The organism is Mycobacterium sp. Marseille-P9652, assembly GCF_902652685.1.
Taxonomy (GTDB): domain Bacteria; phylum Actinomycetota; class Actinomycetes; order Mycobacteriales; family Mycobacteriaceae; genus Mycobacterium.
Genome location: NZ_CACRUY010000016.1, coordinates 1 through 57,671, shown reverse-complemented (window position 1 = coordinate 57,671; position 57,671 = coordinate 1). Strand labels below are relative to the sequence as shown.

Below are 57,671 nucleotides of genomic sequence, written 5' to 3'. Positions count from 1 at the left end.
CCCGTCGTCGCCCGTGTCGGCGTCGCCGGTGGCCACCCCGGCGACCCGGGCCAGCCGGGCGACGGTTTGCTCGACGAAGATGTCCCGCGGGCGGCACACGACACCGGCGGCCCGCGCCCGCGCGACCACCTGCATCGACAGGATGCTGTCCCCGCCCAGCTCGAAGAACGACTCGTCGACGCCGACGCGCTCGAGGCCGAGCACCTGGGCGTAGATGTCGGCGAGGATCTGCTCGACCGCGTCCCCCGGCGCCCGATACCGGTCGACATCGGAGTACTCCGGCGCCGGGAGCGCCCGCTTGTCGAGTTTCCCGTTGACCGTCAGCGGCAGGGCGTCGATCGCGACGATCGCCGCCGGCACCATGTACGCCGGCAGCCGCTCGGCCAGCGCGTCCCGCAGCTTGCCCGGCTCGGCGGTGCCGGTCACGTACCCGACCAGGCGCTTGTCGCCGGGGCGGTTCTCGCGGGCGATGACCACCGCCTGCACCACCCCGTCCAGCCCGGCCAGCGCCGCCTGGACCTCGCCCAGCTCGATGCGGAACCCGCGGATCTTGACCTGGTCGTCGGCGCGCCCCACATACCGCAACTGCCCGTCGGCGCCCCAGTACACCAGGTCGCCGGTGCGATACATGCGCGCGCCGGGCCCGCCGAACGGGCACGCCACGAACCGCGCCGCGCTCAGGCCCGGCCGCCGCCAGTACCCGTAGCCGGCGCCGGCGCCGGCCACGTGCAGCTCCCCCACTACGCCCGCCGGCACCTGGCGCAGCCAGCCGTCGAGCACGAAGAAGCCCAGGTGGGCCAGCGGCACGCCGACGGGGCTGACGATGCTGTCCACGTCGGCGGGCAGGATCTCCCGGAACGACGCGTGGACCGTCGTCTCGGTCGTGCCGTAGAGGTTGAGCAGGCGCGGTGCCGCGGGGTGGTTGTCGAGCCACGTCCGCAGTCGATGGGGTTCGAGCGCCTCGCCGGCGAATATCACCGCCTGCAGTTCCAGCCGGCTCGCGAGCTCGGGCGCGAGCGCGTCCGCGGCCTGCAGCGCGTAGAACGCCGACGGGGTCTGGCTCAGCACGGTGACCCGTTCGGCGGCCAGCAGCGCGTGGAAGTCCTCGGGCGAGCGCGCCACCGACTCGGGCACCACCACGAGGCGCCCGCCGTACAGCAGCGCCCCCCAGATCTCGCACACCGAGACGTCGAACGCCAGCGAATGCCACTGCGACCACACCTGCCCCGGCGCCAGCTCGGCGTCCAGCGACTCCAGCAGCCGGATCACGTTGTGGTGGGTGATGGCCACGCCCTTGGGCACGCCGGTGGTTCCCGACGTGTAGATGAGGTAGGCGACGTTCTCCGGGTCGGGCGCCGGCAGGGGGGCGCCGACGGGAACGTTGCCGACGTGGTCGATGTCGATGACCGGCAGATCGCGGCCGGCCAGCCGTTCGGCCAGCGCGGTGGTGGTGATCGCCACCGTCGGCGCCGAGTCTTCGAGCATGAACTCGATGCGCGTGGCCGGCACCGAGGGATCGATCGGGACGTACGCGGCGCCGGTCTTGAGCACCGCCAGCATCGCCACGACCGCCTGGGCCGAACGCTCGAACATCAGCGCCACCCGCTGCCCCGGGCCCACACCGCGGCCGGCGAGAAGATGCGCGAGCCGGTCGGCGGCCTCCTCTACCTCGCGGTAGGTCCACGAACGCCCGCGGCACGTGATCGCGACGGCCTCCGGGGCGCGCGTCGCCTGGGCCGCGAACGCCGCGGGGATCGACGCGGGAATCGGCGGCGCCGGGCGGGTGAGCACCGCCCGGTTACCCCAGCCATCCAGCGTGTCGAGTTCGGCGGCGTCGAGCAGGTCCATCGACGAGAGCGACCGCCCGGGGTCGGAGGTCATCGCCACGAGCACTCGGCCCAACCGGCGCGCCAGTTCCGCGACGTCGGAACTCGACAGCGCCCCGCCGGCGGCCGCCGTGCTGAGGTAGAGCTGGTCGCCGGCGCCCGAGAAGATCAAGCCGAGACTGCCCACCTGAACGGGATTGGTGAACGACGCCGACGCCGCCACGCCGGCGAAGTCCATGGTCATCTTGGACGGCATGAAATTGACGCTCACCCGGTCGGGCGTCTGGCCCGTGCGCAAGTCGGCTTTGCGTTCGAGGGCGTGCACCGGGAAGCGCTGATGTTCCAGCGCTTCGCGGATCCGGGCGTCGACGTACCGACAGAAATCGGCGACGGTGGCGTTCGGGGAGACGCTCAGCACCAGGGGCACGACCCCGGAAATCATCCCGGGGATCGTCTTCGATTCCCGGCGCACGCGCCGGCTGACCGGGAAGTCGAGCACCACCTCCGCGCCTTCGGCGGACCAGCTTCGCACCAGCAGTGCGCACGCCGCGGTGATGACCGACGACCGGGGCACGTTCCACTCGGCGGACAGCTCTTGCACTCGCCGGAGCGCCGTCGGGTCGAGCCGCACCGGCGCGGACGGCTGCGCCGGGTTTCCGTCGCCGACGGCCCAGGGCAAGCTGTGGCTGGAACCGGTCTCCGGCGGCAGGTTCTCGGTCCAATAAGCCTGATCGTCCAGATAGTCCGCGGACGCTTCGTATTCCTGCTCGCACCGAACCAAGTCCTGCAGCGAGCCGAAGAAGGCCGGAGGAATGGGCGCGTCGGAAACAATTGCGGCGTAGACGGTGGCAATCCGATTGGCGATCAGCGTGATTCCCGCGCCGTCGATGATCATGTGGTGGAAGCAGCCGAACAGGTAGAACTCGTCGGCCCAGGTTTGAAACAACGCGAATCGGAATAGCGGGCCGTCGGACGGCATCGGCGTCCGTTGAATCGAGAGGGCCGCCTCGCGCGCTTCCTGCACGGGATGGCGCGACTCGCTGAAATCGAAGAACTCCACCTCGAGGTCCGGGTGGTCGACCGCCCGCTGGAAGACTCGGCCATCCACCTCGACGATGGCGGCTCGGGCCGGCTCGGCCTCCTGCATCGCGTGCCGGATCGCCCGCGCGAGCAACTCCCGGTCCACCGGCCCGTCGAATCGCACCAGGACACCGAGCTGCCATTCCGTGGCGGAGCCACCGGTTTCCTGCGCAAGCCAAATATCGAGCTGCCCCCGCGTCAGCGGAAGCATCCGGTCGTCACGTTCCATTCGGCCTACCTGCTCAATGTCCTCTTGGCAGTCCTCGTCGGGGCGCCTCAATTCGCCAGTCCCGCAGCCAACCTCTCGCGCAAACTCTTCGGCCGTATGTCGGTCCAGTTCTGTTCGATGTAGTCCAGGCATGCGGCGCGGTCGGCTTCCCCGTAGACCACCCGCCAGCCCGCCGGGACGTCGGCGAAGGTCGGCCACAGGCTGTGCTGCTCCTCGTCGTTGACCAAGACGAAAAACGTTCCACCTTCGTCATCGAACGGATTGATGCTCACAGAGCCTCCCGGCCGTCTACTGAACATGGGTATAACAAGTTCTAAACCATAGTGGAGGCCGTCAGATGTTGCACCGTCTTCACAGGAAATTGACGGCGTTCACCGCGGCCCCCGAACTGCCCGCCCGCGGGCGTCGATCATGCGGGTCCCGGTGGGAGGAATCGGCTCCGAAACGCCTAACGTCATTCGCGCCGTCGGCTCGGGCGACCGGCCTTTACCGACGGCCGCGACGCCCTTTCCCGCCGCAAACGCCGCGTCTACTGTGAACACCGCACAAATCAATACAGTGGCGCGGCGAACGCGCGTAATCTCGCCCCGACACGATCCGAGCCCGGCAGTTTCTCCGATGACCAATCTCCGAGTGAGGCGACATTCATGAACTCCAGCAGCGAATCATCGACGCAGTCGGGGGAACAATCGCCGGTTGCCATGTCCGCGCACCTGGCCGACGACTTGCTGTCCACCACCGCGGATGGCTGGCGCAACTTCTACAACATGCTCAGTCAGCGCCTCGAGGAGGTCGGGGTCGCCAACGTCTCGTTCTTCCTCAATTACGGATACCTGCCGATCGATTCGAACAACGAAGCGGCGTTCGAGATTCGCGAAGGAACCTTCAACGTCAACTCGGTGCGGCTCGTGCTCGAACTCGTCGGTGCGCTCGACCTGAACGGCCGCACGATCGTCGACATCGGATGTGGTCGCGGCGGCAACACCGCGACCGTGGCCGAGAAGTTCCGCTCCGAAGTGATCGGCATCGACATGTCCTCGGAGGCGATCGCCTTCTGCCGCAAAGCGCACACCAAGAACCCCATCGACTTCCGCGTCGGCAACGCCCTCGACGTCCCCCTGGCCGACGACTCCTGCGATGCCATCATCAACGTGGAGTCGTCACACTCCTACGGCAATCTGCCGAAATTCCTCAAGGAGGTCGGCCGGATTCTCCGTCCCGGAGGCTGGTTCCTGCACACCGACTTCCTGAGTCCCGAGGACTGGGACCAGGTGCGAATGCGCCTGAAGCGCCTGGGCTTCGTCACCGAAAGCGACCGCGACATCACCGCCAACGTGTTGGCGTCGCGCGATCAGGCCAGTGACACCTGGGCCCAGGTCTACGGCGACGACAACGCCCGCGTGGCGAACTTCCTCGCGCTGCCCGGGTCCGCGATCTACGAGCAGATGCGGGCCGGCTTGTTGGAGTACCGGATCCTCCGATCCCAACTCCGGACCGCGGCCGCCTAGCGCCTCACGCTCATTGCGCGGGCTCGGTCGCCCCGACCGAATTCGCGCCGTTCAACTCGGGCTCCGATTCCGGCACCTGCGCGGCCAGGTATTCGGCGAGCGACCCGATGGTCGGGTAGTCGAACACCGCGGTGGCGCTGATCGTCAACGCGCCACCGAACTGCGGGAGCAGCCGGTTGCTGAACTCGACCGCCATCAGCGAATCGGTGCCCAGTTCCAGGAACCGGCTGGTGGCGGCCGGCGGTTGCGCGAGCCGCAGGAAGTTCTGCACTTCCCGCCGCAGGTACTCGGTGAGGAAACTGCCGCGCTGGCCCTCGGGCACCTCGTGCAGCTGGCGAAGCAACTCGCTGTCGCCGCGCGCCGCCGTGACGGCGCTTGGCAGGACGTGGTCGAGGATCGACGGGCGGGAGCCGCCCATCACCTTCGCGGCGCGCTGCCAGTTGGCCTTGATGACGGTCGCCTGCCCGGCGCCCTGGAAGACGATCTCGTCGAGCGCGTGCAACGCCGCCGCGGGCTCGAGCGGGATCAGGCCCTGCGCGCTGAGGTTGGCGCGCGCCGCGTGCGACGTGGCCATGCCGCCCTGCGCCCACGGGCCCCAGTTGATTCCGGTGGCGGGCAGGCCGTGCGCCCTGCGCTCCGCGACCAGGCCGTCGAGCAACGCGTTGGCCGCCGCGTAGTTGGCCTGGCCGGGCGACCCGAGCACGCTGGACGCCGACGAGTAGACGATGAAGAAGTCCAGGTCGTCGTCCTTCGTCATGCGGTGCAGGTGGTAGGCGCCCAACGCCTTGGGCGCCATGGTCGTCCGGAAACGTTCCACGGTCTGCTGGGTGAGGAGGGCGTCGTCCAGCACGCCGGCCAGGTGTGCCACCCCGGCGAGCGGCGGCAACTCCGCGCGGATCCGCTCCAGCAACCCGGCCACCTGCGCCTCGTCGCCGACGTCCACCGAGAAGGTGTGGATGCGGCACCGGTGGCGCTCGACGATGTCGTCGATCGCGCGCTGCGCCTCGGCGTCGGGCGCGCGCCGACTGGTCAGGACGATGTCGCCGGCCCCGAGCTGGGCCAGATGTGCCGCCGTGAACAGGCCGAGCGCCCCGAGGCCGCCGGTGATCAGGTAGCTTCGGTCGCCGCGCGGCTGCAGCGGTGCCGGCAGCTGCAGCACGATCTTGCCGATGTGCCGGGCCTGCTGCATCCGGCGGAACGCCGTCTTCGCCTCGGTCAGCGGGTAGACCTCCGCCACCAGCGGGGCCAGGTCTTCAGCGGCCATCGCCGCCGACACCTCGGCCAGCAACGCGCCCACCCGCGCCGGCTCGCGTTCCATGGTCTCGTCCAGCGCGATGATCTCGTAGGAGATGTCCGGCCGGGCCGCGGCCATCTGCTCGCGCGTCCAGATGTCGCGCTTGGCGATCTCGGCGAACCGGCCGCCCTTGGCGGTCGCTCGCACCGTCGCTTCGATGAACCACTCGTTGGTGAGGCTGTTGAGCACGACGTCGACGCCGGCGCCGCCGGTGTCGGCCAGGATCTGGTCGGCGAAGTCGGTGCTGCGCGAGTCGTAGACGTACTGCACCCCCATGGCGCGCAGCGTCGCCCGTTTGTAGGCGCTGGCCGTGGCGAACACGGTCGCGCCCGCGTGCTGGGCGATCTGGATCGCGGCCAGGCCGACGCCACCGCTGGCGGCGTGGATCAGCACCTTGTCGCCCGGTCCGACCTTGGCCCAGTCGAACGCCAGCCGGGTCGTCAGCGCCGCCGCCGGGATGGTGGCCGCGGCGACCGCGCCGACCCCGTCCGGCACCACCGCCAGCAGTTGCGCCGGCACGTTGATCCGGGTGGTGAACGCCCCCTGCATCGTGCCGAAGACCCGCTGCCCGACCTCGAAGCCGGTGACACCGGCGCCCACTTCGGTGACGGTGCCGCAGAAGTCACCGCCGATCCGCCCTGGGTCGCCCGGATAGAGGCCCAGCACGTTGAGCACGTCGCGGAAGTTCAGGCCGGCGGCCTCCACCCGCACCTGCACGTACCCGTCGTCGGGCGCGGCGACGTCCGCCGCGACGACGCGCAGGTTGTCGATCGCACCCCGTTCGGTCGGCTCCAGGGTGTAATCGGTCGTCCGCGGTATCGGAAGGTGACCGCTGCGCGCCCACGGCAGCAGGCGGGGTACCAGGTACTTCCCCTGCCGCAGGGCGAGTTCGGGTTCGTCGACCGGCGTGCCGAGGAGACCGGCGAGCGAGTGCACGGCGTCGTCGAACCCGTCGTGGTCCACCAGCCGGCAACGCAGGGACGGCTGCTCGTTGATCATCGTGCGGCCGAGTCCCCACAGGGCCGACTGCACGGGGTCGACCGGCTCGCCGGACTCGGTGGCCACGGCCCGCTCGGTGACGACCCACAGTCCGCGGGTCAGCTTCAGGTCCGGCTGGGCCAGCAGCGTCCGCACCACCGCGAGCAGCTGCCCGATCTCGGCCTCCAGCCGGGCGTCGAACGCGGCGCTCGACTCCTCCTCGGCCGGTCGCCGCGGGCCGCGCCAGACGAGTCCGGTGACCGGGGTCCCGCCCTCCTGTGCCTGGGCGATGAGCCGCGTCAGGGCATCCGGCTGCACGGCGGCGTCCGTCGTCACGCATCCCGGCAGGTTGGCCGCGAGCTCGTCGAACCCGGCGATCAGCCAGGCGCCGTCGCCCGCCTGAGCGGGGCCGCTCTCCGCCGGTGGCGGCACCTCTTCCCAGCCGAGGGTGTACATGTTGCGGGTCGCGTCGCCGCCGAGCCCGCGCAGCAACGCCTCGCGGGGCGCGCGCTTGACCGCGAACTCGCGGATGCCGCCGAGCCGGCGACCTTCCCGGTCGACGAAATCGAGGTCGAACACCTGGGTTTCGCTTTCGGGGCTGCCGGACTGCCACCGCGCGCGGCAGTAGAACCGCTTCGGCATCTTCTCCAGCAGTTCGACCCGCCCGTAGCGCAGGGGCAGGAACAGGTCGGGCACCCCTTCTTCGGCCGCGGCGAGCACCGCGGGGAAGGCCGGGAAGGCGACTCCCGTGCACAGGTCCAGGAGCACCGGATGAATCGGCTCGCTGCCGAGCTGCTCGGCGAGTTCGTCGCCGATGGCGACGTCGCCCACCGCCTCGCCGTCCCCGGCCCACAGCGACTTGAGCGACGTGGACCAGGTGGGGCCCCACGTGAGCTCCATGTCGGAGAAGGTGTCGAACAACTGCTGCGGGCGCATGCGACCCAACCGCTCGCAGGCGGCCTCGATCGATTCCGCGGGTTCCAGCGCCGGCTCGTCGTCGGCGCCGGTCACGATCCGGCCGTCGGCGTTCAGCGACCACTCGGCGTCGCGGTCACCGAACGGGCGGCTGTGGACTCCGAAGGTCCAGCCGGCACCGTCCTCCAGCGGGTGCAACGTCAGCTGCACCTCGCGGGAAGCCTTCTCCGGCAGGATGATCGGCTCGTAGAAGAAGACGTCGCGCGCCTGCGCCGGCACACCGGCCGCGGCGAGCGCCATCGCCGCGTACGTCGCACCGGGAACGACGACGGTCCCATAGATGACGTGATGCGACAGCCAGGGCTGCGACTTGACCGACCACCGGCTGGTGTAGACGGCGTCACCGGACGCGAGATCCTTGACGCTGCCCAGGATTCCGGCGACGGCGGTGCCCCCTCCGGTGACGCCGGTGGCGCCCGAGGTCTTGGGCCAGATGCGACGGCGCTGGAACGGGTAGGTGGGCAGTTCGAGCCGGTGCCGGGGTTGGTGGTGCAACGCCGCGAAGACGGGACGGTGCCCGGCGACGTAGGCGGCGCCCAGCGCCTCGGCCATCTGACGGCGGGCGTCGGCGTCCTTGCGCAGGGAGACGATGGCCCGCGGGGCGGCCGAGGACTCCGGCCAGGCCTGCATCGCGGCGTTGGTCAGGATCGGTTGGGGACCGACCTCCATCAACACCGTGCAACCGAGCGCCGCGACGGTGCGCACGCTCTCGGCGAACTGCACCGGCTGGCGGGAGTGCCGCCGCCAGTACTGCGCGTCCAGCGGGGTGTCCGCGGTGAGCACCGCGCCGGTGCGGTTGCACACCAGGGGCAGGGCCGGGACCGCGAACTCGAATCCCCTCGCGTACGACTCGAATTCGTCGAGCACGGGGTCCAGCAGCTCGGAGTGGAAGGCGTGGCTGGTGTCCAGCCAGGTGCAGCGCAGGCCGTCACCGCTCAGCTTCGCCACGACCTGTTCCAGGTCCGCTCCCGGACCCGACAGCACGGTGTTGGGGCCGTTGTAGGCGGCGACCGAGATGCGCGGGAACTCCTCGGCGACGCGCTCCACCTCCTGGGCGTCGGCGAACACCGCCACCATCCGCCCGCCGTCGGGCAGGCTGCCGAACAGCCGCCCGCGCTCGGCGATCAGGCGCGCGCCGTCCTCGAGGCTGAACACCCCGGCCACGCACGCCGCGGCGTACTGGCCGACGCTGTGGCCCAGCACCACGTCGGGCTCGGTGCCCCACGACTGCCACAGCCGCGCCAGGCCCATCTCGATCGCGAACAGCGCGGGCTGCGCGAACGACGTGTGGCGCAACGTCTCCCCGGCGCCGCTGTCGGTCGCGAACATCACCTCCAGCAGGGGGCGCGGCAGCATCCCGTCGACCGCCTCCGCGCAGCGTTTGACGGTGTCGGCGAACACCGGTTCGGCGTCGAACAACTCACGCGCCATCCCCGGGTACTGGCTGCCCTGCCCGGTGAACAGCCACGCCGTCTTCGGCGGGTCGCCGCACTCGCCGCGCATCGCCCCCGGCCCCAGCCGGTTCTCGGCCAGCCCGGCGAGCAGCTCGCGGGCGCCCGCAACCGAATCCGCGACGAGCGCGGCCCGGTGTTCGAAGTGGGAACGCCCGACGCCGGCCGTGAAGCACACGTCGGCGAGGTCGACGTCCGGATGCTCGCCCAGCCATTCGGCGTACCGCTGCGCCAGCGCCACCAGCGCCTGCGACGAGCGCGCGGACAGCGGCAGCAGGCCGACCGGTTCCTGGGTAGCGGCCGGCGCCGGCGCCGCGTCGGGTGAATCGGGTTCCGCCACCGCGGGTTTCGACGGCGCCTCCTCGATCAGGACGTGCGCGTTGGTGCCGGAGAACCCGAAGGAGCTCGTCCCGGCCCGGCGCGGCCGGCCGTTGGTCTGCCACGGGATCGGCTCGTCCACCACCCGCACCGGCAGGGAGTCCCACGGGATGTGCGGCGACGGGTGCTCGAAGTGCAGGTTGCGCGGCAGCACGCCGTGCTGCAGCGACAACACGACCTTGATCAGGCCGGCGATCCCGGCGGCGGACTCGAGGTGGCCGATGTTGGTCTTCACCGACCCGATCAGCAGCGGGTGGTCCGGGTCACGATCGGCGCCGTAGACGGCCGCGGCAGCCTGCACCTCGATCGGGTCACCCAGCGACGTGCCCGTGCCGTGGGCCTCGAGGTAGTCGACGTCGCGACCGGCGACGCCGGCCCGGGCCAGCGTCGACGCGATGAGCCGCTGCTGCGCGCCGCCGTTGGGCACCGTCAGGCCGCTGGAGGCGCCGTCCTGGTTGACCGCCGAGCCCTTGATGACGGCGAGGATCGGGTCACCGTCGCGCTCGGCGTCGCTCAGCCGCTTGAGCACCAAAATCCCGCAGCCCTCGCTGCGCGCGTAGCCGTTGGCGGCGGCGTCGAAGGTCTTGCACCGGCCGTCCGCGGACAGCATCCGGGCGCGCGACGTGGCGATGATGGACGCCGGGCTCAGCAGGACGTTCACCCCGCCGGCCAGCGCCAGGTCGCAGTCGCCGGCGTGCAGCGCCTGGCAGGCCTGGTGCACCGCGACCAGCGACGCGCTGCAGGCGGTGTCGACCGCCATCGCCGGCCCTTCCAGGCCGAGCGCGAACGCCACCCGTCCCGCAATGACGTTCAGCGCGTTGCCCGTGATGAAGTGCGCCTCGATGGTGTCCACCGAGTTCGCCGCCAGCAGCTGCGAGTACTCGTTGGCGGCCACCCCCACGAACACGCCGCTGCGGCTGCCGCGCAGGGAGGCCGGCGCGTACCCCGCCCTTTCCAAGCCCTCCCACACGATCTCGAGCATCAGCCGCTGCTGGGGGTCCATCCACACGGCCTCGCGTGGCGAGATGCCGAAGAACTCCGGGTCGAATCCGTCGATGGTGTCGAGGAATCCGCCGTAGCGCGTATAGATCTTGCCCGGCGTCTCGGGGTCAGGGTCGTAGAACTCGTCCACGTCGAAGCGGTCGTCCGGGATCTCCCGGATGGCGTCGACGCCGCCGGACAGCAATTCCCAGTACGCCTCCGGGTCTTTCGCGCCCGGGAAGCGGCAGGCCACCGCGACGATCGCGATCGGCTCGTCCGTCCGTGCCGTCACGACGGGCGCCGCGGGGACCGGCGGCGCGGCCGCCGACGCGGGTGCGCTGAGGCTCAGGACGTCGTCGACCAGAAACCGCGCGACGTCGGTGATGCGGGGGTAGTCCATCGCCAGGGTGGCCGGCAGTTCCTTGCCGACGGCCCGCTCGAGCCGGCGCCGCAGTTCGACGGCCATGAGCGAGTCCATGCCGAGGTCGAAAAGCCCGGCCTCCTCGCGGATTTCCGCCGGGTCGATCCGCGTCACCTCCGCGACGGAATCACGCAGGTAGTCGACGACCAGTTTCTTGCGCTGCTGCACCGGGGCGGCGGTGAGCCGCTCGACCAGCTGGGTGGCTCCCGACGACGACACCGCCGCCGGCGCCGTCGTCTCGGTGGGCACCTCCCGCTCCAACTCGGCCAGGAATCCCCGCTTACCCGCCATCTGATAGAGCGGCAGGAAGCTGGCCCAGTCGATGCGGGCCACGACCCCCTGCGGGGACGGGCCGGCCATGACGTCGGCCATGCCCGCCAGCGCGTCCGCCGGTGACAGCGGTCGCACGCCCCGCTTGTCCAGTTGCGCGCGGGCGGCCTCGTCGGCCATGCCGGCCGTCGACCAGGGACCGAAGTTGACGCTGACGTAGTTGTCTTCGCGCCGCCGCCAGGCCAGGCCGTCGAGGAACGCGTTCGCCGCGCTGTAGGCGCTCTGGCCGCCGCTCCCCCACACCCCGGAGATCGACGAGGTGCACAGGAAGAAGTCCAGCTTCAACTCCGCGGTGGCCTCGCTCAATTGCCAAGCGCCCCAGACCTTTCCGGCGAACACCCGGTCGATCTCGGCGTCGTCGAGGGTCTGCAGCGGGGTGGTGCCGATCTCGCCCGCGGCGTGCACGATGCCCGCCAGCGGCGGCAGTTCGGCCTGCAGCGTCGTCACCAGGCGGGCCACGTGGTGCGGGTCGGCGACGTCGGCCGCGACGACGCGCACGTCGCAGCCGTGCTGTTCGCGCAGCGCGTCGATGCGCTGCTGGGCGGCTTCGCCGGGCGCGCGTCGGCTGGTCAGCACGAGGTGCCGCGCGCCGTGGGCGGCCAGGTATCCGGCGATCTCCATGCCCAGCGAGCCGAGGCCACCGGTCACGAGGTAGGTCGCGTCGTCACGCAGCGCCAGCGGTGTCGAGGTCGGTTGCCCTGCCCGCCGGGTGAGCCGGGGGACGTAGACCGCTTGGTCGCGCAGCGCGAGTTGATCTTCGGGTGCCGCGGTGACCTGGTCGATCAGCCGCGACCAGTCGTCGAGACCGCCCGCCGGCAGATCGACGAGCCCGCCCCACAGCCGGGGGTATTCGAGGGCGGCGGCGCGGCCGAAGCCCCACAGGGAGGTCTGCACCGGCGACACGGTGTCGGCGTTCGACACCCGCTGCGCGCCACGCGTCACCAGCCAGATGGGCGCGCGGAGCTCGGCGGCCGCCGCGGCGCGGAACAGGCGCCGCGTTCCCCCGAGGACGCGATGCTGCATCCGCAGCAGCGACTGCGTCGACGTCGCGGCGTCCGAGTCGAGGGCCGCCAGGACCACGATGCGCAGCGCCGGCGCGTCTGCCGCGCGCAACGTCGCCGCCAACCGTTCCTCGTCGGCGTCGGAGACCGGCAACGCCAGGGTGCGGTGCCGGTGCTTGCGGGCACTCAGGGCGTCGGCCAGAGGTGCGATGACGTCGGCATGGTCGCCGACAAGCAGCCAGTCGGATTCCTCGGCTTTCTGGCTCGTGGCCGCGGATTTCTCCCAGCGCATCTCGTAGCGGCAGTCCGCGATGGATTGCGCTTTGCGCTGTTGGTTGTGTTGCGCCGCAAGCTGCTTCAGGAGGTCGAGCGCCAACGGGTTGTCGCTCGCGCCGTCGAGCCGCGCGGCGAGTTCCTCGATCCGGCCGTCCTCCAGGAGGCGGACGGCCTCGGTGCTCGTGGCCGAGACCTGGCTGACGCTGAGGGTGGCCGCGGCGCGCTGCTCGCGGAACCAGTACTGGCGGTGCTGGAACGGGTAGGTGGGCAGGTCGAGCTTGCGCGCCGGCCCGTGCTGCAGAGCGCCGAAGTTCGGCACGTGGCCGACGACGTAGGCGTTGGCGAGCGCCTCGGCGAGCTGGCGGTGGTCGGCGATGTTCTTGCGCATCGACGCGATCGCCCGCGGAGCGGTGGCCGGGTCCGGCCAGGCGCGCAGGGCCGCCGCGGTGAGGATCGGCTGCGGCCCGACCTCCAGCAGCATGGTGCAGTGCAGATCGGCCAAAGTCCGCACGCTCTTGGCGAACTCGACCGGCTGCCGGGCGTGCCGGCGCCAGTAGGCGCCGTCGAGCTTCGCGCTCCGTCCCAGGGCGGCGCCGGTGCGGTTGCACACCAAAGTCTTTTGCGGTGCGGCGAATTCGAACCGGTTCGCATACGACTCGAACTCGTCGAGCACCGGATCCAGCAGCGCCGAGTGGAAGGCGTGGCTGGTGTCCAGCCAGTCGCAGCGCACACCATCGTCTTCCAGGCCGTCCACCGCCTGCTCCAGGTCCTCCTCGGGACCGGAGAGCACGGTGTTGGCGCCGTTGTAGGCGGCCACCGACAGGCTCGGGAACTCGTCGGTGAGGGCCTCGACGCGCTCGGGGGCGGCGAACACCGCGACCATCCGCCCGCCCGCGGGCAGGCTGCCGAACAGGCGCCCGCGCTCGGCCAGCAGCGACGCCCCGTCCTCCAGGCTGAACACGCCCGCGACGCAGGCCGCGGTGTACTGCCCGACGCTGTGGCCGATCACCACGTCGGGTTCGAAGCCCCACGACTGCCAAAGCCGCGCAAGGCCCATCTCCACCGCGAACAGGGCGGGCTGGGCGTAGGCGGTCTGCCGCAGCGTGTCGTCGCCGTCCGGGTCGAAAATCACGTCCAGCAGCGGCTTTTCGAGCATGCCGTCCACCGCCGCCGCACACCGGGTCATCGTCTCGGCGAACACCGGCTCGGTCTCGAACAGCTCCTTGGCCATGCCGGCGTACTGGCTGCCCTGGCCGGGGAACAGCCACGCGGTCCGCGGCCGGTCCGCGCAGTCCCCGCGGACCAGGCCCGGCGCTGGGCGATCGTCGGCCAGCGCGTCGAGCAACTCGCGCGCGGAGTCGGTCGAGTTCACCACCAGCGCGGCCCGGTACTCGAAGTGCGACCGTCCTTCGCCGGCCGTCAGGCACACGTCGGCCAGCGAGGCGTTCGGGTGAGCGGCCAGCCAGTCGCCGTACGCCTCCGCGAGCTGCGTGAGGGCCTCGGGGCTGCGCGCCGAGAGCGGCAGCAGACTGAAGCGGCGGTCGTCGACAGGCGACGCCGGCGCCGGCGCCGTCGGCGTCAGCTCGGGCGCCTCCTCGAGGATGACGTGGGCGTTGGTTCCGGAGAACCCGAACGAACTGATCCCGGCGATGCGGGGGCGCCCGTCGCGGGCCCACGGGAGGGCCTCGTCGACCACCCGCACCGGGAGCCGGTCCCAGGGGATGTGCGGCGACGGCTTCTGGAAGTTCAGGTGCTTGGGCAGCACCTCGTGCTCGAGCGACAGGATCACCTTGATCATGCCCGCGATGCCCGCGGCCGCCTCCAGGTGACCGATGTTGGTCTTCACCGATCCGATCAGCAGTGGCCGGTCGGCGTCGCGGCCCTGGCCCAGCGCCGCGCCGGCGGCCTGGACTTCGATCGGGTCGCCGAGGGAGGTGCCGGTGCCGTGCGCCTCGAGGTAGCCGACGTCGGCCGGCGCGACGCCCGCGCACTGCAGGGCCTCCGCGATGACGCGCTGCTGGGCGACGCCGTTGGGGACCGTCAGGCCGCCCGAGGCGCCGTCCTGGTTGATCGCGCTGCCGCGGATCACCGCCCGGATGCGGTCGCCGTCGCGGATCGCGTCCTTGAGGCGCTTGATGACGATGACGCCGCAGCCCTCACCGCGCACGTAGCCGTCGGCGGCGGCGTCGAAGGTCTTGCAGCGGCCGTCCGGGGCGAGCATGTGCGCGTGGGAGAAGGTCATGGCGGTCTTGGCGCTGAGCAGGACGTTGACGCCGCCGGCCAGCGCGAGGTCGCACTCACCGAAGCGCAGCGCCTGGCAGGCCTGGTGGACCGCCACCAGCGACGAGCTGCACGCCGTGTCGACGGTGACCGCCGGACCCTGCAGCCCCAGCCCGTAGCTGATCCGGCCCGCTCCGGCCGCCGCCGACGTCCCGATCGCGACGTACGCCTCGATCTCCTCGTAGCTCAGCTGTTCGGAGATCAGGCCGAGGTAGTCGTGGGTGCCCAGACCCATGAACACACCGGTTCGAGTGTTCGCCAGGGCCGATGGCGCGGTGCCCGAATGCTCGACCGCCTGCCATGCCGTCTCCAGCAGGATGCGGTGCTGCGGGTCGATCAGCATCGTTTCGCGCTTCGAGAGGCCGAAGAACGGCGCGTCGAATCCGGTCGCGTCCTCTATGAAGCCCGCCCGGCGCTGCACGATCTTTCCGGGCGCGTCGGGATCCGGGTCATAAAATTCGTCGACGTCCCATCGGTCCTGAGGCACCTCCGAAAGCGTGTCCCGTCCGTGCCGCAGCGCATCCCAGAACTCGTCCGCGTCGGCGGCGCCGGGAAAGCGGGCCGCGTAGCCGACAATGGCGAACCTTTCGGTAGGCCCCTGCAGATCGGTCATTTCCTGCCGCCCATCGTCCGGACGAAGAAGAAAAGAGTGCCGCTGCGTTCGAACGGATTGCTGCTCAACCTGCGTCTCCCGATCTACTGAACATGGGTACAACAAGTTCTAGACCATACTTCCCTGGCCAGACACGTGTCATCCGAATCCCTAATTGCCGCGCGACGCCAGGTCCGTCGCGGTCTGCCCTATTCGCCGCCGGCCGTCGGGGATCAGCTAATGCGGCGCGAGCGGGCGAAATCCTCGAGAAGGTCGGCGGCCGCAGCGACGCTTTTGGCGGGGTCGGTCATCCGGGTGGCAAGCTCGCGCGCACGGGCGACATATTCCGGGGCGAGAATGGTGCGCAGATCCGCCACGAGCGATTCTTTGGTCGTTCTCGAGAACCGTCGTGCGGTGCCCACCTCGAGCCGTTTGACCCTGGATCCGGAGAGCGTCTGATCGATATCCGTCGGGAGAACCAGGGTGGGGATGCCGGCGCGCAGGCCCATCGACGTGGTGCCCGTGCCCCCGTGGTGCACAACCGCGCGGCACGCGGGAAAGACGGACGAGAAATTCACCGCGCCCGCCACCCTGACATGGTCAGGAGTACGGACGCCGCTGAAGTCGGCTCCGGCGGCGCCCACCAGCGCCCGCTCACCCAACTCCGCGCAGGCCGCGCCGATCATCGCGATTGTGTCGGCCGGAGATGCGAGCGGGGTGCTGCCGAAGCCGAAATAAATCGGAGGCGTACCCGCGGCGATCCAGGATGCGACGTCCTCATCGGCATCCGTGGCCAACCCGAGGGTGAGCGCGCCAACAAATGGACGTTGACGTTTATACCCCGCCCATTCGCCGGCCAGGCCGGGATAGAACGCCTCGTCGTAGGCCTGGATCTCCAGAGATCCTCGTTCAGTGATTCGCCGTGCCGCCGGTCCCCTCGCCTTTGGCAGTCCGAGGTCGCGGCGCTGGGCTTCCTCGACCTTCTTTGTCGCTTGCCACGAGACCCACCAATATGCCGTAACCGCCGCGCGCGCCATTCGCGCCGGCAGTAGCGGCAGGGTCTGGCTGTTCGGCCGCAGCGGGAAGTAATGCAAGGTGGCGAGCGGAATGCCGTAATACTCGGCGATGTTGGCGGCGGCATCCTCGAAGTTGATGCCGGTGAATATCAGGTCAGACCCGTCCGCCAGCGACAACAGCGTCGTGCTCATCTCCTGCCACGCGCGCAGCAGGGGTGCGGAGACTTCGAGCCGCGACCTAACCAAGTCCCGGATCCGCCAGGGGCGGCTGAAGAAGTGGGTCCAGAATTCGCGGTGCGCGTCCAGAATGGGTTGCGCCTCGGGGCCGAAGCCGACGGCCTCGACTCCGACCGATTGCGTGAAGCCCACCAGGTCCGGCGGCACGGCCATGCAGACCTCGTGCCCGCGGCGCACCAGCTCGCGGCCCGCCGCGAGGATCGGTTCGACGTCGCCGCGGCTTCCCCAGCTCGCGAGTACAAATTTCATCGTGGGGATGTCCGGCCCAACTTACCCAGACCGGTGATTTCCAGGCTTACCGATTTCCGTTGCCCGGCAGCGCCAAGTATGAAAAGGATGTCGCCGATCGGTGCACCCAGCCAGAATCGCCAGAACCGTCTGCCGAAGAACTTCCACACATAGCTGCCGTCGCCCGCCAACCAATACGCTGCGATCCACATGACGTAGTACGCCGCGCGCTTCCACCGCGAGACGACCATCTCGAGGTTCATCTCCATGATTTCGAGCCCCCAGGCCCGATATCGCCATTCCAGCTCGTACTTGTCTTGAAACTCGAAAAATGCCCGCATTTCGGCGTTCGTGACAAGGTATTCGTCAAAGACAAGAATCGATCCTTCGACGAATCGGTCCTTGCATGTTTCCAAGGCGTGCAGGCAACTCTCGTAGGTGTCCAAATCCATGTGGAAGAGCCGAATCGGGCAGGCCGGCCGGTCGGCCAAGAACGGGGTCAGTGTCTCGTAGGTGCTTCCCTTGATGAATTGGACCTTGCGACCGAGCTCCGCGGGTATCCCGTCGCGCAGGCTCACGCCGGTGTCCCGCATGGAACGCTTGGCGAGCGGTTCCGATAGCGAGAAGCTGCCACGCTTGATAAGCATCTGGTCGTCGACTTGCCAGTCTTCGACAAGACCCTCGAAGGTATCGAAGCCGTATACCTGGCGGCCCGAAGCGTCAGATGTCAGCCTCGTCGACCAGCCGAGCCAGACGCCCAAATCGAGAAACAATTCGTCGGAATTCTGGCGGCTCGGTTCCGGCAGTCGCCTTGCTTCCCACAACAACGTGTGGCCACGAATTTTGCACCGCCGGATGTCCTTGAGCGTGCGCGCGATGAATGCGCGATAGGCATCGTCATAAACCCTGGTGTCCCGGGCATATAAGTTGGGGATGTAACGGTCGCGACCCGGATAAGCCAAGCGAGCACCGACAAGCAGCAGCACAAGCACGCCGAGCACGACGAGTACCACGGGCGCGAAATAACACGCGACAGCCACGGCGATCGCGCTGCCGACAAGCATCGCTTGCCACACACGGTGAAGACTCGCCCGATCGACCGCCGCCGGCCTATACGACTTCCGACTGTCGACTACCCTCACGTACTCACCTTCCGACGCTCGACTGACGCGGTCTCTTGCACCTCCGCTTTGGCGCGGAAGCCACGAGGCGATGTCCAGGTTCTTGCGCTCACCGCCGATCGCTCCGCGGTGCCATCCGTCGGCTGTTGGACAGCCCAGACAGCGAGGACTCCCAAGCCTGCGGCGATGACGTAATGATTCGCCAAGATACCCAACGCGTTGGACAGCTGTGTAATAATTCCCCGACTCGAAGAACCGTCCTCTTCTTCCAAGGTTGGTGATCGTGCGGCACACCGACGGCTTTTGCCCTGTCGAAGGGCTGCCGGGTGAGCGCGCGGTGCGGTCAAAACGTCGCATGGATAACGAAGGGCCCTGTGGCGCCAAGGCCCACCTGTTTCACGCTGGCCTGCCGCTGTGACCGAGCCTTCCATCCCGGCGGCGCTGCGGAAGCACGCGAAGCTACGACCCAGCGAGACCGCGTATACCTTTCTCAATTACGAGCAGGACTGGGCCGGCGCCGCGGAAACCCTGACGTGGTCGCAGTTGTATCGGCGAACGCTCAACGTCGCACGCGAGCTGAGGTCTTGCGGATCAACCGGTGACCGCGTCGTGATATCGGCGCCCCAAGGACTCCACTACGTCGCCGCGTTTCTGGGCACGTTGGAGGCCGGGATGATCGCGGTTCCGCTGTCGGAACCGCTGGGCGGCGCCGCCGATGAGCGAGTCGGCGCTGTCCTGCGTGACGCGTCGCCTGCCGCCATCCTGACCACGTCCTCCGTCGCAGGCAGCCTCGCCGACCACATCTTTTCGAAGCCGGGCGAGGCTGCACCGTCAGTCATCGAGCTTGATCTGCTGGACCTGGACTCCGAGATGGTGTCCGCTGTCGAGATCGATGACCCGCCCAGCATTGCGCATTTGCAATACACGTCCGGGTCGACACGGATACCCGCGGGAGTGATGATCTCGCACAGAAACATTCGGGTGAATTACGAACAGTTGACGGCCGATCTCTTCGCAGAGCACGGAGGGATTACCCCGCCGGACACCACCTTGGTGCAGTGGATACCCCTGTTTCATGACATGGGCTTGGTATTGGGAACCGTCATGCCGGTTCTGGGCGGAAATCACTGCGTGATGATGAGCCCCGTGTCCTTCCTGCAGCGGCCGGCGCGCTGGATGCAATTGCTGGCAAGCAGAAGTCGCGTGTTCACGGCAGCGCCGAACGTTGCCTTCGAATTGGCGGTGCGGAAAACGTCGGACGACGACATGGCAGGGCTGGACCTTGGCGGTGTGCACGCCATCATCAACGGGAGTGAACGCGTGCAGCCCGCGACGCTGCGGCGGTTCTCGGAGCGCTTCGCTCAGTTCAATCTCCGCCCCGAAGTGATCCGGCCCTCGTATGGGCTGGCGGAGGCCGTGGTGTACGTGGCCACCGGCCGGTGGGGTCGAGAACCGGCCAGCGTTTGGTTCGAAGCCGAGAAGTTGACCGCCGGCCTTGCGGAGCGGTCCGCGAACGGCGACGGCACGCCGCTAGTCAGTTACCGCGTGCCGCCGTCACCGATGGTGCGCATCGTCAACCGCGACACCGGTTCCGAGCTGCCGGACGGAACGGTCGGTGAGATCTGGGTGCATGGCGACAACGTCGCAGCCGGCTATTGGCAGAAGCCCGAGGAAACCCAACGCACCTTCGGCGCAACGCTGGTCGGTGCGTCGGCCGGCACACCCGAGAGCCCTTGGCTGAGAACCGGAGACTTGGGCTTCGTTTCTCAGGGGGAGCTGTTCATCGTCGGCCGGATCAAAGATCTTCTGATCGTCTACGGGCGCAACTACCCCGCCGACGACATCGAGGAAACGATCCAGGAGATCACGCATAACCGCTGCGTGGCCATTGCGGTTGCGGGCGATGACGGCGCCGAGCAGCTGGTCACAATCGTCGAAGTCAAGAAGCGGGACGAGCCCGACGAGGCGGCCGCTCGCAGGATCATTACCCTCAGGCGTGAAATCACCGCCGCGATTTCGCGGGCGCACGGTCTGAGCGTGGCGGATCTCGTTCTGGTGCAACAGGGTTCGATCCCCCTGACCACTAGCGGCAAGGTCAGGCGAAGGGACTGCCTACAGCTGTACATGCACGATCAGTTCACCCGCATCGACGGGACGACTCCCGCGCCGGAGCAGCAAGACGCTGATGACGCAGGCGCCGCCGCGCTCGCCGACTCGGGATTGGCCCAACGACTTCGCACCCTGCGTCAGCAGCAACACGACATGCTTGTGAAAGAGGTGTGCGCGCAGGCGGCAAAGGTGCTGGGCCAAGCCAGCCCTCAGGACCTCGATCCCGAGCTCACATTCAAGGACCTGGGTTTCGACTCGGTGAAGGTGACCGAGTTGATTGACCGGCTGAAAGCCGTTACCGAACTGGAGTTACCGCCCACCCTGGCCTTCGACTACCCCACCCCCGACGAGTTGGCCACCCGGCTGAGTCAGTTGCTCACCGGCCCCGCCTCGGCCGCTGCGCCGGCGGGTGCTCAAGCGCGCGTGGACGAGCCGATCGCCGTGGTGGGGATGGCGTGCCGCTTCCCCGGCGGGGTGAATTCGCCGGCGGCACTGTGGGATCTGGTGGCTGGCGGCACCGACGCAATGGGCGACTTTCCCTCCGACCGCGGCTGGAACCTGGCGGACCTGTTCGACCCCGACCCCGACGCGGTCGGCAAGACCTACGCGCGGGCCGGCGGTTTCATGGCCGACGTCGCCGGCTTTGACGCCGACTTCTTCGGGATCTCGGCGCGCGAGGCCCAAACCATGGACCCTCAACAGCGAATGCTGCTCGAGGTGTGCTGGGAAGCGTTGGAAAGCGCCCGCATCGATCCCACCACGTTGGCGGGCTCGGACACCGGGGTGTTCGTCGGAGCGTGGTCGCAAACCTACGGCGCCGGTGGTTCCGACGGTGCGGAGGGCTATGGCCTGACCGGTTCATCCACCAGCGTGATCTCCGGCCGTGTCGCGTACGCGTTCGGGCTGCAGGGTCCCGCTGTCACCGTGGACACGGCCTGCTCGTCATCGCTGGTGGCCGCGCATTGGGCGTGTGAGTCGTTACTCAAGGGAGAGTCCAGCCTGGCGCTGGCCGGTGGCGTGACGGTGATGACCACCCCGACGATTTTCACCGAGTTCGCCCGCCAACGCGGGCTGGCCGCCGACGGTAGGTGTAAAGCGTTCTCCGCCAACGCCGATGGCACCGGCTGGGGTGAGGGGGCCGCCGTACTGGTCCTGGAACGACTCAGCGATGCCCAACAAAACCACCACCAGGTGTTCGCAGTGATCGCCGGTTCGGCGATCAACCAGGACGGCGCCTCCAATGGCTTGACCGCGCCCAACGGGCTGGCCCAGCAACGCGTCATCGCCCAGGCCGTGGCCAACGCCGGAATCGGCCTCGACGAGGTGGATGTGGTCGAGGCTCACGGCACCGGCACCACGTTGGGTGACCCGATCGAGGCGCGTGCCCTGATCGCCACCTACGGCGCCGCCCACAGTGCCGGGCACCCGTTGTGGTTGGGGTCGATCAAATCCAATATCGGCCACACCCAGGCCGCCGCCGGCGTGGCCGGGATGATCAAGATAGTCGAGGCCCTGAACCACGACACCTTGCCCCCGACCCTCAACGTCGAGCGCCCAAACCCGCACATCGACTGGTCGTCCGGCACCGTTCGCCTACTCACCGAGCCGGTGGCATGGCCGGCCACCGATCATCCCCGCACGGCGGGGGTGTCCTCGTTCGGGATCAGCGGCACCAACGCCCACCTGATCCTGCAACAAGCCCCCGCCCCGCAGGCCGAACACGCGGCCGGGGAAACCCGCGTCGAGGCCGGGCTCTTGTGGCCGATTTCGGCGCGCTCCCCCGCCGCGTTGTGCGCGCAGGCCGACCGGCTGCACCGCCACCTCAGCGGCCTGCCCGACCTGGGCTTGGACGATGTGGCCTACAGCCTGGCCACCACTCGCACCCATCACCCCTATCGAGCGGTGATCACCGCGCCGGCGGCCGCCGCCGACCCACGCAAAGAGCTGTTGGACGCCCTGGATGCGCTGCGCGCCGGCCAAACTCATCCGCAGCTGACCAGTCACACCTTTTTGGCCCACGCGCGCGGCAAGGTCGTGTTCGTCTTGCCCGGCCAGGGCGGCCAGTACCCCGGCATGGGCCGCGAGCTCTACGAACATCACCGCGTCTTCGCCGACGCCGTCGACGACTGTGACAACGCATTGCGCCCTTTGACCGGGTGGTCGGTACGCGCGGTTCTATGTCAGGAGCCGGGGGCCCCAACATTGGACCGCGTCGATGTCGTGCAGCCGGTGCTGTTCGCGATGATGGTCTCGCTAGCCGAAGTGTTGAAGCGCTGCGGGATCGTCCCCGATGCAGTGATCGGCCACTCTCAGGGAGAGATCGCCGCGGCCTATATCGCCGGAGTGCTTTCACTGCCGGACGCCGCCAAAGTTGTGGCGCGGCGCAGTCAGGCGCTCAGCGCATTGGGGGGTACCGGTGCCATGGCATCGGTGCTGCTGAGCGCCGACCGACTGGAACCACTGCTGAGGCCTTGGGGTGAGGCGTTGAGCATCGCCGCGATCAACGGTCCCTCACACACCATCGTCAGCGGCAACCCCGACGCGCTGGAAGGGTTCTCCGCAACCTGTGAGCGTGACGGCATCCACGTCCGCTCGATCGCCGTCGATTACGCATCCCACTCGTCTCAAGTGGAGCCCCTCCGAAATCAGCTGCTGGACGAGCTGGCCGACCTGACTCCGATGCCCTCGAGTATTCCGCTCTATTCCACAGTGGGACAGGCGCTGTCGGAACCCGTGGACACCACCACCATGGACGCCGAGTACTGGTTCCGCAACCTGCGCGAGCCGGTCGGATTTCACGCCCGGGTGGTCGAGCGACTGGCCGCCGGGGAGCACACCTTCGTGGAGCTGTCCCCGCACCCGGTCCTGGCCCCGGCGATCACCGACACCCTGGCCCAGCTCGCGGGACGGACCCAGTCAACGGTCATCACCACTTTGCACCGCGACCATCCCGACCAAGACAACCTCGCCACCACCTTGGCCCACCTGCACAACCACGGCCACAGCCCCTCGTGGTCGGCCCTGTATCCGCACGCCCGCACCGTTGAGCTGCCCACCTACCCGTTCGAACATCGCCGCTTCTGGCTGAACCCGGCCCCGGCCGGCGACGCGTCCGGGCTCGGCCAGGACCCTACCGAGCATCCGCTGCTCGGTGCGGTGATCGACCTTGCCGACCAGGACCAGGTCGTGTTGACCGGTCGGTTGTCGACGGCCACCCAGGCCTGGCTACGCGGCCATCAAGTGCACGACACCGTCCTCTTTCCCGCCACCGGGTTTATCGATGTCGTGCTGCAGGCCGCCGAGTACGCCGGCTGTCCGGTGATCGACGAACTCGTTTTGCACGCCCCCCTGAGGTTGGCGGAGGGTGCGCCCACCGATCTGCAGATCGCCGTGCTATCCGCCGGGGATACCGGGCGGCGTGCGTTCAGCGTCCATTCGCGTACCGGCGGCCAGTCCGGCGTATGGATACTGCACGCCAGCGGCGAGCTGAGCTCCGGCCAGTCCGCCGCCCCCGTGGTCATGGAGGCGACCGGTGTCGACGCCGTCGATCAGGACGACTTCTACGAGAGGCTGGCCCAGCGGGGTTACGGCTACAGCGGTCCGTTCCGATCGCTGCGGGGTATCGGCTCCGACCCCGCCCAACCCGACAAGGTCCGTGCAGAGGTGGCGTTGCCCGCCGGCACCGATGTCGCGGGCTACGGTATTCACCCCGCCCTGCTCGACGCCGCCCTGCATGCGATGGCATCAATGCCGGACCGCACCGGTGAGGCTGGGTCGTCGTTGAGGCTTCCCTACGTGTTCGGCGGGATCAGCCTGTATGCCACCACGGCCACCCAGCTGCAGGTCGAATTGACCCGCACGGGAGAGGACACGTTCACGCTGAACGCGGCCGACCCCACTGGCGCCCCGGTGATCACCATCCGAACGATCACCCTGCGGGAACTGGCCGACGTTGATGGGCAGCCATCCGCGGTGGCCGGACTCCGTGACAGCGTGTTCCAACTGAGCTGGCCGCCCCTGCTCGATGACAGCTCCGCGGCAGCCACCGCCTCAGAGTGGGCGGTTGTCACCGGCTCACCCGAACGGCTACCCGCCAGCCTCCGAGGAGGCCTGGTACACACCGATCTGGCCGGCGTGGCCCCCTGCCCAGAATTGGTGATCTGGTTCCTGCCCGAATCAGAGGACAGCGCTGACCCGCCGCGGCAGCTGCACATCCTGGCCCACGACGTGCTGGCCCAGCTGCAGAGCTGGCTGGCCCGGCCCGACACTGCCCACGCTCGCCTGCTGGTCGTCACCCGGAATGCGATCAGCGTCAACGCTTTTGACAGCGTTCCGGATCTGGACCATGCCGCGGCATGGGCCCTGATCCACACCGCCCAGAACGAGCACCCCGACCGGATCATCCTGCTCGACACCGACAATGCCGCCGCCACCGACGACAATTTGCTCGCCATCGCCGCGGCGCGACCGTATGGCGAGCCGCAACTGGCGCTGCGCGACGGCGTTGCCCACGTTCCCCGCTTGGCCCGCCCCTTGATCCTGGCCCCACCCGATGCGCCCGACTGGCAGTTGGCCAGTACCGGTAGGGGTGACTTGAGCAACCTGAGCCTGGTCCCCACGACCCACGAGACACTGGCCCCCGGTCAGATCCGGGTGCGGATACGGGCTGCGGGGCTCAATTTTCACGATGTGGTCGTGGCGCTGGGTGCCATCGCCGATGAAAATATGGGCAGCGAAGCCGCCGGGATCGTCCTGGAGGCCGCGCCCGGAAGTTCGCTGCGTCCCGGGGACCCGGTGATGGGCTCGTTTACCCACAACGCGTTCGCGCCCAACGCAATCGCCGACGAGCGCATGGTGGTACCGGTGCCGGCGGGCTGGTCGTTCACCCAGGCCGCATCGGCCCCGGTGGCATTCTTGACCGCCTACGTCGCCCTAGTCGAAATCGCCGGACTGTCGGCGGGCCAGCGGGTGCTCATTCATGCCGGGGCCGGCGGTGTCGGGCAGGCCGCCATCCAGATCGCGCGTCACCTCGGTGCCGAGGTCTTCGCCACCGCCCACCCGAGCAAGCAGCACGTGCTCACCGGGCTGGGGGTCGACCCCGACCACATCGCCTCGTCGCGCACGCTGGACTTCCTCGACACCTTCCGCGCCGCCACCGGCGGCCGGGGCATGGACGTCGTGCTCAATAGCCTTGCCAGAGAGTTCGTCGATGCGTCGCTGCAACTGCTACCGCGCGGGGGCAGCTTCATCGAGATCGGCAAGACCGACATCCGCGTGGCCGGCGAGGTCGCTGCCGCCCATCCCGGGGTGCATTACCAGGCCTACGACCTGGCCAGCGCACCCGCGGAAGCGCTGCAACCGGCTTGGGCGGCCCTCGAAGCGTTATTCACGTCCGGCGCCCTCAAACCCCTGCCCACCACCAGCTACGGACTGCTGAACGCCCCCCAGGCGTTCCGCGACATGAGTCAGGGAATCCATACCGGAAAAATCGTCCTGATCCCGCCCCCGTCGCTGGATCCCGAGGGCACGGTGCTGATCACCGGGGGCACCGGGATGCTCGGCGCGCTCTTCGCCGAACACCTCGTCACCCATTACGGCATCAGGCATCTCCTGCTGGTGTCGCGCCGCGGCCCGGCCGCCTCCGGTGCAGCGGATCTTCAACAGCGCCTGACCCAGCTTGGCGCACACGTCACCGTCGCCGCCTGCGACACCGCCGACCCCGCCGAGCTGGCCGCAACGCTAGAGAGCGTTCCGGCTCAGCATCCGTTGACCGCAGTTCTGCACGCCGCCGGGCTCCTGGAGGACGCTGCGGTGGCCGACATGACCCCCGATCAACTCGACGCGGTCCTGGCCGCCAAGGCCGATGCCGCCTGGAATCTGCACCGCCTCACCGCTGACCGCGAATTGGCCGCCTTCGTCTTGTTCTCCTCTGCCGCGGGCATTTTGGGCAGCCCCGGGCAGGCCAACTACGCGGCCGCCAACGCGTTCCTCGACGCGCTGGCCCAGCACCGCCATCACGCTTTACTCCCGGCCACCAGCCTGGCCTGGGGTTACTGGCAAACCCCCAGCGGCATGACCGCCCACCTCAGCACCGCCGACCTGACCCGCCTGGCCCGAACGGGCCTGACCCCAATCACCAACGAGCACGGCCTCGCGCTCTTCGACGCGGCCCTCGCCAGTCAGCGGCCCAACGTGCTGGCCAGTCCCTTCAACACCGCCGCATTGACGCGCCAAGCACGCCAGAACGCCCTTCCCGCGATCCTGTCGACACTTGCCAGCAGCCGCCCACGCGCGAGCGCGGTCAGCGCCCGCAGTCTGCAGGCTCAGCTCGCCACCCAAACCCCGGAACAACGACTCCACGCTCTCACGGCGATGGTCACCGCCACGACCGCGGCCGTGCTGGCCCATCCCGACCCGGCAGCCCTCGATCCCGACCGACCGTTCAAAGACCTGGGCATCGATTCGCTGACCGCCTTGGAGCTACGCAACACCCTCAACCAACACACCGGTCTTGCCCTACCGGCAACCCTGGTCCTCGACCAGCCCACGCCGGCCGCGCTCGCCGCGCACCTGACCGAGCTGCTCACGGACACCGCCGCTCCTCCCCCGGCGCCAGAGGCTGACGTCAGCACGCGTGCAGCTGAGCCGGTCGACAACCGGCTGACGTATGTCGATCAAGCGGTGTTTCTCGCGATGCGAGCGGTTCACGGCACGCTGACTCAGTTCACTTGGCTCTATGACCATGCCGTCGATGTCGAGGCGTTACGGCGCTTCCACCGCAATCTGGGATGCGGGTTGTTGGGACGCAGGATCGAACGGTCTCCGTTACCGTTCGCGCGTGATCGCTGGGTTTTGGCCCCGGCGCCGAACAACATCGACATCGACGCAACGCCACGGCCGCGCGCCGAACTGAACGCTTGGCTCGACGAGCGGGCGCGCCTTCCCATTGATCCCGAGTGGGGACCTGGCTGGCATCTTGGAGTGCTTTCGTTCGATGGCGGCGGCGCTGCGGTCAGCTTGGTGGTTTCGCATACGCTCGTCGACGGGATTGGCCTCGGCCAGGCGATCGCGGATGCCGCTGAGGGCAGAATCCACGACTTCGGCTACCCGCCCGCGGGATCGCGCACCCGCCGGCATGCGATGCGGGAGGACCTTCGGCAAACCGCAAAAGACCTGCCGGACATGGGTCGGGCGGCGGTGTCCGCGGCTCGAAAAATTTGGCCCGATCGGAAGCAATTCACCTCCTCGATCAAGGCGGCACCAGCGCCTACCTCGAGGACGGCCGACAGCGATCAAACAGTGGAGGTGCCTGCCCTCACCGCGTACGTCGACCTGGCGGATTGGGATGCCCGCGCGAAAAGCCTTGCTGCGAGCAGTAACTCGCTGGTGGCGGCGGTAGCGTGCAGGCTCGCGGTGCGAGCGGGGCGCGCTCATGGCGACGGAACGGTCACCCTACGATTTCCCGTGACGCTTCGGACCGAAGGCGATACACGCGCCAACGCGCTCACAGTGGTCGACGTCGCAGTCGACCCAACGCATGCGGCGACAGACCTCGGGGATATGCACGCCAAAATCACGCGGGACATCCTTGCGGCGATGAAGAACCCGGACGACGAATATTTGTCGACATTCCCACTGGCACCGTTGGTTCCGAAGCGGTTGAACCGGAGGCTGGCAGGGCTGGCGGCGGGTGGCGCCAACCATCCGGTTACCGTCTCCAACGTCGGCGACCTGCCCCCGGCAGTGAACCGGCCGGACGGCACCGACGCCGAGTACGCGTTTATGAGATCGGTTGAACCCGATATCAAGAAAAGCACCCTCGAGCACATAGGCGGGCAACTGTTCGTAGGTTCGGGGCGAAGCCGCGGGAAGATCTTTTTCCGTATTTCGGCTTATGTTCTCGGTCGGCCGAATACTCCAAACGAGCTGCGAGACATGGTGTCTCGCACTTTCGCGGAATTCGATTTGATTGCAGAAATCGATTGTTGAACCTGATTTTGAGCGACTTGTTGCCCGCGCCAAGGGCGACAATATGAGCCCTGAAGCATGGCGGCTAGGTTCGCCTACGACGCAACAGCAATCCGACCAACCGCCAGCGGCCTTGCGATGGAACGGGCCGCCCAGCCGGCGCAAATTCGCTTACGCGATCGTCGGACTGCTTGTTCTCTTGTATATCGCGTCTTGGGTCCTTTTCGCGAGTGTTTACGAACCGAATCTCCAGTTCTTCCCTTACTACGCCGTCGATTACAGCCTCGGTTTTGCCAGGCGGGGCCTCGGCGGCGAGATTTTGGACCTCTTTCCCGCTGACCACTACTTCACCGGCCTGTTGGCTTTGCGCTGGCTGGTGCCAGCGCTTTTCGGAGTCGGCATCGCGGCGGTCGCGTGGACTGTTGCAGTCAGATTCGGCCGCTCAGAGCGGCGGCTGATGCTGGCCTTCCTCACTCCAGTGTTGCCGTTCGGCTTGATGCACGCTGTTGTGTTGCCCACTCCCGACCTCGTAGGCGAGGCAGCGCTGGCGCTGTTCGCGGTTGTGCTCGCCTCTGGGAAAAGCGACCGATCGCTACCGGTTGCCAGTGGTATTTATGGTGCAGCGATTGCGGGGCTGACGCTGATCCACGAGGCGGTTCCGTTTCTGCAGGCGCTCGGCGCCGTTTTGGCGATTGTGGTTCTGGCGCATAGTTCCGTCAGAATGCAGCGCCTCAGCGCGCTTCTCGCGGTGGGTCCAGGCTTAGCCGTCGCGTTGGCGATAGCGTTGCTGCGACGGCAAGACGTGTCGCCGCATTGTGCTCGGTTGCCGCACAGCGCCGTTCGCTGGGCGCCTGGCCACGCTCCAAGCGGCGAACACGCTTACGTCGACTATCACGACTGGACTTGTCGCTTCATCACCGTCACAACCAGAAAGACTCCCCTCATCGGTCCCAACCAGATCGGTTGGAATCCTTTGATCATGTCGACAATGGCGGGGGTCCTTATCCTCACGCTGTCGATGCTTGCCATCAAGCGTATTTCCGGCGTGCCCGTCGGACGCTTTCGCGAAGCCCTGCGGGGATGGCTTCCGTGGGTAACTCTGGGGACGCTGTTGTTGATTCCGGTGTTCGCAACCTCGGCCGATTGGACCCGATGGTGGATTGCAATCTCTTTCGATCTGGGCGTGATTTATCTGCTCTATGCGAGCCGTCAACCCGAATCGACACGCTCGGCCACCAGACGCACCCGGGTCTGGTTCGCGGTGACGATCGTCTTTTTTGCTCTGGCCCCAATCCCTGCTGCGGTCAACACCGAACAATCGGTGCGGGCCCTGTTGACACGCTGCCCGCAGCTGGTTAATGACCCGATGTGGGTGGGGATCTGCCCCTGATCGGCGATCGCGTCGGCCTAGCTGGTGACCTTCCGACCTAGCCGCCCGCTCCGCGGCTACACCGACTCAGCCGCCAAGCCTGCACTCCTCTTGCACGTGGGCGAGATTGTATTTCCCTTGTCGATGCCGCGGTGTCGCATTTGAGTTCTCCCACCGCACGATAATGAGGATGTTTTGCGAGTCCCGTTAATCGAGGCGTTCGCCGACCGCCTCTCGCCCACAGTTAACAACTCGTGTAACCAGTCCAAGTTATTCGACACTTGTGTGATAATGCCTGCGATTTGCCCGCTCGTTCGCTTTAAAGGTAGGTGACCTTGAAGCCCGCCGACAGCGTTAGCCTTCGCGAAGCAGTACCTAGTCGACAAGCGCCACGTACGGGATCCCACGCTCCGGCGTCCAGGGCTTACATGCCATCGCGGTTCGCCTGGCGGATCGCCCGCGTTGAGGCGACAGCATGAAACCAGAACCCGAGCGACTAGACGGTCGCACGAGGCAGACGGGATTTGGCACCGGTCGTCGCCACCAAACCGAAGAATCGCTTCGAACTGGGGAGTGTGATGAGCCGAGCAATCGGGTAACGGCCGTCTACGCGATCATCGGTCTGCTTGTGCTGCTCTATATCGCGTCTTCGGTTGCATACGCGAGTATTTACGAGCCTAATCTGCAATTTTTCGCTTACTATGCGATCGATTACCGCCACGGCTTTGTTAGACGTGGACTCATTGGCGAGATTATTGACCTCTTCCCCGCCAGCCTCTACTTCACCGGCCTATTGATAATGCGCTGGCTTGTCCCGACCCTCTTCGGAGTCGCCATCGCGGCAGTGGCGTGGACGGTGGCAAGCACATTCGGTCGCTCCGAACGCCGGTTGATGCTCGCCCTACTCATCCCGGCGCTGCCTTTCGGTTTGGTGCGGGCTGTGGCGGCACCAACTCCCGACCTTCTTGGCGAGGCAGCGTTGGCGCTCTTCGCAGTGATGCTCGCCTCGCCGAAGGGGAGCCGATCGCTACTGCCTGCGAGTGGCATTTATGGCATGACTGTGGCGGTACTGACGCTGATCCACGAGGCTGTTCCGTTTCTGCAGGCGCTCGGTGCGATCCTGGCGATCGCGGTTCTGCCGCGTACCTCCGTCAAAATTCAGCGCGTCAGTGCCCTTCTTGCCGTAGCTCCTGGCTTGGCGGTCGCGCTGGCGATTGCGGGGCTGAGGCAGCGAGACGTTTCCTCGCAATGTGCGCGGTTGCCACACAGAACCTTGCTATTTGCGCCCGGTCGGTATGTGGACTATCACGACTGGACTTGTCGCTATATTACCGTAACAACGAGGAAAACGCCCCTGATCGAACTCAATCCGCTCGGTTGGGGACCGTGGATAATGCAGACCATTGCAGGGCTTGTCGTTTTCGCCGTGACGGTGTTCGTCGTCCGGGGTTTTTCCGGCGTGCCCCTCGGGCGAATTCGCCAAGCCGTCCAACGCCGGCATTCGTGGATAGCTCTGGCGGCCCTTTTATTGCTTCCGATTTTCGCAACTGCTGCCGATTGGCTCCGATGGTGGATAGTCATCAGCTTCGATGTCGGCGTGGTTTATCTGCTCTATGCGAGCCGTGAACCCGAGTCGGCCCGGCCGGCCGCCAGACGCACCCGAATCTCCTTCGCAGTTGCAATCGTCGCTTTCACTGCACTCCCAATCCTCACTGCGATCAGCACTGAGCAAGGGAACCAGCGTCTGATGACCCACTGCTCGCAGTTGGCCGCCGATCCGATGTGGGTGTCGGCATGCCCATGATCGCCAGTGGCGTCGAGTAGAGCTCATCGCCTTCGCCGCAGCTAAATGCGCATCAACGCCGAGCTGGCCGCGGTGCCGAAACTGACGAGATAAGGGGAACTTACAGCCGACGCAGCGGTTTAAGCGCCGCTTGCCTTCGACCGCGGCCGTCCCGAGCCTTCATCATATTGGCCGACGCGCGCTCGCAGGTAGTTAACAGTTGCGGAATCGGCCCGATGCCTTAGACACGTGTGTGATAATTCCTCGACTCTGCGGACTCGTTCCTCTTCCAAGGTAGGTGACCTTGCACCCGGCTGACAGCGTTAGCCATACCGAAGCAATACAGAGTCGACGCTTGGCACGAGCGGGATTTCGCTCCGATATCGAGGGCCTGCGCGCGGTCGCGGTGGTGGCCGTTGTCCTATTTCACGCCGACATACCCGGTGTGAGTGGGGGATTTGTTGGCGTGGACGTGTTCTTCGTGATCTCGGGGTTTCTGATCACCGGGCTCCTCTGGCGCGAGGCAGGCACCACCGGCACCGTCCGGCTGGCGCGCTTCTATGGGGCGCGGGCCCGGCGATTGCTACCGGCATCCGCCACGGTCGGGGTAGTGATCATGCTCGGCGCGGCTGCCCTGGTGCCAGCGTTGCTGTCCCGAGGCATCATCGATGACGGCATCGCCAGCGCGTTGTATGTCAGCAACTACCGGTTCATGCTGCAAGGCGTCGACTACCTAGCGACCAACTTGCCGCCTTCTCCGTTCCAGCACTACTGGTCGTTGGGCGTCGAGGAGCAGTTCTACCTGGTGTGGCCGGCCTTGATCATCGGGACAGCGTGGCTGATCCGACGGACAAGCCGACAGCGCCAAACCCATGCCGGCTCTAGGACTACCCCATATCTGGTAGTCCTGGCGCTGGTTGCCGCGTTGTCGTTTGCAGTGTCGCTGGCGACCACTCGCCCGGCGCCTCCGGTCGCATTCTTTTCGCTGCCCACCCGGGCTTGGGAGTTGGCAGTCGGTGGTCTGGTGGCGCTGACCGCCGGACAGTGGCGTCGACTGCCGGCACTGCCCGCAGCAATCACCGGGTGGGGAGGCCTGGCCCTAATAGTTTTGGCCTGCTCTCAATTGAATCGGTCCACACCCTATCCGGGTGCTGCGGCGTTGTTGCCCGTGCTGGGTGCGGCGCTAGTGATCAGCGCGGGCTGCGCCGCCCCGGCGCGGGGCGTCGACCATCTGCTCTCGGTGCGGCCGATGCGCGCGATCGGCCGGGTGTCCTACTCGTGGTACCTGTGGCATTGGCCGGTCCTGCTCGTGGCGATGCCTGCCGCGGCATGGCCCCGGCATCCACTCTGGCTGGGAGTTGTCGCGATCCTGTTTTCCCTCGTGTTGGCTGTGCTTACCCTGCGTCTCATCGAGAACCCGCTGCGATTCGCCGTACCCGTGCGCCGGTCGGCCGCCCGCAGCCTCGCGCTCGGCGGCGCCGCCACCGCGGTGGCAGTGGGTGTGGGTGTGGCCCTCCTGGTTGTGGTGCCGACCCCGGTCGGCCGTGGCCCTGCAGCGCCCGCGCTGACCATCACTGCAACGTCTCCCCCGGCGGGCTCCGACATCGCCGCGTACGACGCGGCGATGCGAGAGGCGTTCGCGCAGGTGCAGGTCGCGGTCGCGGCCTCGGCCGACGTCAAAGCCGTCCCTTTGAACCTGAATCCTCCGCTCGCCGAAGCGGCAAAGAGACCGCTCGGCGCGAATGGCTGCTTGCGCGATCTTCTCCTGATCGATCATCCGCAGTGCGCGACGGGTGACACCGCTTCTTCGACGACACTGGCAGTGGTCGGAGATTCCAATGCGGCCATGTGGGAGCCAGCTTTCGAGCAGGTCGCCGCCCAGCGGCACTGGCGGCTCGAGACCTTGACCAAGGCCTACTGCCCATTGATGGACATGGCAATCGCCATCCCCCTGTTTGGCCGGGACTACACCGAGTGTGAACAGTGGCGGGGGCAGATCGTTGCGCGGTTACGGGCCGAGCGCCCGCGGCTGGTGGTGCTCAGCATGATGCGGCGGTACGGCGCCCAATACGGTTGGGCCTCGGGCTTTACGTCGTATGATCCTGCATGGATCGCCAGCCTGAGCCGCCAAGTACAGCAACTGCACAGTATGGGCGCCCAAGTGCTGCTGCTCGGACCGATACCCGACCCGCAGTCAGTCGTACCCCTATGCCTGTCCGTCCATCTCGACGACGCTAACGCCTGTTCGCCAGCCAAGTCCAGGGCCGTGAAACAACCCGGAATCGTGGCCGAGGCGGCTGCCACGAAAGCCGGCGGCGGGCAATACGCCGACCTCACCGAGCTTTTCTGCACCGCCGATCGCTGCCCGGTCATCGTCGGCAACACCTTGGTCTACCGCGATCAGGACCACGTAACGATCGAATACAGTCGGCTGTTGGCCCCGGTGTTGGGAGCGCTGACTGACCGAGTACTCGCCGCGGGTTGACATGGCACGCGGTGACGATGGCGTGGTCTGCCCTATGATCGGCGTGGCACGCACACCGAGCGGGGTGTCGCGGTCGCATTCTTCCCTCATAAAGCGACGAGAGGGATCGTAAGTTGTCCGCATCGGTTCTGATTACTGGCGGGGCTGGATTCATCGGGTCGGCACTTGCGCGCCGCCTCACCCAAGCCGGCTATGACGTCGCCGTCATGGATGTATTGCACCCGCAGGTGCACGGCCCAGATACGACGATCGACCTACCGCCATCAGTACGGCTCTGCACCGGCGATGTCACTCACGCCCCCGACTGGGATGCGGTGCTGCGGTTGTGCCGACCGTCCCAAGTCGTCCATTTGGCGGCCGAGACGGGAACGGCGCAGTCGCTGTCTGAGGCGACGCGCCACGGCTCGGTGAACGTAGTGGGCACCACCCAACTCCTCGACGCCTTGAGCCGCGCAGCACACGTGCCCGACCAACTCGTCGTAGCCTCATCGCGCGCCGTCTACGGCGAAGGCGCTTGGCAGTGCGGCTCTCAGGTCTTCTACCCGCAGCCGCGCAGTCACGCTCAACTGCTGGCCGGCATGTGGGATCCGCACGGGCCCAACGACAATCCCGCTGTCCCGCTGACCAGCCGCGCCGGCCGAACCGAACCCCGGCCCACCAACATTTACGCCGCGACCAAACTCGCCCAAGAACACGTGTTGGCCGCCTGGACAGCCGCCCATGACACGCGCCTCAGCGTGCTGCGGCTGCAGAATGTCTACGGACCGGGCCAGTCGTTGACGAATTCCTACACCGGAATAGTCGCTCTTTTCACGCGACAGGCACGCGAGCAGCGCCCGCTGGAGGTGTACGAAGACGGGCACATCCTTCGTGATTTCGTCTATGTCGACGACGTCGTAGAGGCGCTGTTCGCCGCGATCGAGAAACCTGCGACAGAACCACGCTGCCTCGACATCGGGTCGGGTACGCCAACTACCATCCACGAGCTGGCTCGAAAGATTGCCACCATTTGCGATGCCCCCGCTCCGAAGGTCGTAGGGAAATTTCGCGACGGTGACGTACGCGCTGCCAAATGCGACATCGAGCCGGCAATGAAGCAACTCGCCTGGCGCCCAAAATGGAAGCTCGAGGACGGTCTGCGTGCCTTGCTCAACTGGATCAACGAGCAGCTCGAATCACGTGCCAAGGCAAGTGATCACACCCATATGACCGCCCTGCTGAAGTAGCCGCTCAACCGACATTTCCCAAGCGGGCGAAGTTCTCCACAAGATCGGCGGTGGTCGCAACACTATCAGCGGGTTTGGTCATCCGGGCGGCGAGTTCACGGGCCCGGCTGAGGCATTGCGGGGCCAGGATGGTGCGAAGGTCTGCGACCAACGACTTCTCGGTGGTGGCCGAAAAGCGGCGCCCGGTACCGACTTTCAGCCGTTTGACGCGCGCGCTCCAAAGCCCCTGGTCGGGCAACGTCCAGAGGATCAGAGTCGGCAGTCCCGCGCGCAGGCCAGCATTGGTGGTGCCCGCACCTCCATGATGCACGAATGCACGGCAGGCTGGCAGGGCCGCCGCGTAATTCATCACGCCAACAACCTTGACGTGTTCTGGGTGTGAGACGTTGCTGTAATCGGACCCGGCGGCACAGATCAACGCGCGCTCGCCAAGCTGTGCGCAAGCCGAGCTGATCATCGCGAGCGTGTCGGCAGCAGATTCAACCCCTACGCTGCCGAATCCGAAGCAAACCGGCGCGGTCCCCGCCGCAATCCACGATGCGACCTCTCCATCGGTATCCGTCGGCAACTCCATCGTCAGCGCACCCACGAACGGCCTCTTGGGCGGCTGCTGCCCGTTCCATTTCGCCCATTCGGCTGCCAGCCCGGGATAGCAGACTTGGTCGTAAGCCTGGATCTCCAGCGATCCGTGTTCGGTGATCCGGCGCGGCCAGGGCCGCGTTGCATTCGGCAAACCGAGTTGACGGCGCTGCGCATCCTCGACTTTCTTCCCTCCGCGCCAAGCCGCCCAGTCGAGCAGCGTCATTGCGGAACGCGCCAGCGGCGCCGGGAGAAACGGTAGGAGCTGGCCGTTGGCCCGCAGGGGGAAAATATGCAGTGTGGCAAGGGGAATGTTGCAATGCTCCGCCACATTGACCGCGTCATCTTCGTAGTTCATGCCGGTGAGCAAAAGATCGGCCCCGTCCGCCAACGACGTCAGCGTCTCACTCACCTCCGCACGACACTCGATGAGTGGCTTCGAGTACTCGCCGGAAAGCTTGCTCAACTCCTGGACCCTCCAGGGATGGGCAAACAAGCCAGCCCAGAAATCGCGATGCGGGTCCAGGATCGCCTTCAAAGCCGGTCCGTAGGCCACCGCCCTAGGCCCGGCGGCCTCGGTGAAACCGACCATTTCGGGCGCGACAGCCATGTGCACCTCGTGCCCGCGACGCACCAGCTCGCGGCCGACTGTGACGTAAGGCTCGACTTCGCCCCGAGTTCCCCAATTTGCCAGCACAAATTTCATCGGCGAAATCCCAACCTTTCACTTCCCGTGCGAGTCTGAGTAATGGGAGCGGCAGCCCACATTCCCAGCTGCGCCGAGCAGCATAACGTGGTCGCTGGCGCTACAGACATAAAATCCAGAGGCCTGGACAAACGACTGTCTTAAGCCCGATGCCCAGCGGGTTCTTCGAGGTACCACGGGTTAGCCCGCGCCCATTCAATAGTGCGGCGGATCCCTTCCTCAACATCGACCTGAAGGCGCCACCCCAACTCTCGTTGTGCCTTCGTCGAGTCCGGGATACGACGTGGGATGTCTTCGTAGCGACCCCCGTAACGCGCCACTGTGTCAACAGCTTCGGGACGGGACACCGAATCAACGTTCGCGATCTTGATCGCCAGGTCAATCACGTCACGCATTGTCGTCTCGGTCATGCTGCCGATGTTGAAGGCCTCACCGATCGCTGCGGCGCTGTCGGCCGCCAGCAACGTGCCGGCGATGGCGTCGTCGACATAGGTGAAGCACCGGGTTTGGTCGCCCGAGTCGTAGAGCAACGGCGGGCGGCCATTGAGGATCCGGTGGATGCTCTGTGAAATTACGAAGATCGGATTCTGCCGCGGGCCATACACATTGAAGTAGCGCACCACCGTCACCGGCAAACCGTAGGCGGCATGCATCGCGAAGACGAGGTGCTCGGCCATGGCCTTGCTGGTGCTGTAGCTCCACCGCGCGGTCCTCGTCGAACCCAGGACGCGGTCGTCGTCCTCGGCGAACGGTGGGTTCGGGTTTTTCCCGAACACCTCGGAAGTGCTGGCGAACACCACGCGTGTTCCGTGCCGCTGGCTGAGCTGGAGGACGTTGCGAGTGCCGATCACGTTAACGTCGAGAACCGCCAGCGGATCGTTGAGATAGTTCTTGACGCCGACCACCGCGGCGAGGTGGAAGACCAGGTCAACGCCGGGAGTCAGGGCTTGTTCCAGCGCGGTCGAATCGGTCACATCACCTTGCACGAACCGAAAATTTGCATGCCGGTCGAAGTCAATGCTGGTGTCGCGGGTGTTCTTGGCGCAGTCGAATACCGTGACCGAGTCTCCACGGTTCAGCAGCGCTGAAACCAAATGCGATCCGATGAAGCCGTAGCCGCCCGTCACTACGACATTAGACATATTTGCTCTTTCGATTCCGTGTAGCGGTCGACGTTCGCCTTCGGCCGCTTACCGGCCTATCCCCTTGTAGACGAAGCCGGCGGCGCGAACCGCCGCTGGGTCGAAGCTGTTCCGGCCGTCGAGGAACACGCACCCGGTCGACGCCAGTTCGGCGAGCCGCACAAGGGGGATCTGATGGAATTCCCGGTGCCCCGCCAGCACCACCAAGGCGTCGGCGTCCTTGACCGCCGATTCAATGTCCGGGGTCATCGGGATCTTCGTTACCGTGCGGGCCTCGTCGTCCGGCACCCACGGATCATGGATTGCAATTTGGCAGCCGGATTCCTCGAGCAGGCCGACGACGTATTTGGTGGGCGTGAGCCGACAGTCGCCGGTGTTGTTCTTGAACGCGATGCCCAGCACAGCGATCTTGCTGGCTCCGACCGTCTTGCCCTGACTGGCGAGGAGCTGAGTGAGCAGCCCGTAGGTGTAGGCCGGCATCGTGTCGTTGACCGTCCGTGACGTCCGCGGGATGGCCAGATCCAGCCCGACGGACTGGCCCAGGTGGTTGACGAACCACGGGTCTTTCGTCAGGCAGTAACCACCCACACCCATGCTCGGCCTGAGGATGTTCGCGTCGCGGCCGCCCTTGGGCATCGTGTTCGCCGCCTCGATGACTTGCAAGGCGTCCATGCCCAGCCGGTCGCAGACCTTGGCCAGCTCGTTTGCCAGCGCGACGTTGAGGTCGACCCAGAGGTTGTCAGCAAGCTTGACCATCTCGGCGGTGCGCGGATCGTCGACGACGACGGAGTCCACTCCGAGGGCGTGCCGCCACAGTGTGGAGCAGGCGCGAGCGCTGCGCTCGTCGACCGCGCCGACCACAACGGGGATCGACGTCAGTTCCTTGATGGCTTGACCTTCGGCGAGCCGCTCGGGGCAAAACGCCAAACCGAAATCGACGCCCGCGCGCAGCCCTGAGGCCTCTTCGAGGATCGGGCGGACGAGGTTTTCGGTGGTGTCGGGTGGCACGGTGCTCTTGAGGATGACGAGGTGGCCGGGACGGAGGTGCTCCCCCACGGCCTTGGCCGCGGCTTTGATGTCGTCAACGATGGGCTCGAAGTCCGGTCCCAGTGGCGTGCCAACGGTCACGATGACGAAGTCGTTGTCTTCGAGGGCACCAAAGTCGGTCGTGGCGCGAAGCCGGCCGATGCGCACGCTGTTGGCGACGAGTTCGTCAAGCCCCGGCTCGGGCACAGTCGTCTTGCCCAGGTTGATCTCGTCGACGACGGCTTGTCGAACATCGATTCCCGTCACCGGCCAGCCGCGGTCGGCCAGCACGGCGCCGATGACGGTGCCGATGTAGCCGAAGCCCACCACGGCGATGCCCGATCGCATGCCGCGGACCAGGAGATCGATTTCGGCGTCGCTACGTCCGAACACACCGTCTGCCATCGCGGAACCCAGCCCCTTCGGTCCCCCGTGCGCGTCCTGAAAGGTGAGCGGCGACCTCCAACCCCGCTAACCCGTGGCAGTCTAATCCAACACCCGTGTAATAGGAGTACGGTCCCGAATTTCGCCCTAGCCGCCCACCCGCGGATTCCCCGGTGCGACGTGGCCGGCAAACGCCGGTTGGCCCCGCGTTATCGGAGACTGAAAGATCGCTGCCTAACGCGTTAGGGTCCCTGCTTATGGACCTGTTCGTGCGCGAATCCGGTCCGGCGAGGGCACCCGCCATCGTCTTCTTGCACGGCGCGTACACGAGCGGCTGGTCCTGGGAGGCGGTGGTCGAACGCATGCAGCAATATCGCTGTCTGGTCCCCGACCTGCCCCACTTCGGCAAGAGCTTCGAGCTGGGACCATTCGACATGGGCAGAGCCGCCGGCTTGGTGGCCGAACTTATCCGCTCCCGGGTGCGCGCGGGCCGCGCCCACATTGTGGGCCTGTCGCTGGGTGCCCAAGTGGGAGTCCAGTTGCTCGCGACCGAGCCAGAACTCGTCGATCGGGCGGTGCTCTGCGGGACGTTTGTCAACACCCTGCCGTTCGCCGAGCTGACGCGCCGCCTCGTGGCATTGCCGGCCCGCAACCCGATCTACCGCTGGATGGTGCGCCAGCACCGCAATGCCTGGCAAGCGAAGGTTCCACGGGCCCGACTCGATGACTATCGCGATGACGTACGTCTCATCACCAGTGGGCAGCTCGCGGACGTCATCATGGCGGCCGCGGGATTCACGATCCCGGAAGAACTCTGCAAATCGGAATCGCCGACATTGTTCGTCACCGGCAGTAAGGAGCTGCCCAGCGCACGCCGCTGGGCTGCGGTGCTCGCGCGGCAAATGCCCCACGGAGTCAACAGGGTCGCGGTCGGTATGCCGCACGACTGGCCCACGCACTATCCCGACCTCTTCGCGCGCACCCTCGACGCCTGGCTCGCAGATAGTGTGCTGCCTCCTGAGATCGCACGGCCGAAACCGGTTCGTCACTGATCGATGCGGCACGCGGCTTGTCATCGATGCACCTAGAGGCGAACGGATCAACGTTGAGGACGGCTGGCAGAGCGGAGGCCGGTGTTGCCTTCGTCGGGAGGAGAAAAGTCGGCGGCGCGAGTGCGAAGCGCGCAGGATGTCGATTTGCACCATCTCAACCGCGGGCAAGCGCGCGGTCGGCCAACGCCCCGATCAACGGCGCCAGCAACCGAGCGTATTCGGCCGTCACGTGGTTCTCATCTTGATATACCAGGGCATTTCCCACGATCACAGGGCAGCGCTCGGCGGTGCAGAACAGATCGCTGAGGTCCGCGTATTGTCCACCGGCGGCTTTGATGGCGGCCGACTCGGCGGCAATACCGGCTTCGTCGACCGCCGTCGATCTCGGCGACGAGCAGGCCGTGGCGTCATCAAGATGGCTGGAGAGGCAAAACGGTGCCTGCACGTGCGGATCCGGGATCGGCCCGAGCACCAGTACCTGCGCACCGATGCCGCGCAGCTCGAGCACTTCACGGCGAAGACTGTCCATCCATGCGGCACCGTACGGCGTAATACCGTACAGGGCGCCGTATCGCCGCATCGCGCTGAGCACGACCAGCCGCGGGTGCTCGTTACGCAGCCGGGCCGTGATTTGACCTCCCCACTGCTCACACTCGCTGTACTCCCGGCCAAAGACGGGGTTGCGGATCGGTAGATTTAGCAAGGGGCACGCGACCTTGGTCATGGTTTCCAGCCGCCAACGCCGCTGTTCGGCGACGTGCTGGAGCGCCGGGCGCCACATCTCAGCGTTCGAGTCACCGACCAGCGCTATCGTGCTCGTCGAGGTGGCGTCACCTGTCGCACACTCGGGTTGTCTGATTTCGAAAAAACTGAGAAGGCAGCGTTCGGGGGCTAAGAACGACAACTTGGGCGTCGCGGCGAGTGGTGGCTTCAAATTTGACGGTACGGCTCTCACCGCAACCGATGCTGCGACCGCGGCCTGCACCTGCGCAAACGCATCCCGCACGGTCGCGTCGTATGCCTCAACGCCAGAGCCCCAAGGCGTAGGCGCCACGGTGACCGTCAGCGTCGGAGCATTCGGGCCCCGACCGACCGGGGTCGGCAATAACATCAGCAAGGCCACGCCTACACAGACAACTAACGAGGTGGCGCCACCGCCGAGCGCGAGACTGCGGGCAGCTGACCGACGCATGGAGGGGGCGAATCGCAACGGATTCTCGATGATGCGCAGGGTCAGCACGGCCAGCGCAAGGGAGATCAGGACAGCCGCCAGAGCCAGCCACACCGCATGGCCCATTACGGGCGCTAACGACCAAAGCGCGATCATCAGCATCGGCCAGTGCCACAGATACCACGAATAAGACACTCGGCCGATGGCCCGCATCGGCCGCACTCCCAGGACCCGCCCGCTCCCTTGAGCCGGTGCGGCACAACCCGCGCCGATTACCAGCACCGCACCCAGTACCGGCAAGAGCGCCGCAGTGCCCGGATAGGGGGTGGTTGGACCCAAGCAAGTGCAGGCCAGCAATATCAAGCCCAGCCCCGACCACCCCGCGATCGCCGCGGGCAGAGGAGGAAGCCGGCGCCAGTGGGCCCCGGTGAGGGCCACCAGGCCGCCGGCCGCCAATTCCCAGGCACGCGTGGGCAGTGAGAAGAAAGCCACGGGAGGCGCTAGGTGAGTGAGCGCCAACGACATCGCAAACGATATCGCCGCGACCAGCGCAAGAACGACCAGATACGGCCGCTGCGAGGAGGCGGCATCCGTGCGGCGGCGCACGCGCCGGACGAGCCAGGCCGTACCGATGATCATTGCTGGCCAGACCAGGTAGAACTGCTCCTCTACCCCAAGTGACCAGTAGTGCTGAAACGGCGATGGCGTCGCCGTGGCGGCCAGGTAGTCGACTCCTTGCAGAGCAAACCAGTAGTTGCCGATGTACAACGCGCTGGCGATCCCGTCACGAATGATGGGCTCGGCCTGCAACACGGGCAACAAGACCGCCGCACCAAGCACGGTAGCGACGCCCACTGTGGCCGATGCCGGCAACAGGCGGCGGGCCCTGGCTCCGTAGAAGCGGCGCAGCCGGACGTTGCCAGTCGTGTTCACCTCTCGCAAGAGCATCCCCGTGATCAGGAAACCGGAGATGACGAAGAACACGTCCACCCCGGTGAAGCCGCCACTCACCCCGGGCAATTCAGCGTGAAACAGGACAACGGCTACCACCGCGACCGCGCGCAAGCCCTCGATGTCCGGGCGAAATTGCGGCTGTGTCGAGCGTTGAGTCGGCGCCTCGCCAGCAGTGCTAACGCTGTCGGCCGGGTGCAAGACCACCTACCTGGGAAGAGGACGCGTTCTTAGAGTCGAGGCATTATCACACAGCTGTTCAGCAAGCTGACGATGATGGCCAATCACGGCGTCACCGTTGTCCCCAGAAGGCTCGGATTCGGATTCCTCGAGTTCCCCTCCTACCAGAGAGGTGTTCAGTCCAATTTCGTTTGCAGATGTTTTGCAGCAGGGGGTCAGTACCACGCGGCACCCTGCAGTCATTCGCGAAATACCGGCAATGCAGTCGACTCAACGAGTCGTGCCCCATTGCGGCGTGACTGCCTCCATCGAAATTCGACACATGTGTGATAATTCGTCGATCGAACGACGCGTCCTCGTACCCAGGTAGGTGACTGTGCTGCAGGGCGATCGAGTTAGCCCTACCGAGACCTCGCAGGATCGGCAGCCGGCACAGACGCGATTTCGGGCAGATATCGAGGGGTTGCGCGCTGTTGCAGTGTTGGCCGTTGTCCTGTTTCACGCCGAGTCGCCCGGGGTAGGCGGCGGGTTCGTCGGGGTGGACGTGTTCTTCGTCATCTCGGGGTTTCTGATTACCGGGATGCTCTGGCGCGAGGTGAGCAACTCCGGCACCGTCGGGCTGCGCCGCTTCTACGGAGCCAGGGCCCGCCGCCTTCTGCCGGCATCGGCCATAGTAGGGGCCGTCACGCTAATCGCCTCTGCCGTGCTGTTATCCCCGTTGCAAGTCCGAACCGTCACCTATGACGGTATCGCCAGCTCGCTGTATGTGAGCAACATGTGGTTCGTTCTACAGAACGCCGATTACTTCGCGCATGAGGAGACCCCGTCGCCGTTCCAGCACTACTGGTCTTTGGGGGTCGAGGAGCAGTTCTACCTAGTGTGGCCCCCCCTGATCATTGGCACGGCTTGGCTCATCCGGCGTACGCGTCGGCGCGCGGCCGCTCACAAGAGGTCGTCGGTAAGGCCGTACCTCGTGACCCTCCTCTTGGTCGCATCACTGTCATTTGCGATCTCCCTGGTGCTCACCAACATGTGGCCGCCTGCCGCGTTCTTCCTGATGCCGACTCGGGCCTGGCAACTAGCAGCGGGCGGTGTGGTGGCGCTGACGGCCAGCCAGTGGCGCCGCATACCAGCACCGCTCACAGCCATCGCAGGTTGGGCAGGGCTGTGGACGATTCTGCTGACCTGCACCGGCTTGAGCGCAACCACGCCTTACCCGGGCACCGCTGCGCTGCTGCCCGCGCTCGGGACAGTGCTGGCGATCGGCGCCGGCTGCGCCGCGCCGGCTCGGGGAGTCGGACGCGTGCTGGCGTTGCCGCCGATTCGCGCTGTCGGAAGGGTGTCGTACTCGTGGTATCTCTGGCACTGGCCAGTTCTGGTGCTCGCCGCGCCGCTCTTGGGCCACCCGCTGGGGTTGGCCGGCAGGCTGGGCACGGTCGTCATCTCCGGAGGGCTGGCCGTGCTGACTCTGCGCTTCATCGAGAATCCGCTCCGATTCGCCCTGTCGGTACGCGGGTCGGCCACCCGCAGTCTCGCACTCGGGGGTGTCGCCACGGCGGTTGCGGTCTCTGTGGGCATGGCGTTGCTGGTATGGGTGCCCGCCCCGGTTGGACACGGTGCGCCGGCCGCGGCGCTGACCGTCACTGTGATGCCTACCCCCGCAGGCTCCAGCCTGGATGCCTACGACGCTGCGGTCCAGCGTGCATTCGCCGAGGTGCAGTCCGCGGTCGCTGCATCCGCCGAGCTTAAAGCCGTGCCGTCGAACCTAGAGCCGCCCCTCTCCGCTACGGCAGGGGAAAGAGAGACTATGGGCCGTGACGGCTGCGCCCGCAATCTTTTCGAAGTCACACAGCCTGAGTGCGCATCGGGCGATACTGACTCGACCACGACGGTCGCCGTAGTCGGCGACTCACATGCCGCCATGTGGAGCTCGGCGTTTCAGCAGGTCGCCGCGCAGCGACACTGGCGACTTGAAATGTTGAACAAGGGGTTCTGCCCCTTACTCGATTTACCCATCATCAGCCCACTCCTACATCGGGAGTACACCGAATGCGAGCAATGGCGCGGTCAGATCATCGCCCGACTTCAGGCCGAACGCCCGCGATTGGTCGTGCTTAGCATCGCGCGCGACTACGGCGCCGGCACGGGTTTGATGTCCTATGGCCCGGCTTGGATCAACAGCCTGACCCGCCTCGTGCAGCGGCTGCACGACACCGGCGCGCAGGTGCTGGTGCTCGGGCCAACACCGAACCCGCACTCAGTCGTGCCGATCTGCCTATCCAGCCACCTCGATGACGCAACGGCGTGCGCACCAAAAAGGTCGACCGCGGTCATTCAAACCGGCATCGCAGCCGAAGCCGCCGCCACCGATGCCGGCGATGGACAGTACGCCGACCTGACCGCACTCTTCTGCACCGTTGACCGCTGCCCAGTCATCATCGGCAATACCCTCGTCTACCTCGATTCGAATCACTTGACGGTCGAATACTCCCGGCGTTTGGCACCAGTGATCGGCGCGTTGGCCGACCGTGCGCTCGCACACGGCTGACACGACGTCCCCGCGAAATCGCTCCGAACTCAGCCTTGACGCCCGCATCTTTTGCAGCGGACCGCGTTATCAGACACCTGTTCAATCCGTTGTGTATGTTGACGCATTATGACGTCGTTCGCCGCCTGGCCGGGATCGCTGAGGAGCTCGATTGGCTGACGGCGAATTAAGCGCGCGCGAGGCCGAACGCGTGCTTTGGGATGTGATTGTCGTGGGCACCGGCATGGGGGGTGGCATGCTGGGCTACTCGCTGTCCCGGTCCGGCCGGCGGGTGCTGTTCGTGGAAAAGGGACGCTCGACTCTGCCAGGGACACCGGGAACGATTCGCGCAGCCATGCCCGAACTGGCCGAACCACGTGCGGCCCGCTCCCCTGTTACCTACTACGAGGCCTTGGCCCGCGCAGGGCGTACCACTGACGAAGTCGAAGACATCAGCGGCCGCTTCCCCAAGCGCTTCGTGCCATTCATCGGCAGCGGAACCGGCGGCTCCTCGGCTTTGTACGGCATGGTCTGCGAACGATTCTTCGCGCAGGATTTCACCCCTCGACAAAATTTCGACGAACCAGGTGATTCGACCGTGCCCGAGTCCTGGCCGATCACCTACGACGAAATGAGCCCCTGGTACGCCGAAGCCGAAAAATTGTTGGGGGTGCGCGGCACACCCGATCCCCTACGGCCGGAAGCCGCTAAGGTCAAACTGCCTTGTGCGCCGCCCTTTTCGGCCGACAATCAGCAGCTGATCGACTATTTTACCGGCCGTGGGTTGCACCCCTACCACCTGCCGATGGCCTGCGAATACACCAATGGCTGCGCCACCTGCCAGACCTACCTGTGTCCCCAGTCATGCAAGAACGACGCAGCCCGCAATGGCGTGCTCCCGGCAGTCACGCAGCACGGCGCCCGGCTGCTGACCGAATGCCGGGTCGTGCGCCTAGAGGCAGACCGCGCCCGCGTGCAACAGGTCATCGCCGAACATCGCTGCGACATGCTCACCCTCAAGGCCAAGGTGGTGGTGCTGGCCGCCGGAGCCCTGGTGACTCCCCTGCTGCTGCTTAATTCCCGTTCAGGTGATTGGCCGCGCGGGTTGGCCAATGGCTCGGACTGGGTGGGACGAAACTTGATGCGCCATTTCATGGACCCCTTCCAGATCTGGCTGCAACCGGGCCACGACACCACGGCCGCAAACAAGGAAATTGGGCTCAACGACTTCTATTTCTGGGAAGGCCAGAAATTCGGCACCCTGCAGTCATTCGGCGCGATGCCGCCCATGGAGATGGTGACCAATCGTCCCGGCTGGCAGGGAAAGGCGATGCGTCTCATGAACCCGATGGTGCGCCAAATCTACAGGCGTTTCTTCACGGGCGGACTCGTGCTGGCCGCGATCATGGAAGACCTGCCCTATCTGGACAACCGCGTCTTGCCGCCCGACCGGCCCAGCGTCGACCGCCGTCAGCGACTGCGGATTCAATATCGGTTACACCCCAGCGACCGCAAGCGCCATGCGGCGTTTCTAACGCAAGTCAAAGAGGTCTTACAGCCTTTCCGCCAGATCAGCCTGGGCAATGGCGAGGGCAACGCGAACCTGGGCCACGTCTGCGGAACCTGCCGTTTCGGCACCGACCCGCGAACCAGCGTGCTGGACCCCCAAAACCGGGCCCACGAGCTCGAGAATCTCTACGTCGTGGATACATCCTTCTTCCCGTCCAGTGCCGGTTTGAATCCCAGCTTGACGGTCGCGGCCAACGCTTTGCGGGTTGCCGCACACGTCGACGAAGCGCATTTCGCCACCTGATTCGATAGGCCGCCTCCGCCCATTGATCAAAAAGCACATTTCATCTCGAGCGAAATGCCGACTGGGGGGAATGGATCAACGTTCAGGCCGGGTTGCGAAGCGGAAGGCCGGCAGCGCGGTAGATCGCGTCGATGACGGTCATCGTTTGAAGGGCGTCTTCCGGCCCAGTCTTGACCGGTTCTCCCCGCAGCACGGCGGCGGCGAAAGCGTCAAGCTGATACGCATAGGTGGGGCGAGTCCCAAAATTTTCTACTCGCTTTCCGCTGGTTGATCGCACCGAGAACCGCTGGAACGGTACCAGCGGATTGAGCCGCAGCTCGCCGCGATCGCCGACCACTCTGGCCGTGAACCGCGGTGGATTCGACGACCATATGGAGCAATTCACTCGGCCGGTGTGTCCGCCGGCGAACCGCAGCTCGGCCGTCATCGCCCGGTCGATCTGCGGACCGTGCAATTTCGCATGGGCCGAAATAACCTCCGGGGTCGAACCGCCGAACGTGCGGACCATGTCGACCGCGTAGCACCCTAGGTCCATGAGCGCGCCACCGCCCAAGGAGTAGTTGTAGCGGTTGGTGGAAAATCTGGGCATCCAGAAGCACCAGTTCGCCTCCACCCGCCGCAGCTCGCCCAATTCCCCTGAGGCAATTACCTCCTCGACGCGTGTGGCAAAAGGGTGGTAGCGGTAGTGAAACGCCTCCATTACTATGCGCTCTGCCTTGGCGGCAAGTTCGACAATGTCTTGGGCCTCCGCGGCATTGGCAGTCAACGGCTTCTCGCATAACACGTGCTTGCCCGCGTCGAGCGCAGCCCGAGTCCATCTTCCGTGCAAAGCAGTTGGCAGCGGGTTATATACGGCGTCGAGGTCGGGATCGTCCAACAACGCCTCGTAGCTTTCGTGCACTCGCGGGATGCCGTTTTTGGCGGCAAAAGTCTCAGCGTTGGAAACATCGCGCGCCGCGACCGCGGCGACGACGACTTCGTCGTTCTCCTTTGCCGGTTTGATCAGCGCCGCAGTCGCGATACGCGCTGCGCCCAGGATGCCGATCCGCACCGTCCCGCTGCATTTAGGCACGGGTCGGATGCTAGCACCCCAGGATCAGTACGAGGGATCGAGCAATCAACCGGCTCTCAGCAATGGTTAGACCATTTTATGTGCCGACACTACTGCCGACATACACTCTTGCCATGGTCGCTGCCGAGCCCTTACGCCGCATGGGATCCCGGCTTCGCACAGTCAAAGGACTACACAAACCGAGCACAGTCCCTCGGGCGTTGGTGGTCTCAAACGTAGCCGATTTGGGCGGCGGTGGCGCGATCTCTTTTCGTGACTTCGCCTTGGCGCTTAAGAAGAAGCAGCCCGGCCTTGATCTCGTCGGCGTCTACCCGAGGAAGGGTAGTCTCGCAGCGGAGTGCGCTGAATATGGTATCCGGACGGAGATTACCTGGGTACCGTCGTGGGCGTATCTCGAACAGTGGCGAGAACGCATCGACTCGCCCCTCGCCGAGAAGCTGGTCGGCGCAATTCTCATACCGCTCGCTAACGCGGTTGTCGCCGCGCTTCTCGTTCCAGGCATCGTGCGAGCACTTTTGCTACTTGTTCGCCTGAAACCGTCGATGGTGATCAGCAATACGATGGTCATACCTTCGCACGCGGTCGCTGCCAAGCTGCTGGGAATTCCGCACTTTTGGATGGTCCACGAGTTCGGCAAAGACGACCATTGGTTCCGATTTCTGTTCGGCGACCGGAAAACCATCCGCCTGATTGGCTGGCTGTCAGAATCGGTGATCTGTAATTCGCAGGCAGTGGAACGGGCTTTGCTCGCACACGATCCGAACATGAAGACGCATGTGGTCTACCCCGTGGTCGAGACCCCATTAGGCACGCCACCGGAGCGGCACCCGGGCGAGCCTATGCGAGTTGTGCTTGTTGGCCATTTCTTCAAATCCAAGGGACAACACGTCGCTGTCGAGGCTATTGCCATTGCCCGGAGGGCCGGTGTTGAGCTCGAGCTGTCACTGGTCGGCCCGGGCGACCCCGAACCGGTGCGTAAGCTTGCACGAACTCTGGACGTCGCCGACCTGGTGCAAATTCACGGACAAACCGACGACGTTGGACCTTACTGGGCTGCTGCGCATGTCGCCCTCATGTGCAGCGACTGTGAAGCATTTGGTCGCGTCACCGTGGAGGCGATGAGAGCCGGATTGCCGGTGTGCGGGACTAACACGGGTGGCACCCTCGAAATCATCGATCCGGGCGTCAACGGGCTACTGAGCCCGCCGCGGGATGCGACTGCGCTCGCGCGAAACCTGATACTGCTCGAGTCGGACGAGGGTCTGCGGCGACGCCTCGCTGACCGTGCGATCACCGCCGCGCTTCGCTTCGAACGTCGGCGTCACGACAACGAACTGGCCACGATTCTTGGCCTGGGAAGTTCCTGCTCGAACTGACCTTCCGCCGGGGAACGACCCGATCCAACACGAGGTCGAAGGACGCTGCAGAAAACGGAGATGGCGTCCGCTAACAACTCGGCTTCAGTGAATGGCTGGCGCGCCGCCGGCGGGCGAATTTTTCGAGGAGATCTGCGGCGGTGGCGGCGCTATCTGCGGGTCTAGTCATTTGGGTGGCGATTTCGCGGGCGCGACTGAGGTAGTGCGGCTCGAGGATGGTGCGGAGCTCCGCGACTAACGATTTGTGGGTGACAGACGAGAAGCGTCGGGCGGAGCCAACTTTGAGCCGTTTGAGCTGAGCTCCCCAGATGATCTGATCGGGCAGCGTCCACAGGATCAACGTCGGGACTCCGGCACGCAGACCCGCGGCCAAGGTGCCCGCTCCACCGTGGTGCACGACGGCGCGACAGGTGGGAAAGGTCGTCGCGTAGTTGACCGTGCCCACCACCTTGACGTGCTCGTAATCAGCGGCATCGCTGAAGTCAGTCGATCCGGCGCAGACCAGTGCCCGCTCGCCGACCTGCGCGCAGGCCGCGGCGATCATGGCGAGCGTGTCGGCGGGAGCTGCGATGGGTATCGTGCCGAAGCCGAAGAAGATCGGCGGCGTGCCCCGCGCTATCCATGACGCGACCTCCTCGTCGGCGTCGGTTGGTGACTCCATCGTCAAGGTGCCGATAAAGGGCCGCTGGCCATCGAAGGTCGCCCACTCGGCGGCTAGCCCGGGAAACCATAGTTCGTCGTAGGCCTGGATTTGCAGTGCACCGCTGTCGGTGATCCGGCGCGATGTGGGTCGCGTGGCCTTCGGCAGGCCGAGTTCCCGGCGTTGGGCATCCTCTGTCTTCTTCATCGCGCGCCAATTCATCCATTCCCCCATCAGCCATGCGCGGCGGATCAGCGGCGCTGGCAAGTAAGGCAGGAGCTGCCCGTTGGCCCGGATCGGGTAGTAGTCCAATGTCGCCAACGGAATGTCGTAGAACTCGGCGACGTTGGCGGCGGGCTGCTCGAAGGTCAAGCCGGTGAACAGCAGGTCGGCCCCTTCGACCAGCGTGACGAGTGTCTTGCCCATCTCCAGCCAGCATTCGTTCGAGATGTCCAGATTTTCACGCTGTAATCTATTGAGCTTCTTGACATTCCAAGGAGTATGAAAGCGACACGTCCAGTAATTGCGCTGAGCGTCCAGCAGGGCCTTTGTGTCCAACCCGTAGGCGACAGCTGTCAGCCCCGCCTTCTCGGTGAATCCGACCAGGTTCGGCGAGACGGCCATGCAGACCTCGTGCCCTCGGTGCTGCAGCACTCGACCCACAGCGACGGAGGGCTCCACATCGCCGCGACTTCCATAGCATGCCAGCACAAACTTCATCGCGGGCTCAAGCCTTTCAGTCGTCACAAATAATTTCGGTTGTCATGGCAAAGACGTAACCGGGGCACCCATTATTACCGCTTCCCCCAGCACGGCCGCAGCGTCGGGTCACTGGCTGGCTCAAGGAAGTCATCATCTGCACCGGCCCGCCAACCGATTGTGAATTACACGGAGGCCGGCGCAGGCGAACCGAAAAGGAGCCAAGCTCGCGAAGGATCGACCTGCTGGCCGCAGCAGAAGGTCCGACTCTTTCAGGGATATGAGCATGCGCGAACTGATGGCTCGCATCGCGGCGGCTCTCAAAGATGCTGCGCACCGCAGACCAGCCTGCCCACTACTTGGTTCGGCCTCAGGGAGCAGGAGTGTAAGTGATCCGAATAGCATGCGGAATGTCTCGGTCTAAGCGCGACGGCGGAGGCGGCGTACCTCGATCCGAAATACGAGACGGCTTCGGCGGCGAAACTCGGCTCTGAACGCAACGCGGTGGAATAGATGAAGGAGTACGCCCCGCGGAGGGCGCACATTGTCGCGGAAATCCTCGCGGAAGTTTTTAAACGCTGCGCGGAAAACACGTTCACTCGTCCTATACGCCTCGAAAACGCAATCAAGCACCGACACATCTCCGGGCTCATCGCGGGCTGCCGCCCAAAGCGTTGCATGAACCGTGGTTATCCATTCCGTGCCAAAAAGGTCTATCACCGGGCCGTCATGCCGCTGATGCCAAGAATCCTTCGTTAAAAACTCATCGATCGCGTCCTCGTCCCGGATGTCCAGATCAATAGCGAGTGCGGACGATATTCGCTTTGTTTCACGGCGCCAATCATCGAGGAGGTTGGCATAGTCGACGAAAACCCGCGGCACACTGCGCGTTTCTTTTTCGGCCAGCAGGTTATTCTTCAGCCATAACGCACTCGCCAGCTCCGGAGATGTCTGATTTATGGCTGCAAGGGATGCGGCTACCTCTTGCGGATGGCGGACCGCAATGACGGCCACGACGCTGTATCCGGCCCGACGCGCCGCCTCGAACCAAATACCAGATAGCGTCGTAATCCTCGGTTCCTTGATGATCACGAGCTCAGCCACCGGCAGAGTATCGAAAAACTGACCGATTTCGGCGATGCAAGCGGCCTTTTCTTCGGCGTCAAACGCGCCTTCATCCTGCAAGCGCAGCGATGGATCATACGGCCCGCTGCCGTGGCGACGAAGAATCGCTTCATCGATTTTTAGGGCTGCGCGGGGCTCCCAGTAGCCAGGCCGATTGTCGGCGTTGGCCTCTAGCAAGGCGGGCGGCAACCTACCACCACACAGGGATAGAACCCGCGTGAGCGCCGACGTTCCGGATCGTTGCATGCCCAGGACAAAGAGAGCGATGGGGCGGCCAGCAGTTTCGCTCTCCGTGTCATCGACCGTCATAGCAGCACCTTTGAGCTCTTTGCGCTGCGGCGCAAAGGAATTCGCTACTGCAACGTACGATGCCATGGCGGCACACTAACTCGGGGAGGTCGCCACTTGTGTTCGATGATGGGTTCCAGACTCCAGCTAGTCGCTGGAGCACTGAAGAATAAGCTCTCGAAGAGGTTGGCCGCAGGTCGCCGGCCGAGCTGCGATGCCGCTGTTTTTTCATTGGCTCTGTTGTTCCGGATCGAGGCTTAATAGTTTGAGCCAGTATGGCAGCACCAGGGACTGATAACGGGGTTCCGGAATTATCTTGGAGAGCACCCTAAGCGGCACTCGAAAAGCTTTGTCTTGCCACGGCATTAACGATCTCAACTGCTCTACCGCAGCATCGTCGGGAAGGCGCGCCCACGCACGCTCTCCTCCATCGCCGGCTCTAACGCCTGCGAAGTATAAATCGAAGTGGGTCGGCAAGTACCAGAAGCGGTACTCGGAGAAGATGGACCGAAGAGGCAGATTGTCCTCGAAGTCACTCTTGCTGAGGTTCCGGTAGTAATCCATGCCTGCCGCCTGAGTACCTGGCGACGACGCCCTGTCTGTACGAGTTGTACCGTGCTCAGGTCGACCACGGGATGCGCAACTGACGGCGACCAATCCTCTCGGACGGGTGAGGCGCACCATATTCAGAAATGTTTTCTGCCAGTGCGGATCGTGTTCGAAGCACTCGCCAGAAAGGGTCAGGTCATAACTACCGTCGGGATCATCAACCTCATGGCCGAGTCGCACCACGTCGACACCCGGACCGGCGACGAGGTCGACTCCAACGTAGCGTCCCGCAGTCGGGAATAGGTTGCGCACGCTCCCGTTGACGTCGTAGGACCCGATTTCCAGTACGCTCGCGCCCTCGACGAACTTCTTATTTGCGTCGGCAACCGCTTTGAAGTATCCAACTTGCTCCGCGTGACTCATGTCGCCTCACATATTAACTTAAGGAACGGCACTTCCCAGATGCAACAGCAGGACATTAATGAGGTCGACGACGTCTTCGAACGCATGTCAGCCTCGACTGCTTCGCGTTGAAGGGAGGCGCAGCCGCCACGGGATCTCCATCGTTGTCATGAATTTATTCTCAAGGCCTTCGCCGACCCGCTGGGAGGGTAAATTACTTCGCGCGACGACACGATCAACGGCCAAGGCAAGCTGCGAAAGTCATGCGGGATCATACGATAGGCCGCCTTCACTAATTAGCGGAACACTTTGCGCGAGCGAATTCCTCCAAGAGATCGACAGCGTGGGCAACGCTCTCATTCGGTTTTGTCAGGCACGCGGACAGCTCTTGCGCTCGCGCGGCGTATTCAGGCATAAGAATCTTGCGCAGGTCCGCTACCAGCGATTCCTCCGTGACGGTTGTCAAACGCCGAGCGGCACCCACGTTCAGTCTGGTGACCTGAGTCCCCCAAACGGCTTGGTCTGGCCATGTCCACAGCACCAACGTTGGGAGCCCAGCGCGCAGGCTTGCCGCCGTGGTGCCAGCGCCGCCATGATGCACAGCCGCGCGACAACCGGGGAAAATTGTCGCGTAATTCATCGCGCCCACAACCTTGACATGCTCGAACTGCGGGACATCGCTGAAATCGGACGTCGCGGCGCAAACCAACGCACGCTCGCCCACCTGCTCACAGGCAGAGGCGATCAGGGCGAGTGTGTGGGCCGGCAATTGGACGCGCGTGCCGCCGAAGCCGAAGTAAATCGGCGGCGTGCCGGCGGCAATCCATGACGTAACCGCGTCATCGGCTTCCGCCGCCAAAGCCAGCGTCAGCCCGCCGACAAAGGGACGTTGGCCTCCGAACTTCTCCCACTCGGTCGCCAGGCCTGGAAAACATACGTCGTCGTAAGCTTGGATTTCCAGCGATCCGCGTTCGACGATTCGTCGCGGCGACGGAGTTGTCGCCTTCGGTAAGCCGAGTTCACGGCGCTGCGCGTTGTCTATTTTCTTGAACATTCCCCAATAGTTGCGCCACTCGTTTAGCTTTGTGGCGGAGCGTATCCGTCCGTTGGGACGTTTCGGGGTGACATGCACCGTGGCCAACGGAATCTCGTAGTACTCCGCGATGTTCAGAGACGATTCTTCGAGATTCTCATGTGTGACTAGTAGATCTGCCCCCTGCGCCAGCGGCACTAGCGCCGCGCTTGTCTCTCTCCAGGTCCGCGCCATGAGGTCCTGAGCTTCGCGCGATAACCGGATAAGACGCGGAATGTTCAAGAGAATGCGAAGATCCCTCGCCGGCGCCAGTTTGAGCTGCGTGTCGTCGAAGTAGCGGAAATCCGGTCCAAAAGGGACCGCCTCAAGCCCAGCCGCCCCAGCGAAGCCAACCAGGCCGGGCGTGACCGCTACGCACACGTTGTGTCCTCTGCCCAGCAACTCACGGCCGAGCGCGAGGCACGGCTCTACATCGCCCCGAGTGCCATAGGATGCCAACACAACCCTCATGGCGGAACAGCCTCCCAGTCGTCGTAGGCGCTTTGGATACGGCGCATATTGCAAGTGTCAGTGGGGGTTTTCGGCTGCCGCGCGGTACCCGCGGACGGCCAATGGCCCAAGCGCCGCGGCCAGACCAACAGCCCACATCGCGCTCAGCAGTAACGGCCATAGCACGGGGCCACCTTGTGCAAGTGCTCTCATCGCCTCAATAGGGCCCCACATCGGCTGAAGCTGGATATTGAGCCGCACGGGCGATGGCAGCGCCTGAGGGGGAACGAAGCCAGAGCTCGCGAATACCAGTCCAGTGGCGGGTATCCCGAGCCAGCTCAGCACTGCACCGGTCTTGGCCCGAACTGCGACGGCTATCACTGCCATCGAGAAGACCACAATCACAAGTACCGGCACGAGCATGAATGGGATCGCCGCGAGCCAGCCGTTTTTGAAACGGAGTCCAAGGCCAATACCGACCGCTGTTATCAGCACGGAACTCATCAACGTGCGGACGACCTCTGCGAGCAGCCTACCGGTCAAGGCGCTCGCCCGATGTACAGGAGACACCCAAAACCTGCCGATCAGACCGCCGTCGCGCTCCCATGTCATATGGCGGCCGGCGGCAATCGCCCCCAACATCGCGCCGACCACCGCACACATCGGTACTAAGCCATATAAGCTTTCTGTGCCCGTGATCCGCAGAATCGACTTGCCTAACAGCAATTTGAAGGTGATAAGCAGAAAGGTCGGGTACACCAGACCCTCGATGAGCATTGCCGGCTGGCGCTGCCACCGAGTGAGCAGCTGGCCCGCGAACACCAACGTTTCGCCGCTCAGTGAACTGCGCAGCGGCGCGTCCGTGCTCATTGGAGCCGCCTCTGTGCGCGCACCGCTAGCGCACCGAACACCACCAGCAGACCTATGCACCACGCCAAGCTGGTAACCAGGTTGCCGACCACGACATGACCGGAGGCGAATCCACGCAGGGTTTGAGTCACCTCAGAAACGGGTTGGTGACGCACGAAAGGATGCAGCCACTCGGGGAATGAGTCGACCGGCGCCATCCCGGTTGACAGCATCACGAGCAGCATCTGGGGAACCACAAGCAACTGACTGAGCCCGCCGCCTCTGGCGTTCTTTCTCCGCGACACCTCGGAAAGAACCCCGGCTGTATCGGCTGCCAGCGACAGAGCCAACGTCAACATGAGGGCAAGAACGGCGAATGCTGCCGAATAGATGAACCCGCCGGACATACGAAATCCGAACAGGTACCCGATAGCGATCGTGGCTAGCAGCCCAAGAATGCCGCGAAATAGGCAATACACCATGCGAGCCGTCACCGGTGTCATAGGGGATATGGGAAGGGTCCGAAGCCGATCCGCAAAGTCGGTTAATTCATCTCGAGCAGCCCGCTCGACCGTTGTAAGCCCACCGAGAAAAATCGCTTGGATGAGAATGGCCGGTAGTACGTACTGGGGATAGCTGATGCCGCCAGTGTCGATCACTTTGCCCAGCGCAAGGGTGAAAAAGGCGAAATTCGCGACAGGCGCCAAAACCGCGAAAGGCAGGTCATCCCGCATTGTGGCGAGCACAACACGCTCGGTCAGAGCAGCAAGCGCTGTCACGTCGTGACGCTTTCCGTAATGTGCAAAAACGCTTCGTCCAACGACGGCTTGCGCAGCGCTATGTCAACCAGCTCTACGCCTAGCCGGTCCACCCGGCGAAAAACCTCAGCGAGCATCGCAACACCATCAGGCGCGCGCACTGAGACGGTATTCGCCTCGTAATCGGCTTCGGCGCCGTCGAGTCCGGCGACCGCGGCGAAGATCTTGGGGAGGTCGGCAGGGTTTACCGGGCTCACTGTGCAGTAGCCCAGTCCCACGCGGCGCTTGAGATCTTCAGCTGTCCCGTTGGCGACAATGCGGCCATTGTTCAGGACGACGATCGAATCGCTAAGCACGTCGGCTTCTTCAAGGTACTGCGTGGTGAGGAGGATTGTGACGCCCTGGGTAGACAACGACGACACCAAGTCCCACACGTCGCGACGACTGCGTGGGTCCAGTCCGGTTGTCGGCTCATCGAGGAACAGCACTTCCGGTGGAACCATCAGTCCGGCTGCGATATCGATCCGACGGCGCATGCCACCCGAATAGGTTCGCACCGGCCGGTCAGCGGCATGCGACATGTCGAATTGATGAATCAAGTCGTCGGCACGCATCCGCGCAGCTTTGCGCCGCATTCCCCTCAACCGACCGAACAAAACCAGGTTCTGTCGGCCGCTGAGTTCGAAATCGAGCGCGGCCAACTGGCCAATGCTGCCGATGCTTGCCCGCACCATTGCGGGCTGCCGGACGACGTCGTGCCCGGCCACGATCGCTTGGCCGGAGGTGGGCCGCAGCAACGTGGAGAGAATTTTGATCGTGGTCGTCTTCCCAGCGCCGTTATGACCCAGTAGAGCGCAAATCGAGCCCGTGGGAACGAAAAAGCTCACGCCATGGAGGGCGCGGATCGCACCGTCGAACGTCTTGGCTACGCCATCCAGTTCGATCACGATCACAGACGATACCCGTTGGTAGACATGTGTCGAACGGAAAACCGAGACCTGCGATTTTTGCGGTGCCTCTGTCCGATGGCGTCTACTTCGCCGCTGTTGCCCTCTTCGTCGTCACTGCGAAGGTAGCGGCCTCCGCGTGTGCAGGCTCCCGCATTCCTCCTCTTCCTTCGGTCGCGGTCGTTACCGCAGCCGACCGTTAGGCCCCGCACGGCCCTTACTCATGCACTACTCCTCCCAATTGGTAAGCGAATGCACCTCACTAGTGGCGATCATCGACTGACACTTCACCCGCCGCCACCTCTGTACCGCCATCGCGGGAAGAGACGACGTCACACGCAGATTTGTCGACGGTGGTCGCTCGAATTCCCATGGGGCTCTGTGCGCACCGAGTTCATCGGTTCGGGCAAAGGGAGCCGGTCTTAACGGCCTCTGTGACCGAGGTTCAGCAATACGGCACCATCCAGCCAGCATGCGCGACGACCATTTGGCGTTCCGGCTCGTATGACGAGCCACCTCAGGCTGCCAGGCGACAGCGCTATGACGATCCACATTCGAGAAGACACTTAGGGCAGACAGCAACGATTTACGAATCGTGGCACGAGGCGGTTATGCGGGCGTCTCGGTCAGACGAACGGCGGCAACGGCGGTAACGGCGGTAACGGTGGAGCCGCGGGCGCCGGCGGAATCAGGGGGGGTTACGGCGCTTATGCGGGACCGGGCGGCTTGGCCGGCACCGGTGGGGGCGCCGCGGGTACCCCGGGCCAAGCG

General features: G+C 65.5%; 26 protein-coding genes and 1 pseudogene (1 of these 27 running past the window's edge). 10 read left to right on the top strand and 17 right to left on the bottom strand.

All coding sequences use genetic code 11. The features are described 5' to 3' along the window. Positions 1-3,135: pseudogene (locus GPY60_RS11485) on the bottom strand (amino acid adenylation domain-containing protein); its annotated part reaches 13,871 nt to the left of the window's first position; the annotation flags it as partial. A 47-nt stretch (positions 3,136-3,182) separates the two neighbouring features. After that, entirely contained in the window at positions 3,183-3,407 is a 225-nt protein-coding gene (locus tag GPY60_RS11475) for an MbtH family protein (protein WP_156687794.1), read from the bottom strand. Between the two features lie 375 nt (positions 3,408-3,782). Here GPY60_RS11475 and GPY60_RS11470 point away from each other — a divergent pair, with 375 nt between their 5' ends. Beyond that, positions 3,783-4,643 (top strand): class I SAM-dependent methyltransferase, encoded by an 861-nt coding sequence (locus GPY60_RS11470; protein ID WP_156687793.1) that lies wholly within the window; start codon positions 3,783-3,785, stop codon positions 4,641-4,643. Between the two features lie 10 nt (positions 4,644-4,653). Here the strand turns inward: GPY60_RS11470 and GPY60_RS11465 are convergent, their stop codons facing one another. The 3 genes from GPY60_RS11465 to GPY60_RS11455 all read right to left on the bottom strand — a co-directional run bounded on the left by GPY60_RS11465 (position 4,654) and on the right by GPY60_RS11455 (position 18,145). Further along, on the bottom strand, positions 4,654-15,621 hold the full coding sequence (locus tag GPY60_RS11465) for a type I polyketide synthase (RefSeq protein ID WP_156687792.1): 10,968 nt from the start codon (positions 15,619-15,621) through the stop codon (positions 4,654-4,656). A 212-nt stretch (positions 15,622-15,833) separates the two neighbouring features. After that, positions 15,834-17,102 carry a glycosyltransferase gene (locus GPY60_RS11460; RefSeq protein WP_156687791.1) on the bottom strand — a complete coding sequence of 423 codons (1,269 nt, stop codon included), beginning with the start codon at positions 17,100-17,102 and terminating at the stop codon, positions 15,834-15,836. Next, a complete protein-coding gene (locus GPY60_RS11455; RefSeq protein WP_156687826.1) occupies positions 17,099-18,145 on the bottom strand; it encodes a class I SAM-dependent methyltransferase in 1,047 nt (348 codons plus the stop codon). Before GPY60_RS11455 ends, GPY60_RS11460 begins: the two co-directional genes overlap by 4 nt. Before the next feature lie 471 nt (positions 18,146-18,616). On the opposite strand from GPY60_RS11455, the gene GPY60_RS11450 reads away from it, so the two are divergent. The 5 genes from GPY60_RS11450 to GPY60_RS11430 all read left to right on the top strand — a co-directional run bounded on the left by GPY60_RS11450 (position 18,617) and on the right by GPY60_RS11430 (position 35,142). Then, positions 18,617-28,300 carry a type I polyketide synthase gene (locus GPY60_RS11450; protein ID WP_156687790.1) on the top strand — a complete coding sequence of 3,228 codons (9,684 nt, stop codon included), beginning with the start codon at positions 18,617-18,619 and terminating at the stop codon, positions 28,298-28,300. Next, on the top strand, positions 28,281-29,669 hold the full coding sequence (locus GPY60_RS11445; RefSeq protein ID WP_156687789.1) for a hypothetical protein: 1,389 nt from the start codon (positions 28,281-28,283) through the stop codon (positions 29,667-29,669). Before GPY60_RS11450 ends, GPY60_RS11445 begins: the two co-directional genes overlap by 20 nt. A gap of 454 nt (positions 29,670-30,123) precedes the next feature. After that, positions 30,124-31,452, top strand: coding sequence for a hypothetical protein (locus GPY60_RS11440; protein ID WP_156687788.1), 1,329 nt, complete (start codon positions 30,124-30,126; stop codon positions 31,450-31,452). A 277-nt stretch (positions 31,453-31,729) separates the two neighbouring features. Next, positions 31,730-33,916: an acyltransferase family protein gene (locus GPY60_RS11435; protein ID WP_156687787.1), complete on the top strand. Its 2,187-nt coding sequence runs from the start codon at positions 31,730-31,732 to the stop codon at positions 33,914-33,916. A 113-nt stretch (positions 33,917-34,029) separates the two neighbouring features. Further along, complete coding sequence (locus GPY60_RS11430; RefSeq protein ID WP_156687786.1) at positions 34,030-35,142, top strand: NAD-dependent epimerase/dehydratase family protein; 1,113 nt, start codon at positions 34,030-34,032, stop codon at positions 35,140-35,142. A 4-nt stretch (positions 35,143-35,146) separates the two neighbouring features. On the opposite strand, the gene GPY60_RS11425 is transcribed toward GPY60_RS11430, so the two are convergent. The 3 genes from GPY60_RS11425 to GPY60_RS11415 all read right to left on the bottom strand — a co-directional run bounded on the left by GPY60_RS11425 (position 35,147) and on the right by GPY60_RS11415 (position 39,000). Further along, on the bottom strand, positions 35,147-36,427 hold the full coding sequence (locus tag GPY60_RS11425) for a glycosyltransferase (RefSeq protein WP_156687785.1): 1,281 nt from the start codon (positions 36,425-36,427) through the stop codon (positions 35,147-35,149). Positions 36,428-36,567: 140 nt separating this feature from the next. Then, positions 36,568-37,554, bottom strand: a complete 987-nt coding sequence (locus tag GPY60_RS11420; RefSeq protein ID WP_231639578.1) for an NAD-dependent epimerase/dehydratase family protein — start codon at positions 37,552-37,554, stop codon at positions 36,568-36,570. A 63-nt stretch (positions 37,555-37,617) separates the two neighbouring features. Next, a complete protein-coding gene (locus GPY60_RS11415) occupies positions 37,618-39,000 on the bottom strand; it encodes a nucleotide sugar dehydrogenase (protein ID WP_156687783.1) in 1,383 nt (460 codons plus the stop codon). A 236-nt stretch (positions 39,001-39,236) separates the two neighbouring features. Between GPY60_RS11415 and GPY60_RS11410 the strand changes: the two genes are divergently transcribed. Beyond that, entirely contained in the window at positions 39,237-40,031 is a 795-nt protein-coding gene (locus GPY60_RS11410; protein ID WP_156687782.1) for an alpha/beta fold hydrolase, read from the top strand. Positions 40,032-40,185: 154 nt separating this feature from the next. On the opposite strand, the gene GPY60_RS11405 is transcribed toward GPY60_RS11410, so the two are convergent. Continuing rightward, complete coding sequence (locus tag GPY60_RS11405) at positions 40,186-42,354, bottom strand: acyltransferase family protein (RefSeq protein ID WP_370462693.1); 2,169 nt, start codon at positions 42,352-42,354, stop codon at positions 40,186-40,188. Between the two features lie 355 nt (positions 42,355-42,709). On the opposite strand from GPY60_RS11405, the gene GPY60_RS11400 reads away from it, so the two are divergent. After that, on the top strand, positions 42,710-44,881 hold the full coding sequence (locus GPY60_RS11400) for an acyltransferase family protein (RefSeq protein ID WP_156687780.1): 2,172 nt from the start codon (positions 42,710-42,712) through the stop codon (positions 44,879-44,881). Positions 44,882-45,032: 151 nt separating this feature from the next. Continuing rightward, positions 45,033-46,673: a GMC oxidoreductase gene (locus GPY60_RS11395; protein WP_156687779.1), complete on the top strand. Its 1,641-nt coding sequence runs from the start codon at positions 45,033-45,035 to the stop codon at positions 46,671-46,673. An 82-nt stretch (positions 46,674-46,755) separates the two neighbouring features. On the opposite strand, the gene GPY60_RS11390 is transcribed toward GPY60_RS11395, so the two are convergent. After that, positions 46,756-47,724: a Gfo/Idh/MocA family protein gene (locus GPY60_RS11390; RefSeq protein WP_156687825.1), complete on the bottom strand. Its 969-nt coding sequence runs from the start codon at positions 47,722-47,724 to the stop codon at positions 46,756-46,758. Between the two features lie 224 nt (positions 47,725-47,948). Here GPY60_RS11390 and GPY60_RS11385 point away from each other — a divergent pair, with 224 nt between their 5' ends. Next, positions 47,949-49,121: a glycosyltransferase family 4 protein gene (locus GPY60_RS11385; protein WP_231639582.1), complete on the top strand. Its 1,173-nt coding sequence runs from the start codon at positions 47,949-47,951 to the stop codon at positions 49,119-49,121. A 70-nt stretch (positions 49,122-49,191) separates the two neighbouring features. Here GPY60_RS11385 and GPY60_RS11380 read toward each other — a convergent pair whose 3' ends face one another. From GPY60_RS11380 to GPY60_RS11355, 7 genes are all read right to left on the bottom strand, one after another. Beyond that, complete coding sequence (locus GPY60_RS11380) at positions 49,192-50,481, bottom strand: glycosyltransferase (RefSeq protein WP_156687777.1); 1,290 nt, start codon at positions 50,479-50,481, stop codon at positions 49,192-49,194. Between the two features lie 399 nt (positions 50,482-50,880). Further along, positions 50,881-51,894, bottom strand: a complete 1,014-nt coding sequence (locus GPY60_RS11375; RefSeq protein ID WP_156687824.1) for a sulfotransferase family protein — start codon at positions 51,892-51,894, stop codon at positions 50,881-50,883. A gap of 207 nt (positions 51,895-52,101) precedes the next feature. Continuing rightward, positions 52,102-52,845 carry a class I SAM-dependent methyltransferase gene (locus GPY60_RS11370; RefSeq protein ID WP_156687776.1) on the bottom strand — a complete coding sequence of 248 codons (744 nt, stop codon included), beginning with the start codon at positions 52,843-52,845 and terminating at the stop codon, positions 52,102-52,104. Between the two features lie 271 nt (positions 52,846-53,116). After that, a complete protein-coding gene (locus GPY60_RS11365) occupies positions 53,117-54,367 on the bottom strand; it encodes a glycosyltransferase (protein WP_156687775.1) in 1,251 nt (416 codons plus the stop codon). A 57-nt stretch (positions 54,368-54,424) separates the two neighbouring features. Beyond that, positions 54,425-55,216 (bottom strand): ABC transporter permease, encoded by a 792-nt coding sequence (locus GPY60_RS26605; RefSeq protein WP_197283643.1) that lies wholly within the window; start codon positions 55,214-55,216, stop codon positions 54,425-54,427. Next, complete coding sequence (locus GPY60_RS26600; RefSeq protein WP_197283642.1) at positions 55,213-55,974, bottom strand: ABC transporter permease; 762 nt, start codon at positions 55,972-55,974, stop codon at positions 55,213-55,215. The genes GPY60_RS26605 and GPY60_RS26600 overlap by 4 nt, the downstream gene beginning before the upstream one ends. Then, entirely contained in the window at positions 55,971-56,900 is a 930-nt protein-coding gene (locus tag GPY60_RS11355; protein WP_156687774.1) for an ATP-binding cassette domain-containing protein, read from the bottom strand. The genes GPY60_RS26600 and GPY60_RS11355 overlap by 4 nt, the downstream gene beginning before the upstream one ends. Between the last annotated feature and the right edge of the window lie 771 nt (positions 56,901-57,671).

What these genes read in the sequence shown, in the direction of transcription:
- GPY60_RS11470 (WP_156687793.1), top strand. Translation starts at nt 3,783, where the DNA reads ATGAACTCCAGCAGCGAATCATCGACGCAGTCGGGGGAACAATCGCCG.
- GPY60_RS11465 (WP_156687792.1), bottom strand. Translation starts at nt 15,621, where the DNA reads ATGACCGATCTGCAGGGGCCTACCGAAAGGTTCGCCATTGTCGGCTAC.
- GPY60_RS11460 (WP_156687791.1), bottom strand. Translation starts at nt 17,102, where the DNA reads ATGAAATTTGTACTCGCGAGCTGGGGAAGCCGCGGCGACGTCGAACCG.
- GPY60_RS11455 (WP_156687826.1), bottom strand. Translation starts at nt 18,145, where the DNA reads ATGCTTGTCGGCAGCGCGATCGCCGTGGCTGTCGCGTGTTATTTCGCG.
- GPY60_RS11440 (WP_156687788.1), top strand. Translation starts at nt 30,124, where the DNA reads ATGAAACCAGAACCCGAGCGACTAGACGGTCGCACGAGGCAGACGGGA.
- GPY60_RS11425 (WP_156687785.1), bottom strand. Translation starts at nt 36,427, where the DNA reads ATGAAATTTGTGCTGGCAAATTGGGGAACTCGGGGCGAAGTCGAGCCT.
- GPY60_RS11415 (WP_156687783.1), bottom strand. Translation starts at nt 39,000, where the DNA reads ATGGCAGACGGTGTGTTCGGACGTAGCGACGCCGAAATCGATCTCCTG.
- GPY60_RS11410 (WP_156687782.1), top strand. Translation starts at nt 39,237, where the DNA reads ATGGACCTGTTCGTGCGCGAATCCGGTCCGGCGAGGGCACCCGCCATC.
- GPY60_RS11380 (WP_156687777.1), bottom strand. Translation starts at nt 50,481, where the DNA reads ATGAAGTTTGTGCTGGCATGCTATGGAAGTCGCGGCGATGTGGAGCCC.
- GPY60_RS11375 (WP_156687824.1), bottom strand. Translation starts at nt 51,894, where the DNA reads ATGACGGTCGATGACACGGAGAGCGAAACTGCTGGCCGCCCCATCGCT.
- GPY60_RS11370 (WP_156687776.1), bottom strand. Translation starts at nt 52,845, where the DNA reads ATGAGTCACGCGGAGCAAGTTGGATACTTCAAAGCGGTTGCCGACGCA.
- GPY60_RS11365 (WP_156687775.1), bottom strand. Translation starts at nt 54,367, where the DNA reads ATGAGGGTTGTGTTGGCATCCTATGGCACTCGGGGCGATGTAGAGCCG.
- GPY60_RS26605 (WP_197283643.1), bottom strand. Translation starts at nt 55,216, where the DNA reads ATGAGCACGGACGCGCCGCTGCGCAGTTCACTGAGCGGCGAAACGTTG.